Source organism: Streptomyces sp. NPDC005648 (assembly GCF_040605395.1).
Lineage (GTDB): Bacteria > Actinomycetota > Actinomycetes > Streptomycetales > Streptomycetaceae > Streptomyces.
In genome coordinates this window covers 1-57,146 of sequence record NZ_JBEXCS010000042.1, presented here as the reverse complement: position 1 = coordinate 57,146, position 57,146 = coordinate 1, and the positions used below count along the sequence as shown (strand labels likewise).

At 71.2% G+C, this 57,146-nt stretch carries 50 protein-coding genes (1 of these 50 running past the window's edge); 32 read left to right on the top strand and 18 right to left on the bottom strand.

Annotated elements, in window-relative coordinates:
- Positions 1-574, bottom strand: partial view of a LysE family translocator gene (locus tag ABZT17_RS23840; RefSeq protein ID WP_356351593.1) — the 5' portion only. Its footprint begins 83 nt before the window's first position; only the first 574 of its 657 coding nucleotides appear in the window; its start codon is at positions 572-574; the stop codon falls past the left edge of the window.
- Positions 575-637: 63 nt separating this feature from the next.
- Entirely contained in the window at positions 638-2,248 is a 1,611-nt protein-coding gene (locus tag ABZT17_RS23835; RefSeq protein WP_356351592.1) for a helix-turn-helix domain-containing protein, read from the bottom strand.
- 160 nt (positions 2,249-2,408) lie between these two features.
- Between ABZT17_RS23835 and ABZT17_RS23830 the strand changes: the two genes are divergently transcribed.
- The 3 genes from ABZT17_RS23830 (at position 2,409) to ABZT17_RS23820 (ending at position 6,223) form a co-directional block, all read left to right on the top strand.
- Entirely contained in the window at positions 2,409-3,335 is a 927-nt protein-coding gene (locus ABZT17_RS23830; protein WP_356351591.1) for a proline dehydrogenase family protein, read from the top strand.
- Positions 3,336-3,696: 361 nt separating this feature from the next.
- Positions 3,697-5,328, top strand: coding sequence for an L-glutamate gamma-semialdehyde dehydrogenase (gene pruA / locus ABZT17_RS23825; protein ID WP_356351590.1), 1,632 nt, complete (start codon positions 3,697-3,699; stop codon positions 5,326-5,328).
- Positions 5,329-5,353: 25 nt separating this feature from the next.
- Entirely contained in the window at positions 5,354-6,223 is an 870-nt protein-coding gene (locus ABZT17_RS23820; protein WP_356351589.1) for an alpha/beta fold hydrolase, read from the top strand.
- On the opposite strand, the gene ABZT17_RS23815 is transcribed toward ABZT17_RS23820, so the two are convergent.
- Positions 6,220-6,426, bottom strand: coding sequence for a DUF5988 family protein (locus ABZT17_RS23815; protein WP_356351588.1), 207 nt, complete (start codon positions 6,424-6,426; stop codon positions 6,220-6,222). The two genes, ABZT17_RS23820 and ABZT17_RS23815, sit on opposite strands and share 4 nt — an antisense overlap.
- Positions 6,427-6,746: 320 nt before the next feature.
- Here ABZT17_RS23815 and ABZT17_RS23810 point away from each other — a divergent pair, with 320 nt between their 5' ends.
- A complete protein-coding gene (locus ABZT17_RS23810; RefSeq protein WP_107056436.1) occupies positions 6,747-6,878 on the top strand; it encodes a hypothetical protein in 132 nt (43 codons plus the stop codon).
- A 53-nt stretch (positions 6,879-6,931) separates the two neighbouring features.
- On the opposite strand, the gene ABZT17_RS23805 is transcribed toward ABZT17_RS23810, so the two are convergent.
- Positions 6,932-8,503, bottom strand: a complete 1,572-nt coding sequence (locus tag ABZT17_RS23805; protein ID WP_356351587.1) for a metallophosphoesterase family protein — start codon at positions 8,501-8,503, stop codon at positions 6,932-6,934.
- Between the two features lie 142 nt (positions 8,504-8,645).
- Between ABZT17_RS23805 and ABZT17_RS23800 the strand changes: the two genes are divergently transcribed.
- The 12 genes from ABZT17_RS23800 (at position 8,646) to ABZT17_RS23745 (ending at position 23,431) form a co-directional block, all read left to right on the top strand.
- Positions 8,646-9,689, top strand: a complete 1,044-nt coding sequence (locus ABZT17_RS23800) for a 3-isopropylmalate dehydrogenase (protein ID WP_356351586.1) — start codon at positions 8,646-8,648, stop codon at positions 9,687-9,689.
- A gap of 254 nt (positions 9,690-9,943) precedes the next feature.
- Positions 9,944-11,035, top strand: coding sequence for a branched-chain amino acid aminotransferase (locus ABZT17_RS23795; RefSeq protein ID WP_356351585.1), 1,092 nt, complete (start codon positions 9,944-9,946; stop codon positions 11,033-11,035).
- 95 nt (positions 11,036-11,130) lie between these two features.
- Positions 11,131-12,198 (top strand): hypothetical protein, encoded by a 1,068-nt coding sequence (locus ABZT17_RS23790; RefSeq protein ID WP_356351584.1) that lies wholly within the window; start codon positions 11,131-11,133, stop codon positions 12,196-12,198.
- 15 nt (positions 12,199-12,213) lie between these two features.
- Positions 12,214-13,533 carry a lysine 2,3-aminomutase gene (locus tag ABZT17_RS23785; protein WP_356351583.1) on the top strand — a complete coding sequence of 440 codons (1,320 nt, stop codon included), beginning with the start codon at positions 12,214-12,216 and terminating at the stop codon, positions 13,531-13,533.
- Between the two features lie 96 nt (positions 13,534-13,629).
- Positions 13,630-14,328, top strand: coding sequence for an urease subunit gamma (ureA, locus tag ABZT17_RS23780; RefSeq protein ID WP_356351582.1), 699 nt, complete (start codon positions 13,630-13,632; stop codon positions 14,326-14,328).
- Positions 14,325-16,034 (top strand): urease subunit alpha, encoded by a 1,710-nt coding sequence (locus ABZT17_RS23775; RefSeq protein ID WP_356351581.1) that lies wholly within the window; start codon positions 14,325-14,327, stop codon positions 16,032-16,034. Before ureA ends, ABZT17_RS23775 begins: the two co-directional genes overlap by 4 nt.
- 24 nt (positions 16,035-16,058) lie before the next feature.
- Positions 16,059-17,081 carry an agmatine deiminase family protein gene (locus ABZT17_RS23770; RefSeq protein ID WP_356351580.1) on the top strand — a complete coding sequence of 341 codons (1,023 nt, stop codon included), beginning with the start codon at positions 16,059-16,061 and terminating at the stop codon, positions 17,079-17,081.
- Between the two features lie 3 nt (positions 17,082-17,084).
- Positions 17,085-17,699 (top strand): TetR/AcrR family transcriptional regulator, encoded by a 615-nt coding sequence (locus ABZT17_RS23765; RefSeq protein ID WP_356351579.1) that lies wholly within the window; start codon positions 17,085-17,087, stop codon positions 17,697-17,699.
- A gap of 136 nt (positions 17,700-17,835) precedes the next feature.
- Positions 17,836-19,158, top strand: coding sequence for a hypothetical protein (locus ABZT17_RS23760; RefSeq protein ID WP_356351578.1), 1,323 nt, complete (start codon positions 17,836-17,838; stop codon positions 19,156-19,158).
- A gap of 68 nt (positions 19,159-19,226) precedes the next feature.
- Positions 19,227-20,516: a hypothetical protein gene (locus tag ABZT17_RS23755; RefSeq protein WP_356351577.1), complete on the top strand. Its 1,290-nt coding sequence runs from the start codon at positions 19,227-19,229 to the stop codon at positions 20,514-20,516.
- Between the two features lie 307 nt (positions 20,517-20,823).
- Positions 20,824-22,428: a citramalate synthase gene (cimA, locus tag ABZT17_RS23750; protein ID WP_356351576.1), complete on the top strand. Its 1,605-nt coding sequence runs from the start codon at positions 20,824-20,826 to the stop codon at positions 22,426-22,428.
- Between the two features lie 19 nt (positions 22,429-22,447).
- Positions 22,448-23,431 (top strand): PQQ-binding-like beta-propeller repeat protein, encoded by a 984-nt coding sequence (locus ABZT17_RS23745; RefSeq protein WP_356351575.1) that lies wholly within the window; start codon positions 22,448-22,450, stop codon positions 23,429-23,431.
- 50 nt (positions 23,432-23,481) lie between these two features.
- On the opposite strand, the gene ABZT17_RS23740 is transcribed toward ABZT17_RS23745, so the two are convergent.
- Positions 23,482-23,970: a hypothetical protein gene (locus ABZT17_RS23740; RefSeq protein WP_356351574.1), complete on the bottom strand. Its 489-nt coding sequence runs from the start codon at positions 23,968-23,970 to the stop codon at positions 23,482-23,484.
- A gap of 130 nt (positions 23,971-24,100) precedes the next feature.
- On the opposite strand from ABZT17_RS23740, the gene ABZT17_RS23735 reads away from it, so the two are divergent.
- The 3 genes from ABZT17_RS23735 (at position 24,101) to ABZT17_RS23725 (ending at position 29,033) form a co-directional block, all read left to right on the top strand.
- Positions 24,101-24,478, top strand: coding sequence for a VOC family protein (locus ABZT17_RS23735; RefSeq protein ID WP_356351573.1), 378 nt, complete (start codon positions 24,101-24,103; stop codon positions 24,476-24,478).
- 117 nt (positions 24,479-24,595) lie between these two features.
- A complete protein-coding gene (locus tag ABZT17_RS23730) occupies positions 24,596-27,604 on the top strand; it encodes a glycoside hydrolase family 3 N-terminal domain-containing protein (RefSeq protein ID WP_356351572.1) in 3,009 nt (1,002 codons plus the stop codon).
- A 46-nt stretch (positions 27,605-27,650) separates the two neighbouring features.
- Complete coding sequence (locus ABZT17_RS23725) at positions 27,651-29,033, top strand: hypothetical protein (RefSeq protein WP_356351571.1); 1,383 nt, start codon at positions 27,651-27,653, stop codon at positions 29,031-29,033.
- Between the two features lie 10 nt (positions 29,034-29,043).
- Here ABZT17_RS23725 and ABZT17_RS23720 read toward each other — a convergent pair whose 3' ends face one another.
- Positions 29,044-29,487 (bottom strand): MarR family transcriptional regulator, encoded by a 444-nt coding sequence (locus tag ABZT17_RS23720; RefSeq protein ID WP_356351570.1) that lies wholly within the window; start codon positions 29,485-29,487, stop codon positions 29,044-29,046.
- A 114-nt stretch (positions 29,488-29,601) separates the two neighbouring features.
- On the opposite strand from ABZT17_RS23720, the gene ABZT17_RS23715 reads away from it, so the two are divergent.
- Positions 29,602-30,642, top strand: a complete 1,041-nt coding sequence (locus ABZT17_RS23715; RefSeq protein WP_356351569.1) for an FUSC family protein — start codon at positions 29,602-29,604, stop codon at positions 30,640-30,642.
- 40 nt (positions 30,643-30,682) lie between these two features.
- Positions 30,683-30,838, top strand: a complete 156-nt coding sequence (locus ABZT17_RS23710; RefSeq protein ID WP_356351568.1) for a hypothetical protein — start codon at positions 30,683-30,685, stop codon at positions 30,836-30,838.
- 111 nt (positions 30,839-30,949) lie between these two features.
- On the opposite strand, the gene ABZT17_RS23705 is transcribed toward ABZT17_RS23710, so the two are convergent.
- Together ABZT17_RS23705 and ABZT17_RS23700 are read right to left on the bottom strand one after the other, a co-directional pair.
- Positions 30,950-31,642, bottom strand: coding sequence for a response regulator transcription factor (locus tag ABZT17_RS23705; protein WP_356351605.1), 693 nt, complete (start codon positions 31,640-31,642; stop codon positions 30,950-30,952).
- Between the two features lie 8 nt (positions 31,643-31,650).
- Positions 31,651-32,760, bottom strand: coding sequence for a sensor histidine kinase (locus ABZT17_RS23700; RefSeq protein WP_356351567.1), 1,110 nt, complete (start codon positions 32,758-32,760; stop codon positions 31,651-31,653).
- 193 nt (positions 32,761-32,953) lie between these two features.
- Between ABZT17_RS23700 and ABZT17_RS23695 the strand changes: the two genes are divergently transcribed.
- The 4 genes from ABZT17_RS23695 (at position 32,954) to ABZT17_RS23680 (ending at position 36,859) form a co-directional block, all read left to right on the top strand.
- Complete coding sequence (locus tag ABZT17_RS23695; RefSeq protein WP_356351566.1) at positions 32,954-33,892, top strand: ATP-binding cassette domain-containing protein; 939 nt, start codon at positions 32,954-32,956, stop codon at positions 33,890-33,892.
- Positions 33,889-35,418: a hypothetical protein gene (locus ABZT17_RS23690; protein ID WP_356351565.1), complete on the top strand. Its 1,530-nt coding sequence runs from the start codon at positions 33,889-33,891 to the stop codon at positions 35,416-35,418. Before ABZT17_RS23695 ends, ABZT17_RS23690 begins: the two co-directional genes overlap by 4 nt.
- Complete coding sequence (locus ABZT17_RS23685; protein ID WP_356351564.1) at positions 35,415-36,158, top strand: ABC transporter permease subunit; 744 nt, start codon at positions 35,415-35,417, stop codon at positions 36,156-36,158. Before ABZT17_RS23690 ends, ABZT17_RS23685 begins: the two co-directional genes overlap by 4 nt.
- A 104-nt stretch (positions 36,159-36,262) precedes the next feature.
- On the top strand, positions 36,263-36,859 hold the full coding sequence (locus ABZT17_RS23680) for a YdeI/OmpD-associated family protein (protein WP_356351563.1): 597 nt from the start codon (positions 36,263-36,265) through the stop codon (positions 36,857-36,859).
- On the opposite strand, the gene ABZT17_RS23675 is transcribed toward ABZT17_RS23680, so the two are convergent.
- Together ABZT17_RS23675 and ABZT17_RS23670 are read right to left on the bottom strand one after the other, a co-directional pair.
- A complete protein-coding gene (locus ABZT17_RS23675) occupies positions 36,816-37,454 on the bottom strand; it encodes a hypothetical protein (protein ID WP_356351562.1) in 639 nt (212 codons plus the stop codon). The genes ABZT17_RS23680 and ABZT17_RS23675 overlap by 44 nt on opposite strands.
- Before the next feature lie 86 nt (positions 37,455-37,540).
- Positions 37,541-38,095, bottom strand: coding sequence for a YceI family protein (locus ABZT17_RS23670; protein ID WP_356351561.1), 555 nt, complete (start codon positions 38,093-38,095; stop codon positions 37,541-37,543).
- A 164-nt stretch (positions 38,096-38,259) separates the two neighbouring features.
- On the opposite strand from ABZT17_RS23670, the gene ABZT17_RS23665 reads away from it, so the two are divergent.
- The 4 genes from ABZT17_RS23665 (at position 38,260) to ABZT17_RS23650 (ending at position 43,164) form a co-directional block, all read left to right on the top strand.
- A complete protein-coding gene (locus ABZT17_RS23665; protein WP_356351560.1) occupies positions 38,260-40,563 on the top strand; it encodes a polysaccharide lyase 8 family protein in 2,304 nt (767 codons plus the stop codon).
- Between the two features lie 154 nt (positions 40,564-40,717).
- A complete protein-coding gene (locus tag ABZT17_RS23660) occupies positions 40,718-42,313 on the top strand; it encodes an acyl-CoA carboxylase subunit beta (protein ID WP_356351559.1) in 1,596 nt (531 codons plus the stop codon).
- A 57-nt stretch (positions 42,314-42,370) separates the two neighbouring features.
- A complete protein-coding gene (locus tag ABZT17_RS23655) occupies positions 42,371-42,562 on the top strand; it encodes an acyl-CoA carboxylase subunit epsilon (RefSeq protein WP_356351558.1) in 192 nt (63 codons plus the stop codon).
- A 92-nt stretch (positions 42,563-42,654) separates the two neighbouring features.
- Positions 42,655-43,164 (top strand): hypothetical protein, encoded by a 510-nt coding sequence (locus tag ABZT17_RS23650; protein ID WP_356351557.1) that lies wholly within the window; start codon positions 42,655-42,657, stop codon positions 43,162-43,164.
- A gap of 54 nt (positions 43,165-43,218) precedes the next feature.
- On the opposite strand, the gene ABZT17_RS23645 is transcribed toward ABZT17_RS23650, so the two are convergent.
- The 8 genes from ABZT17_RS23645 to ABZT17_RS23610 form a co-directional block, all read right to left on the bottom strand.
- Positions 43,219-43,800 carry an ATP/GTP-binding protein gene (locus ABZT17_RS23645; protein WP_026248371.1) on the bottom strand — a complete coding sequence of 194 codons (582 nt, stop codon included), beginning with the start codon at positions 43,798-43,800 and terminating at the stop codon, positions 43,219-43,221.
- A complete protein-coding gene (locus tag ABZT17_RS23640) occupies positions 43,781-44,365 on the bottom strand; it encodes a DUF742 domain-containing protein (protein WP_356351556.1) in 585 nt (194 codons plus the stop codon). The genes ABZT17_RS23645 and ABZT17_RS23640 overlap by 20 nt, the downstream gene beginning before the upstream one ends.
- Positions 44,366-44,462: 97 nt before the next feature.
- Positions 44,463-44,876, bottom strand: a complete 414-nt coding sequence (locus ABZT17_RS23635) for a roadblock/LC7 domain-containing protein (protein WP_007384910.1) — start codon at positions 44,874-44,876, stop codon at positions 44,463-44,465.
- A 10-nt stretch (positions 44,877-44,886) separates the two neighbouring features.
- Positions 44,887-48,183: a nitrate- and nitrite sensing domain-containing protein gene (locus ABZT17_RS23630; protein ID WP_356351555.1), complete on the bottom strand. Its 3,297-nt coding sequence runs from the start codon at positions 48,181-48,183 to the stop codon at positions 44,887-44,889.
- A 387-nt stretch (positions 48,184-48,570) separates the two neighbouring features.
- Positions 48,571-49,146, bottom strand: a complete 576-nt coding sequence (locus ABZT17_RS23625) for an ATP/GTP-binding protein (protein WP_356351554.1) — start codon at positions 49,144-49,146, stop codon at positions 48,571-48,573.
- Positions 49,127-49,522 carry a DUF742 domain-containing protein gene (locus ABZT17_RS23620; RefSeq protein ID WP_016432454.1) on the bottom strand — a complete coding sequence of 132 codons (396 nt, stop codon included), beginning with the start codon at positions 49,520-49,522 and terminating at the stop codon, positions 49,127-49,129. Before ABZT17_RS23620 ends, ABZT17_RS23625 begins: the two co-directional genes overlap by 20 nt.
- Before the next feature lie 111 nt (positions 49,523-49,633).
- Entirely contained in the window at positions 49,634-50,047 is a 414-nt protein-coding gene (locus tag ABZT17_RS23615) for a roadblock/LC7 domain-containing protein (protein ID WP_003973453.1), read from the bottom strand.
- A 9-nt stretch (positions 50,048-50,056) separates the two neighbouring features.
- A complete protein-coding gene (locus ABZT17_RS23610; RefSeq protein ID WP_356351553.1) occupies positions 50,057-53,926 on the bottom strand; it encodes a nitrate- and nitrite sensing domain-containing protein in 3,870 nt (1,289 codons plus the stop codon).
- Between the two features lie 575 nt (positions 53,927-54,501).
- Here ABZT17_RS23610 and ABZT17_RS23605 point away from each other — a divergent pair.
- From ABZT17_RS23605 to gltX, 3 genes are all read left to right on the top strand, one after another.
- Positions 54,502-54,690 carry a hypothetical protein gene (locus ABZT17_RS23605; protein ID WP_356351552.1) on the top strand — a complete coding sequence of 63 codons (189 nt, stop codon included), beginning with the start codon at positions 54,502-54,504 and terminating at the stop codon, positions 54,688-54,690.
- A gap of 171 nt (positions 54,691-54,861) precedes the next feature.
- Positions 54,862-55,647, top strand: coding sequence for a fumarylacetoacetate hydrolase family protein (locus tag ABZT17_RS23600; RefSeq protein ID WP_356351551.1), 786 nt, complete (start codon positions 54,862-54,864; stop codon positions 55,645-55,647).
- The gene (gene gltX / locus ABZT17_RS23595) at positions 55,631-57,115 is read left to right on the top strand and encodes a glutamate--tRNA ligase (protein WP_356351550.1); all 1,485 of its coding nucleotides are present in this window, start codon (positions 55,631-55,633) and stop codon (positions 57,113-57,115) included. Before ABZT17_RS23600 ends, gltX begins: the two co-directional genes overlap by 17 nt.
- The last annotated feature ends 31 nt before the right edge of the window (positions 57,116-57,146 follow it).

Sequence of the window (57,146 nt, the reverse complement as noted above, 5' to 3'; positions counted from 1 at the left end):
GGCGGAGGGTGTCGCGAAGGGTGTGGGCGAAGACGACCAGGACGGTCGCCCAGGCCACCGCGAGCAGGATGTGCACGCCGGCCAGCAGGGTTCCCGCGGCCAGATGCTCGATCATGCCGCCGGACGGTACGAACTGCGGCAGCACCGCCATGTAGAAGGCCCCCATCTTGGGGTTGAGCAGATTGGTCACCGCGCCCCTGCGCAGGCCACCGCGGAAACCGCCGGCGGCGTCCGAACCGGCCACCGGGTCGGTCGCGGCCTCGTCCGTTCCGGCGGCCCTCCGTCGCAGCGTCGACAGGACCATCCGGCCGCCCATCCACACCAGGTACGCGGCGCCCGCCCAGCGCAGAGCCGTGTAGGCGAGATGGGAGGCGGTCAGCACCGCGGTGACGCCGAGCGCGCCGAGCACGCCCCAGACGAGGGTGCCGGCCTGGATGCCGAGGACTATGCCCCAGGTGCGGGCGCGGTGGCCCAGCAGCGCGGTGCGGAGTATGAGGGCGGTGTCCAGGCCGGGGGTGAGGGTGAGGAGGCCGACGATCAGTGCGAAGGAGCCCAGTGCGGAGGGGGTGATCATGCGGGCACTGTAGACGGCGAGTCGGTCAATTTGCTGCGTTCCTGCCCGAATTCGGGCACCACCCTACGGTCCCAGTCGCGCCTCCTTCAACGCCATGTGCAGCAGCAGCCGGTCCTCGCCGTCGTCCAGGTCGAGGCCGGTGAGTTGCTCGACCCGGGAGAGGCGGTAGTACAGGGTCTGCCGGTGGATGCCCAGCTCCGCCGCCGTGCGCCCCGCCTGGCCCGCCAGGTCGAGATAGACCTCGGCTGTGTGCGCCAGTTCGCGGTGGGCGGGGGAGAGCAGCGTGCGTACGGTGGGGTCGTGAGCGGCGTCCCGGGGGAGCGAGGTCAGCAGCCGGTACGGACCGATCCGCGCCCACTCGGCGACCGGCCCGAACCGCGGCTCCGCGAGCGCCGCCCGCGCCGCCGCCGTCGCCTCCCGCCAGGCCTGCCCCAACTCACCGAGCCCCCGCCGAGCCGAGGCAATCCCAGCCGCGACCCCCACCCCACCAGCTCCGCCCCCACCTGCCCCGACTCTGCCCGCACCAGCACCCGAGCCCACAGCCGCCCCACCCGCCCTCGCGGCGCCCGTACCACCCGCAACCATTCCGCCCGCGCCGGCCCCCGCCGGGCCCGCACCCCCGGCTCCGGCCCGGGCCGCACCCGCCCCACCCGGGCCCGTCCCACCCGCACCCGCCCCACCCGGGCCCGTCCCGCCTGCACCGGCCCGAGCCCCGGCCGATCCGGCACGCTCCTCTGCCGGGCTCGCCCCACCGGTAGCTGCCCCGCCCGCACCAGCTCCCGCCGGGCCTGTACCGCCCGCGCCGGCCCTGGCCGCGCCGGCCCCCGTCGGGCCCGCCCCACCCGCCCCGCCCCGGGCTGTTCCCGGCCCCGAAGACCCCGGGCCTCCCGCCCCCGGCGGAGTCCCGCCCCCGGCGGCGGCACCCGCTCGCTCCAGCAAGCGGGCAGCCGCCGAAGTCGCCGGTGTCAGTACGTCCGTCGAGCGCAGGCGGACCAGGAGGGCCAGGCACTGGCCCGTCGCCCCCCATGGCACCGTGCACAGCGCCGTCGCGCCCGGGATGGTGCGGACCGAGGGGGCGTCGTCCGGGTCGGGGGAGGGCCAGGGGGCCACGCAGACCACCGTGTGGATGCCGTCCGCGCGGGAGCCGAGGGCGGTGCGGAGTTCCGCCAGGGCCATGTCCGCCTGCCAGTCCCGCTCGGCGACCAGTACGGCCCGCAACTCCCGGCTCAGGTCCGCCCCGTGCTGGGCCTCGTCCGCCAGCAGCGCGCCGACGCGGACCGTGACCTCCATCGCGGCGGCCAGCTGCCGTTCGGTGGGACCGGGGTCGGAGTCCAGCAGCCAGACATAGCCGAGGACGACATTCCGGTGCCGTACGGGGAGACAGATCCGCCCCCGGTACACCCCCGCCTCCGGGGTGGGCGGAATACGGACCGGGCCCGTCGCCCGGGTGATGCCGAAGCCCTCGAACCAGGTCCGGACGGCCGCCGTGGAACGCCGGGTCAGGATCGAGCGGGTGCGCACCGGATCCAGCGCCGACGCGTCGAGGTCGCCCTCACTGTCGTAGGCCCCGAAGGCGATCAGCTCGAACTCGCGGTTCTCCAGGGTCGCGGGGGCGCCGAGGAGCTCCGAGATCTCGTCGACGAGCTCCTGGTAGTCACCTCTGTTGTCGGACATCACCGGGGCATCACACGGGCATTCTCCCGCACAATGACCGCCCCTTCATACATCTGTCTGAGATCTGCGGCACGAATGCGTGACAGCTGTCGATGGCTGACGATCGGAGGGATCCTTAGGTTTCACGGTGGTTCTATCTGCTGGTTTGTGGAGGTGCCCCGTGCTGGGTCCCGTGATTCTTGCCGCGTCGCGCAGCGACCGGATGCGACGTCTCATCTCGGCGGCCCCGGTGACCAAGCAGGTCGTCGAACGCTTCATCCCGGGCGAGACCGTCGACGACATCGTGCCGATCGTCCGGGGGCTCACCGCACAGGGCCTGGAACTGACCATGGACGTGGTCGGCGAGGACATCACCCGGCCGGCCCAGGCCGCCGCCGCCCGCGACGCCTACCTGGAGCTCATCGACCGGCTGAAGGAGCTGGAGCTGGGGACCAGGGCGGAGATGTCCGTCAAGCTGTCGATGTTCGGCCAGGCGCTGGACGGCGGCCATGAGCTGGCCCTCGCCAACATCCGGCCGGTCGTCGAGGCCGCCGCCGCCGTCGGGACGACCGTCACCCTCGACGCCGAGGACCACACCACCCTCGACTCGATGTTCGCCATCCACGAGGAGCTGCGGAAGGACTTCCCGCAGACCGGCTGCGTGATCCAGGCCTACCTCTTCCGCACCGAGGCCGACGCCCGCCGGCTCGCCGCGGCAGGCAGCCGGGTGCGGCTGGTGAAGGGCGCGTACAACGAGCCCGCCGAGGTCGCGTACCAGCAGAAGCACGAGATCGACAAGGCGTACGTCCGCGTCCTGAAGATCCTCATGGAGGGCGAGGGGTATCCGATGGTCGGCTCCCACGACCCCCGGCTCATCTCCATCGCCCAGGAACTCGCCCACCGGGCCGGCCGCAAGCCCGACGAGTACGAGTTCCAGATGCTCTACGGCATCCGCGGCGACGAACACCTGCGGCTGGCCGCCGAGGGCCACCGGATGCGGGTCTACACCGCGTACGGCACCGACTGGTACGGCTACTTCATGCGCCGCCTGGCGGAGAAGCCGGCGAACCTGCGCTTTTTCCTCAGGAGCATGATCAGCCGTGGCTAGTGCAACTTGGCTGTGCCGGGGCTTCGGCCGGGGGTCCGGGGGTTGCCCCCCGGGAAAGCACAGCATGCGCCGCCTGGCGGACAAGCCGGCGAACCTGCGCTTTTTCCTCAGGAGCATGATCAGCCGTGGCTAGTGCAACTTGGCTGTGCCGGGGCTTCGGCCGGGGGTCCGGGGGTTGCCCCCCCGGGAAAGCACAGCATGCGCCGCCTGGCGGAGAAGCCGGCGAACCTGCGCTTCTTCGCGCGCTCGATCATCAGCAAGGGCTGAGCCCCACCCCGGCTCGCGACCACCCCCCGCTCGCAACCACCGACTCGCACCCCCAGTTCGCAACACCCGCTCAACATCAAGGAGTTACGGATCCATGGACGCTGTGACCCAGGTCCCCACCCCCGTCAACGAGCCGGTGCGCGGCTACGCCCCCGGCTCGCCCGAGCGCGCCCGGCTGGAGGCCAAGCTGAAGGAGCTGGCCGAGAACCCGGTCGAGCTGCCGATGACCATCGGCGGTGAGAAGCGGCTGGGCGGTGGCGAGCCCTTCCAGGTGGTCCAGCCGCACAACCACAAGGCCGTCATCGGCACCGGCCGGCACGCCACGCGGCAGGACGCGCGGGACGCCGTCGACGCGGCCCTCGCCGCCGCGCCCGCCTGGCGCGCCATGGCCTTCGACGACCGCGCCGCGATCATCCTGCGCGCGGCCGAACTGCTCGCCGGCCCCTGGCGCGAGACCATCGCCGCCTCCACCATGCTCGGCCAGTCCAAGACCGCCCAGCAGGCCGAGATCGACGCCCCCTGCGAGCTCATCGACTTCTGGCGCTTCAACGTCCACTACGCCCGCCAGATCCTCGCCGAGCAGCCCCCGGCCAACTCCCCGGGCGTCTGGAACCGTCTCGACCACCGTCCGCTGGAGGGCTTCGTCTACGCGATCACGCCCTTCAACTTCACCGCGATCGCGGGCAATCTGCCCACGGCTCCCGCCCTCATGGGCAATGTGGTGGTCTGGAAGCCGTCCCCCACGCAGACCCACGCGGCCGTGCTGCTCATGCGGCTGCTGGAGGAGGCGGGCCTTCCCAAGGGTGTCATCAACCTGGTGACCGGCGACGGCATCGAGGTCTCCGAGGTCGCCCTCGAACACCGCGATCTGGCCGGTATCCACTTCACCGGTTCCACCAAGACCTTCCAGTACCTGTGGAAGACGGTCGGCAACAACATCGAGAAGTACCGCTCCTACCCGCGCCTGGTCGGCGAGACCGGCGGCAAGGACTTCCTGGTCGCCCACCCGAGCGCCGACCGCGCGGTCCTCAAGACCGCCCTGACCCGAGGCGCCTTCGAGTACCAGGGCCAGAAGTGCAGCGCCACCTCCCGCGCCTACATCCCGGCGTCCATCTGGAACGACGGCTTCCGCGAGGAGTTCGCCGCCGAGGTCGACCATCTGACCATGGGCGACGTCAGCGACCTCGCCAACTTCATCGGCGCCGTCATCGACGAGCGCTCCTTCGCCAAGAACAAGGCGGCCATCGACCGCGCCAAGCAGGACCCCACCTGCACGATCGTCGCGGGCGGCTCCTACGACGACTCGGTGGGCTACTTCGTCCGCCCGACCGTCGTCGAGTGCGGCGACCCGGAGAACGAGGTGTTCCGCACCGAGTACTTCGGCCCGTTCCTCGCCGTGCACGTCTACGAGGACGACGCGTACGAGGAGATGCTGACCCAGATGGAGTCGGTGTCCGACTACGCGCTGACCGGCTCGGTCGTCGCGGGCGACCGCGCCGCGGCGGCGTACACGATGGAGAAGCTGCGCTACGCGGCCGGCAACTTCTACATCAACGACAAGTCGACCGGCGCCGTCGTCGGCCAGCAGCCCTTCGGCGGCGGTCGCGCCTCCGGCACCAACGACAAGGCCGGCGCCCCGCAGAACCTGCTGCGCTGGACCCTGACCCGCGCCATCAAGGAGACGCTGGTCCCGCCGACCGACTACACGTACCCCCACATGGGCTGATCCGCCCGCGGGGCAGACTGTCCCCATGACAGTCACGAGCGGGACCCCGACCGTGCCGACCGACGACGGCGTACGTCTGTGGGCCGTGCGGTCGGGGGAAGGCGACCCCTTGGTGCTGTGCCACGGCGGGCCCGGCCTCTGGGACTACTTCGAGGACATGGCCGACCTGCTCGCCGACCTGACCCCGGTGGTCCGCTGGGACCAGCGGGGCTGCGGTCGCTCGCAGCGCGCGGTCGACGGCCCGTGGACGCTCGCCCGCTTCGTCGCCGATCTCGACGCCGTACGACGGCACTTCGGCCTTGAGCGGATACGGCTGCTGGGCCACTCGTGGGGCGCGCAGCTCGCCCTGGGCTACGCGCTGGCCCACCCGGAGCGGGTGAGCGGGCTCGTGTACGTGGCCGGCACGGGCATCGGACCGGACTCCGACTGGCACTCCGGCTACCGGGCCAACCTCCTCGCCCGCCTCGGCGAGCGGCCCGAACACCTCGCCCGCCGACGGGAGTTGGACGACCGACCGGTGCTGTCGCGGGACGAGGAACGGGAGTCGGCGGTCCTCCAGTGGTCCGCCGAGTTCCAGGACGGGGAAGGGGCGCTGCGCCGCGCCGAACGGATGGCCACCCCCTGGTTCGGCATCAACCACGCGTGTGCCGAGGCCCTCAACCAGGAACGCCGGCACAACTGGGGCACCCCCGAGCTCCACGACGCCTGCCGCGCCCTCGACGTGCCCGTACTGATCATCGACGGCGCCCATGACATCCGCCCGCGCTCCTGTGTGGACTCCCTGGAACGCGCCCTGCCCCGAGTCCGCCGGGTGATCCTGCCGGACGCGGGGCACATGGTGTGGACGGACGACCCGAAGGGCTTCCACGAGGCCCTCGAGCCGGCCTGTCCCTAGCCGGGCATCTCCGTCCGCTCCCACCACTCGTACACCGGCAGGCTGCCCTCCGGGGTGTTCGCGTGACGCGAGGTCGCCCTGAAGTGCTCGTAACCGTTGCGCAGCTCGATCTTCAGGTCGGGTCCCGAGGTGTCGACCGGGACGATCCGTGCGGGCAGATCCCGCGGGCCGCCCTCGAGAAGTGCCTTGACCGTGTCATGCATGACCTCACCCTTCCCTCGGTGGGATTACGGCACAAAAACGACAGTACTCCGAACCGGATCCCTGGTGCGGGAGTTGCGAAAGGCCAGCTCAGACCGGTGTGACCCCATTCGCCGTCTCAGATAGTAGGAAGTCCGAGTAATTGTGGAGACAGACCGGGGGCGCTCCCTTACTTTTGTAGGAGCCGAACGTCTCGCTCGACCAAGCGAATGGCGGTCGTGAGCGCGCCCCGCGCAGGCAACCCCTGCGGCGCCGCTCCCCGCCCCTTCCGGCGTCTCGTAACCCCTTTTGGCACTCCCGGATTCGAAGGAGTCGATTTCCCATGGCCGAGACGACCGCACGCCGCCGAGTCCGTCACATCTCCCGTACGAGTGAGTCCGACCGCAAGAACGCCGCGGCCGCCCTCCAGCGCGCTCTGGATCGCAGGGACAACGGCGGTTCGACCGGCCACTGAGCCGGGCATCACCTAGGAGCCGGGAGCCGCACCCGCAGGGGTGCGGCGCGGACTCACGCCCCGCGCCGCACCTCGAAATGGTCGATGCGTTCACCGCTCTGCGCCAGCGCCGACACCCTGAGGGCCGGCCGCGCACCGCTCACCGCCTCCACCGACAGGAGCGAGAAACCGCGGTAGCGCACCCGCGACCACTCCACGGTCTCCTTCGCGGCGGACTGCCCCTTCTCCCACGAGAAGCCGGGCACCGCGTCATGCCGCGTCACATGACCCTCGTAGCTCTCCTTGACGCCCGTCGGGAAGCCGTACAGATCGCGGCCCCCGCCGCCGGCCGTGACGTAGACGATCCCGTCCCTGGTCGGGTCCGTCGACGCCCCGATGGGGACGGCGCGGCCGACCGTCCCCTGCTTGATGGCGTCCGTGCGCTCGTAGACATGGTTGTGGCCGTTGATGACCAGGTCGACCTGGTGCTTGGCGAACAGCGGCAGCCACTGTTCCCGCACCCCGCCGTCGGAGGCGTGCGCGGACGTCGAGTAGGCGCAGTGGTGGAAGAAGACGACGACGAAGTCCACCGACCGGTCCGCCCTCAGCTCGGCCAGCCTGCCGTCCAGCCACTTCGTCTGACGGCCGTCCGTGTGGCCGAGGTTGGCGGGGATCTCGTACGACACGTCGTTGGCGTCCAGCGCGACGAAGCCGACGTTGCCGTAGGTGAAGGAGTACACCCCGGGGGCCGTGCGGGCGTCGAAGCCGCTCCGCGGGAGGGACCAGCGGGCCAGCTGGCCGCCGTAGCCGTCGGGCGAGTACCAGGCCTCCATGTCGTGGTTGCCGGTGGTCACCATCCAGGGGACCGTCCTCGCCACCGGTTCGTTCTGCTTGAGGAACAGGTCCCAGTACGAGGGGTCGTAGCCGTCGGACTTCCTGCCCTGGCCGTTGGTGTCGGCGTAGCAGATGTCGCCGGCGTGGAGGTGGAAGGCGGGATTCCGGCGCAGCAGGACGTGGTCGTTGGCGGCTGCCGCCTGGCTGACGCCCTGGTCGCCGAAGGCGGTGAAGACGAACTTCTCCGGGCCGGCGGGCGCGGTGCGGAACGTGGCGATCGTCGCGCGACGGGCGGCGGACGCGGGGTCGAAGCCCTCGTGGCCGACGCCGTAGTAGTACGTGGTGCCGGGGCGCAGGCCGTCCAGGGCCGCGTGCAGGTAGTACTGCTCCAGGGCGGAGCGCACGCCGGTGACCCCGGGCGTGTGCAGATCGCGGACCTCGGCCTCGATCCTGCGGCCCAGCTCGTCGGGACGGGTGCCGACACGGACGTACGGCTTCTTCACCGCGAGCGGGACCTGCCAGGACACCCGCATCTGGGTCTTGGGGTCGGCACCGAAGGCGAGATGGCGGCCGAAGGGGGAGATGAACGACCCGTGCACCTCGGAGGCGGAGGGCGAGGGAGCCGTCGTACCCCTCGAAGCACCCGCCGATCCGGAACCGCCGCAGCCGGTCAGCAGGCCGCCCGCGGCCACCGCGCCCGCCGTCACCAGGGTGCGGCGCCGCATGAGCTTGGTGCGCAGGTACTCGTGCTGCTCGGCCATGCTCATCCGGCGCGCGAGCCGCGGCGGAATGCCGAAGTCGGGAAGGTCCATGGAAGGGAACTTCCCAGCGATTGCCAACGCCCGCCATACACAGGGGTGAACGCGTGGCGACTTGTTGACGCCCCGGGGCACCGGCGCGTCCGTATCGCGGACACGGCATGTCATCCCATGGGACGAGGAGTAGGGTGCCGACATGTCTCGCAGCATCAATCTCGCAGTGATCCCCGGTGACGGCATCGGCCAGGAGGTCGTGGCCGAAGGTCTCAAGGTCCTCTCCGCCGTCCTTCCGCAGGATGTGAAGCTGGAGACCCAGGACTTCGACTTCGGCGCCAAGCGTTACCACGCGACCGGTGAGACCCTCACCGACGCCGACCTCGACGCGCTCAAGAAGCACGACGCGATTCTGCTCGGCGCCATCGGCGACCCGTCGGTCCCCTCCGGTGTCCTGGAGCGCGGCTTCCTGCTCAAGCTCCGCTTCGCCTTCGACCACCACGTCAACCTGCGTCCCTCCAAGCTCCTCCCCGGCGTCGCCACCCCGCTCGCCGGCGAGCCGGAGATCGACTTCGTCGTGGTCCGCGAGGGCACCGAGGGCCCCTACACGGGCAACGGCGGCACCATCCGCAAGGGCACCGAGCACGAGGTCGCCACCGAGGTCTCGGTCAACACGGCCTTCGGGGTCGAGCGCGTGGTCCGTGACGCCTTCGCCCGCGCCCAGGCCCGCCCGCGCAAGAAGCTCACCCTCGTCCACAAGAACAACGTGCTGACCTTCGCCGGTCACCTGTGGACGAACATCTTCAACAAGGTGGCCCAGGACTTCCCCGAGGTCACCACCGACTACATCCACGTCGACGCGGCCACCATCTACCTGGTCACCGACCCCGGCCGCTTCGACGTGATCGTCACCGACAACCTGTTCGGCGACATCATCACCGACCTCGCCGCGGCCGTCTCCGGCGGTATCGGCGTCGCCGCGAGCGGGAACATCAACCCCTCCGGCGAGTTCCCCTCGATGTTCGAGCCGGTCCACGGTTCCGCGCCCGACATCGCCGGCCAGGGCAAGGCCGACCCCACCGCCACGGTCCTGTCCGTCGCCCTGCTCCTGCGTCACCTCGGTTACGAGGCCGAGGCCACCCGGATCGAGGAGGCCGTCTCGGCCGACCTCGGCGAGCGCACCGGCAAGCCCGCCCGCAGCACCAGCGAGATCGGCGACGCGCTCGCCGTACGAGTAGCCGGCTGACCCCGCGCTCCTCGAGATCACTCGAAGCCGCCGGGTCGCATCCGCACCCGGCGGCTTTCGCTATGTCCCCGCCGGGTGCCACCATCATCCCCTGGGTCGCATTCACGCCGTTTTCGTCCACGACACCCCCGCGCGATAATCGAACGGGAGCCGCGGAATGAGGGAATGCTCGGACGTCCTAGCACTGGTCACTGACAGTAAAAGGGCGTGAGCGCGGCCCGTGTCACTACACAACCGGTGAAGGACAACCACTCATGACGACGCCCACGATCGAGCTCAAGCCCTCGGCCTCGCCACTTTCCGCCGCGGAACGCGACGCGATCCTGGCGAACCCCGGGTTCGGCCGCCACTTCACGGATCACATGGTGATCATCAAGTGGACCGAGGGCCGCGGCTGGCACGACGGCCAGCTCGTTCCGTACGCGCCGATCTCCCTCGACCCGGCGACGATGGTCCTGCACTACGCGCAGGAGATCTTCGAGGGCCTGAAGGCCTACCGTCAGCCCGACGGCTCCGTCGCCACGTTCCGCCCCGAGAAGAACGCCCTGCGCTTCCAGTCCTCCGCCCGCCGCCTCGGCATGCCCGAGCTGCCGGTCGAGACGTTCATCGAGGCGTGCGACGCGCTGGTGAAGCAGGACGCGGACTGGGTCCCGGCGCACGGCGGCGAGGAGTCCCTCTACCTCCGCCCGTTCATGATCGCGACCGAGGTCGGGCTGGGCGTGAAGCCCGCCAACGAGTACCTCTTCCTGGTCATCGCCTCCCCGGCCGGCGCCTACTTCCCGGGCGGCGTCAGGCCGGTCACCATCTGGCTCTCCGAGAACCGCGTCCGCGCCGTCCCCGGCGGCACCGGCGACGCCAAGACCGGCGGCAACTACGCGGCCTCCCTGCTGGCCCAGGCCGAGGCGGCGGCCAAGGGCTGCGACCAGGTCTGCTACCTCGACGCGGTCGAGCACAAGTGGGTCGAGGAACTCGGCGGCATGAACCTCTACTTCGTCTACGGCGACCGTATCGTCACCCCGACGCTGACCGGGTCCATCCTGGAGGGCGTCACCCGTGACTCCCTGCTGTCCGTCGCCCGAGACCTCGGCTACGCGTCCGAAGAGGGCCGCGTCTCCATCGACCAGTGGCAGCGCGACGCGGAGAACGGCACGCTCACCGAGGTCTTCGCCTGCGGCACGGCGGCCGTCATCACCCCCGTCGGCACCGTCAAGCGGGAGAGTGCGGAGTGGCAGCAGTCGGGCGGCGAGCCCGGCGAGGTCACCCTGAAGCTGCGCGAGGCCCTGCTGAACATCCAGCGCGGTACGGCCGAGGACAAGCACGGCTGGATGCACCGGCTCGGCGAGTGACCGGACACGCGTAGCGCCTCCCCCGCGCGGGTATCCACTTCTTCCGCATCTTGCGCGGAACACGGGTTCCGCGGCTCACGGGGGAGGGGGCGCTGGTGAGTGGTGGGCCGATACCGAGACTGAGGTGGCTGCTGCGGGCGTTACGCAGTCCGAGGCGTCCGCAGAGCCTCAGCCTGCTCGTGCTGCTGGCCGCCGTCGCGGGGTTCCTGCTGTGGCGGGCCCGCGCCATGGACAGCTACAGCGCGAACCTGGCCCTCAATCTCGGCACCGACCTCGTCGGCGTGGTCATCACGGTCTTCGTGATCGGCCCGCTGATCTCGCGCGCCCAGGAGGGCCGGGTGCGCGAGCACACCCGGCTCGACTACGAGTGGTTCTCCGCCCAGGTCCACGGCGCCACCTCCAACGTCAAGGTGCTCGACACCTTCTCCAACCTCTTCGGCCCGCAGTTCTCCGAGCGGCTCTTCCGGGGCGTCAGGGCGGCCACCGCCCGCGGCGCCCGCGTCCAGATCCTGCTGCTGGACCCCGACTCCCTCGCGGTCATCCTGCGCGGGCGTGAACTAGGCGAGCGCAGCGACGACATCCGTCGGGACATCCTGCGCAATCTGCGCACCCTGGACCGGTTCGCCCAGCGGCTCGACGAGTCCTCCCGCCAGCTCCTCGAGGTCCGGCTCTGTTCCACCTCACCCGGTGTCACGCTCTACCGCTGGGACGAGCGCTGTCTGGTCTCCTTCCTCACCGTGGGACGGCTCTCCGGCGAGGGCGTCCAGCTGGAGGTCGCGGTCCGCTCGCCGCTCGGCACCTTCGTGGAGCAGCGCTTCGACGAGCTGTGGCAGCAGGGCAAGCCGATGGAGCGGTTCACCCATCTGCCCCTCACCCTGGTCGACGCGGCCGACGGGCGGCGGCAGTTCAGCTGCCGGTTCGTCTTCGTGGACGACTGTCTCTACGTCTCCGGCCCCGACCTCGTCACCTATCTCGCCCGCCACCGTCTGGACCAACTCTCCGCGTTCAGCGAGGGCCTGGGCATCCGGGGCGCGCACGAGGTCCTCGTCGTCGACGACGAGTCCGAGCTGCACGGACGGCTCATCGACCACTTCGCAGAGAAGTACGATGCGTCGGCGACCGCGTTCGTCGAGTTGCGGCCGCCGGTCCTGGTCACGGAATAGAGGGCCTTCGCACAGATGAGTTCAGCGCTCCACCCCGCTCCCGACGGGAGCCCCCGCTTCCGCGCCTTCACCCCCCGCGACCTGGACGGACTGCTCGCGCGCGCGTCCCTGCCGGCCGCCGAACGGCTCGCCCTGCGCGCGGTGGCGGCCGTACTCCCCTTCCGGACGAACGCGTACGTCATCGACGAGCTGATCGACTGGACGGCGGTCCCCGACGGCGACCCGGTCTTCCGTCTGACCTTCCCGCAGTCCGGCATGCTCCCCGCCCCGGACGTCCGCCGGATGGCCGATCTGCTCGCCCGCGACGCGCCCCGCAGGGAGATCCAGGCGGCCGCGCACGAGATCCGTATGCGGCTCAATCCGCACCCCTCGGGCCAGCTCGACGCCAACGTCCCGGTACACGAGGGCCGCCCCCTCACCGGTCTCCAGCACAAGTACCCGGAGACGGTGCTGATCTTCCCCCGCCAGGGCCAGACCTGCCACGCCTACTGCACGTACTGCTTCCGCTGGCCCCAGTTCGTCGGCGAGGCCGATCTCCGTATCGCCACCGACGACATCGCCACCACCTCCGCCTACCTCCGGGCCCACCCCGAGGTCACCAGCACCCTGATCACCGGCGGCGACCCCCTCGTCATGAGCACGGAGGTGCTGCGGCGGTACGTCGACCCCCTGCTGGAGATCGACACGGTCCGGTCCATCCGCGTCGGCACCAAGTCCCTGGCCTTCTGGCCGTACCGCTTCACCACCGACCGCGACGCCGACGACCTGCTGCGCCTCTTCGAGAGGGTCGTGGCGAGCGGCCGCCACCTCGCCCTGATGGCGCACTTCACCCATCCGCGGGAACTGCGCCCGCCCGTCGTGCGGGAGGCGATGCGCCGGGTGCGCGACACCGGCGCGGTGATCCGCTGCCAGGGCCCGCTGGTGGCCGGCATCAACGACAGCGCCGAGGCCTGGGCGGAACTCTGGGACACCACGACCACGCTGGGGGCGGTGCCGTACTACCAGTTCGTCGAGCGGGACACCGGCCCCCAGGGCTACTTCGGCGTCCCCCTCGTGCGCGCCCACCGGATCTTCCGCGACGCCTACGCCCGTGTCTCCGGTCTCGCCCGCACCGTGCGCGGACCGGTGATGTCCGCGATGCCCGGCAAGGTCTGCGTGGACGGCATCGCCGAGATCGCCGGCGAGAAGGTCTTCGTACTGCATCTGATCCAGGCCCGCGACCCGGACCTCGTCGACCGCCCCTTCTTCGCCGCCTACGACGAGGGCGCGACCTGGTTCAGCGATCTGAAGCCGGCGTTCGGGGCGAGCGAGTTCCTGCCGGGGCTGACCGGATAGAGCGGCACTCCATGTGAGCTTTGCCATGGCGAGAGCCATTTCTTTCGTCCTTGTGCCCCCTTTGGTTAGAGTGCTGCTCTAAGCGAAGGGAGCGATATGCGGCTCACCCCCACCGAACGCGACCGGCTGCTGCTCTTCGGGGCCGCCGAACTGGCCCGGGCCCGCCGGGCCCGCGGGCTGCGGCTCAATGTGCCGGAGGCCACCGCGCTGATCGCGGACACCGTGTGCGAGGCCGCGCGGGACGGAAAGCGGCTGGCCGAGGCGATCGAGGCGGCTCGGTCCGTCCTCGGGCCGCGGGACGTGCTGCCCGGTGTCGCCGACGTCGTCACCGAGGTGCATGTCGAGGCCGTCTTCGACGACGGGTCGCGGCTCGCCGTGGTGAGCGATCCGATCGGCGGGGGCGGGCTGGGGGAGCGGGCGCCCGGTGCGCTGCTGCCGGGGCCCGGGCACACCGAGCCCGAGGCCGCCGTACGGCTCACGGTCACCAACACCGCGACCGTGCCCGTCTCCGTCACCTCCCACTTCCACTTCTTCGAGGCCAACCCGCGCCTGGACTTCGTCCGCGATCAGGCCTACGGGATGCGGCTCGCCGTGCCCGCCGGGTCGTCCGTGCGCTTCGGTCCCGGTGAGTCGCTGGAGGTCGGGCTCGTGCCGATCGGCGGGGAGCGGGTCGCGATCGGGTTCGCCGGGCTCGTCGACGGGCCGCTGGACGCGCCCGGCGCCCGCGAGGAGGCGCTGCGCCGCGCCGCCGCCTGCGGATACCTGGGCACGACGCATGAGGAGGCCGGCCGATGAGCCGCCCCGGAGGCCATCCGGCCGAGGCCCGCCGTCTGACGCCGTACGAGTACGCGGCCGCGCACGGCCCCCGCGCCGGCGACCGTGTCCGCCTCGGCGACTCCGGGCTGACCGTCGAGGTCGAGTCCGACTCACAGGCGTACGGCGACGAGTTCCTCGCCGGCTTCGGCAAGACCGCCCGTGACGGGCTGCACCTCAAGGCCGCCGCCGTACGGGACACCTGTGACGTCGTGATCAGCAACGTCGTCGTCATCGACGCCGTGCTGGGCGTCCGGAAGGTGTCGATCGGCATCCGGGAGGGGCGGATCTCCGCCATCGGGCGGGCCGGGAATCCCGACACCCTCGACGGGATCGACGTGGTGGTGGGGACGGGCACCTCCATCGTGTCCGGGGAGGGGCTCATCGCCACCGCCGGGGCCGTCGACACCCATGTCCATCTGCTCTCGCCCCGGATCATGGAGGCCTCGCTCGCCTCCGGGGTGACCACGGTCATCGGGCAGGAGTTCGGACCCGTGTGGGGCGTCGGCGTCAACTCGCCGTGGGCGCTCGGGCACGCGTTCAACGCCTTCGACGCCTGGCCGGTCAACATCGGCTTCCTGGGGCGGGGTTCGTCCTCGCACGAGGCGCCGCTGGTCGAGGCGCTGGCCGAGGGCGGGGCGAGCGGCTTCAAGGTGCACGAGGACATGGGCGCCCATACCCGCGCGCTGGACACGGCGTTGCGCGTGGCCGAGGAACACGACGTCCAGGTCGCCCTGCACAGCGACGGGCTGAACGAGTGTCTCTCCGTCGAGGACACCCTGCGGGTGCTGGAGGGGCGCACCATCCACGCCTTCCACATCGAGGGCTGCGGGGGCGGCCATGTGCCGAACGTGCTGAAGATGGCGGGAGTGCACAACGTCATCGGCTCCTCCACCAACCCCACCCTCCCCTTCGGCCGGGACGCCGTCGCCGAGCACTACGGCATGATCGTCTCCGTCCACGACCTCAAGACCGACCTGCCCGGCGACGCCGCCATGGCCCGTGACCGCATCCGCGCCGGGACCATGGGCGCCGAGGACGTGCTGCACGACCTGGGCGCCATCGGGATCACCTCGTCCGACGCGCAGGGCATGGGCCGGGCCGGCGAGACGGTCCGCCGTACCTTCGCCATGGCCGGGAAGATGAAGGCCCAGTTCGGCGCCCCGGACGCGCACGACAACGAGCGCGTCCTGCGCTACCTGGCCAAGCTGACCATCAACCCGGCCATCGCGCACGGCCTCGCCCACGAGGTGGGCTCGATCGAGACCGGCAAGCTCGCCGACATCGTGCTGTGGCGCCCCGAGTACTTCGGCGCCAAGCCGCAGCTGGTGCTGAAGGCCGGCTTCCCCGCCTACGGCGTCGTCGGCGACCCGAACGCGGCGACGGACACCTGTGAACCCCTGGTCCTCGGACCGCAGTTCGGGGCGTACGGCGCCACCCCCGCCGACATCTCGGTGGCCTTCGTCGCGCGCGCCGCCCTGGACCAGGGCAACGACACCATGCCGACGCGCCGGAGAAGGGTCGCCGTACGGAACACCCGCGGCATCGGGCCCGCCGACCTGCGGCTCAACTCCCGCACCGGAGCGGTGGAGGTGGACCGGCGGACCGGGCTGGTCACGCTCGACGGCGAACCGTTGCGCTCCGACCCCGCCGACTCCGTCTCCCTCAACCGCCTGTACTTCCTCTAGGACTTCTGCCGAGTAGGACTTGTGATGAGCTTCCGCATGCCCCCCGAGTGGGCCCCGCACGAGCGCACCTGGATGGCCTGGCCCGGACCCAACCCGACCTTCTCCACCGACGAGGAGCTGGCCCGGGCCCGCGCCGCCTGGGCGTCCGTGGCCCGCGCCGTGCGCCGGTTCGAACCCGTGACGATGGTGCACGGACCGGGTCAGGGCGCCACGGCGCGTGAACTGCTCGGCCCGGACGTCGACCTGGCCGAGCGGGAGCTGGACGACGCCTGGATGCGCGACATCGGCCCCACCTTCGTCACCGACGGCCGTGAACTGGCCGCCGTGGACTGGGTGTTCAACGGCTGGGGCGCCCAGGACTGGGCCCGCTGGGAGCATGACGCCAAGATCGCCCGCCAGGTCGCGGACCTGGCCGGGGCACCCGTCCTGAGCAGCACCCTGGTCAACGAGGGAGGCGCGATCCACGTCGACGGCGAGGGCACGGTCCTGCTCACCGAGACCGTCCAGCTCGGTGGCGGCCGCAACCCCGGCTGGACCCGGGAGCAGGTCGAGGCGGAGATCCACGCCAAGCTCGGCACCACCAAGGCCATCTGGCTCCCGCACGGCCTCACCGGCGACTACGGCGTCTACGGCACCCAGGGCCATGTCGACATCGTCGCCGCCTTCGCCGGGCCCGGCACCGTGCTGGTCCACAGCCAGCGCGACCCGGCCCACCCGGACCATGCCCGCTCCCAGGAGTACCTCGGCCTCCTGCGCGCCGAGACCGACGCGAAGGGCCGCCGCCTGGAGGTCGTCGAGGTCCCCGCGCCCACCACCCTGGAGGCCGACGGCCACTGGGTCGACCACTCCTACATCAACCACTACCTCTGCAACGGCGGTGTGGTGCTCTGCGCCTTCGACGACCCGCGCGACGAGACCGCCGCCGGGATCTTCCGCCGGCTCTTCCCGCAGCGGACGGTGACCCTGGTCGACGCCCGTACGATCTTCTCCGGTGGAGGTGGCATCCACTGCATCACCCAGCAGCAGCCCAGGATCCCGAGGAGTTGACCGATGGCCGGTGCGGCACGGGCGCGGAAGAACGCGCCGCCGCGCGAGGAGGTGCTCGCCGCCGCCATGGGCATGATCGCCGAACGTGGTCTGGAGCGGCTCACCATGGCGGCGCTCGGCCGGGAGGTCGGTATGAGCAGCGGACATCTGCTCTACTACTTCCGCACCAAGGACGAGCTGCTGCTGCAGACCCTGGAGTGGAGCGAGGGCCGGCTCGGCGCCGAGCGCGGGCGGCTGCTGGGCCGCCCGGGTACGGCGCGTGAACGGCTCGACGCGTATGTGGATCTCTACGTCCCCGACGGCCACCGCGACCCGCACTGGACCCTCTGGCTGGAGGTCTGGAACCGCTCGCAGAGCGCGGCCGAGGAATCGGAGGCCCGCGACCGCCAGTCCGCGATCGAGGGAGCCTGGCACCGCGATCTCGTCGCGCTGATCGCGGAGGGCGTGTCCCGGGGCGAGTTCCGCCGGGTCGACCCGGACCGCTTCGCGACCCGGCTGCGGTCCCTGATGGACGGTTTCGCCATCGACGTGGCCGTCGGGGTCAGGGGATCCGACCGAGCGTATGTTCTCGGCCATGTACGGGAGTTCCTGGACGAGGGGCTCCTCGCGGACGTCTGACCTCGCGCCCGGGTTGTACTCAATTCGGGGGATTGACCCTGTCTCCCGTGGTGCGCTTGTCTCGACCGGAGCCCTCGGCGCAGGGCCGGGGGAGCAGCGTCATACGGGGAACGCAGGGGGAAGCGTGTTCACAGCCATGTCTGAGGTGTCGGCCGCGGTGGGGCCGCGCGGGGTGTCGGCCGCGCGGGTGTCGCGCGGGGTGTCCGTCGCGGTGGTGACCGGGGCGCTGGTCGCGCTGTCGGCCCCGTCCGCGGTACCGGCCCCACAGCCGCGGACCGAGCGGGTCACGGTGTCGGCGACGGGGGAACAGGGCGACGACAACGCGTACGGGCCGCAGTTCAGCGCCGACGGCCGGTTCGCGCTCTTCACGGCGTACGCGTCCAATCTGGTGCCGGGCGACACCAACAAGAGTTCCGATGTCTTCGTGCGCGACCTGCGCAGGGGGACCGTCGAGCGGGTCGATGTGGCCTCGGACGGCGGCCAGGCCGTCGGCGGGGAGTCCTCCGCGCGGGCCATCAGCGCCGACGGGCGGTACGTCCTGTTCAGCTCCAACGCCAGGAACCTGGTCCACTGGGACCACCCGCCCGCCGACGAGGCGGCCCAGGACGTCTATCTGCGCGACCGCCGCACCGGCCGCACCCAGCGGCTCAGCGTGGCCCTCGACGGCGGTTCCGCCTTCACGGCGAACGCCACCATGTCGGCGAACGCCCGCTACATCGCCTTCAACGCCAAGGCCGACCGGATGGAGCACAACCCCGGCGACCTCTTCGGCGCGGTCTACGTCCTGGACCGCCGCACGGGCACCGTCGAACGGGTCAGCAGGCGCGACCGCCCGACCGATCCCTCGCTCCTGAGCGCCATCAGCGCCGACGGCCGCTATGTGTCGTACACCCAGATGGTGCCGCGCAGCGGGAACGGCGCCACCTGGGTGCACGACCGCCGCACCGGCACCGAGGAGCGGGTCAACGTCAAACCGGACGGCACCCCGGCCGAGCACTACGCGAACTCCGTCACGCTCTCCGCGGACGGCCGGACCGTCGCCTTCCAGTACTGGGGCGACGACCTGGTCCCGGGCGAGACCCAGGACGACGGCACCCATGTCTACGTCCGTGACCTGCGCACCGACGTCACCCGGCGGATCGACGCGGCTCCCGCCGGCGGGAGCGGGCCCCGCTACCCCCTGCTGGACCCGGACGGCCGCCACGTGGTGTACCAGGCGGACCCGCGGCTCGCCGACGGTCGGCTCGGACCGGCCAACGTCTATCTCCGCGACCTGCGCACCGGCGCCACCCGTCTGGTGAGCACCGCCGTCTCCGGCGGACCCGTCACGGACGACTCCGTGGAGGCCTACTCGGTCGGCGCGGGCGGGCACCGCATCGGCCTCGGCAGCGACTCGTCCCAACTCGTCCGGGGCGACACCAACGGCCATTACGACGGCTTCGTCCGCCGCGTCCGCTGAACGAGGGAAAGCCGAACCGCAAGGAATCCAGGGGGACTTCCATGCACCGCACACGCCGAACACACCGCATGCGTCACATACGCCGCACGCACCGCCTCTGCGCCGCTACCGCCCTCGTGGCCGCGCTCGCCGGCACCGCTCTCCCGGCCGCGCACGCCGACTCCGCCGCGCCCCGCACCTCCAGGGTGAGCACGGGGCCGGGCGGCCGGGAGGCCGACGGCGCCTCGTCCGCGCCCGCGATCAGTGCCGACGGCCGGTACGTCGTCTTCGTCTCGGCCGCCGACAACCTGGTCAGGGGCGACCACGACGGCGTCGCCGACGTCTTCGTGCGCGATCTGCGCACCGGCCGCACGCAGCGGGTCGCCGAGGGCCCGGCCGAGGCTCCCGCGCTCAGCGCGGACGGCCGCTACGTGGTCCTCGCCACCAGGGCCGCGCTCGCGAAGGGCGACGACAACGGCCTCGACGACATCTACCTCGTCGACCGCGAAACCCACCGCACCGAGCGCATCAGCACCGGCCACGCGGCCGAACCGCCGTCCTACCGGCTCAACTACGACCCGGCGATCAGCGCGAACGGCCGCTATGTCGCCTACAGCACCGCCGCCGCGGACGCCGCGCCCGGCGACACCAACGGCCGTGACGACGTGATCGTCCACGACCGCGTCACCGGGCGGAACGAACTGGTCCAGTACCGCACCGACGGCACCCTCGGCGACAGCGCCTCCTTCCTCACCTCGTTCGGCGCGAACGGCCGCTACGTCGCCTTCACCACCGCCGCCCAGCTGGACCCGGCGCACGAGTGGACCCACGGCACCAACGTGTACGTGCGCGACCGCGCCCGGGGCACCACCGAGCAGGTCAGCATCCCCACCCGCTTCGTCTACAAGAGCGGCTCCTGGGGGCCGTCGACGAGCGCCGACGCCCGCTATGTCGCCTTCTCCTCCAACGTGGACAGCCTGGTGGCCGGCGACACGAACAAGACGACCGACGTCTTCGTCTTCGACCGGAAACTGAAGACCACCCGTCGGCTGAGCACCGCGGCCGACGGCGGTCAGGCGGACGGCGCGAGCCAGGGCGTGAGCCTCAGCGCCGACGGCCGCCGCGCCGCCTTCGTCTCCAGCGCCGACAACCTGGTCCCCGGGGACACCGACGGCGTCGCGGACGTCTTCGTCAAGGACCTGCGCACGGGCGCCGTCCGGCGGATCGGCCTCGCGGCCGACGGCTCGCAGCCCGACGGGGCGTCAGACGCGGTCTCGCTGAGCGCCGCCGGTCGCGCGGCCTTCTCCTCGACGGCCACGAACCTCGTCCCGTACGACACCAACGGCGTCGCCGACATCTTCGTGGGGCACCTGCGGTGACCAGCGCGGTGCTCGCATCCTGAGACGGGCGGTGAGTGCGGGGGCGGGTTGTGCCAGACTGCCCCCGTGCTCTCGTTCGCCATGATTATTGGCAGCAGGCGCGCCGGTCCGCAGTGACCGCCACGTACGACCAGGTACGGGCGGACACCGTCGTTCTCGACCCGCGCGCAGACCTCTCGCACCCGCGAGGGGTTTTTCGCTTTTCTGGCCCCACCCACAGCCGGGAAGGCAGCGCGAGGGATCATTGGAGGACGGTGGAGCCGGTCATTCCGGTACGACCGAGATCCAACACAGGAGCCTTGACACCATGACCGAAACCAGCGAGCTCGACGATTCGTTCCACGTCTTCGACACCACCCTGCGCGACGGCGCGCAGCGTGAGGGCATCAACCTCACCGTCGCCGACAAGCTCGCGATCGCACGGCACCTGGACGACTTCGGCGTGGGCTTCATCGAGGGCGGCTGGCCCGGCGCCAACCCGCGGGACACCGAGTTCTTCGCCCGCGCCCGCCAGGAGATCGACTTCAGGCACGCCCAGCTCGTCGCGTTCGGCGCCACCCGCCGCGCCGGCGCCAAGGCGAGCGAGGACCCGCAGGTCAAGGCGCTCCTGGACTCGGGCGCCGAGGTGATCACCCTGGTCGCCAAGTCCCACGACCGGCATGTGGAGCTGGCGCTGCGCACCACGCTGGACGAGAACCTGGAGATGGTCCGCGACACGGTCTCGTACCTGAGCGGGCAGGGCCGCCGGGTCTTCGTCGACTGCGAGCACTTCTTCGACGGCTACCGCGCCAACCCCGAGTACGCCAAGGCCGTCGTACGGGCCGCCGACGAGGCCGGGGCGTCCGTGGTGATCCTCTGCGACACCAACGGCGGCATGCTCCCCGCCCAGGTGCAGGCGGTGGTCTCCACGGTCCTCGCCGACACCGGCGCCCGGCTCGGCATCCACGCCCAGGACGACACCGGTTGCGCGGTCGCCAACACCCTCGCCGCCGTCGACGCGGGCGCGACGCATGTGCAGTGCACCGCGAACGGCTACGGCGAGCGCGTCGGCAACGCCAACCTCTTCCCGGTCGTCGCCGCCCTGGAGCTGAAGTACGGCAAGAAGGTCCTCCCCGACGGCAAGCTCCGCGAGATGACCCGCATCTCCCACGCCATCGCCGAGGTCGTCAACCTCACCCCCTCCACCCACCAGCCCTACGTCGGGGTCTCCGCCTTCGCGCACAAGGCCGGTCTGCACGCCTCCGCGATCAAGGTCGACCCGGACCTGTACCAGCACATCGACCCCGAGACGGTCGGCAACACCATGCGGATGCTGGTCTCCGACATGGCAGGCCGCGCCTCGGTCGAGCTGAAGGGCAAGGAACTCGGCGTCGACCTCGGCGGCGACCGCGAGGTGGTCGGCAGGGTCGTCGAGCGGGTGAAGGAGCGGGAGCTCAGGGGCTACACCTACGAGGCGGCCGACGCGAGCTTCGAGCTGCTGCTGCGCGGCGAGGTCGAGGGCAAGCCGCTGAGGTACTTCGAGGTCGAGTCCTGGCGGGCCATCGTCGAGGACCGCCCCGACGGTTCCCACGCCAACGAGGCCACGGTCAAGCTCTACGCCAAGGGCGAGCGCATCGTCGCCACCGCCGAGGGCAACGGCCCGGTCAACGCCCTCGACCGCGCCCTGCGTGTGGCCCTGGAGAAGATCTACCCCCAACTGGCCAAGCTCGACCTCGTCGACTACAAGGTCCGCATCCTGGAGGGCGTGCACGGCACCGAGTCCACCACCCGCGTCCTGATCTCCACGTCCGACGGCAGCGGCGAGTGGTCCACGGTCGGTGTCGCGGAGAACGTCATCGCCGCGTCCTGGCAGGCCCTGGAGGACGCGTACACCTACGGACTGCTGCGGGCCGGGGTGGAGCCCGCGGAGTAACTCCCGTTGGGGGGCTCGCGTGAGAATCCGGACCAGAACCGTGCGCTGGTGGACGTTCGTCGGCCCGAACCCCTCGGTGCCCTGTGTCCACGACGGAACCGTCTACGTCGTGGGCCTCAGAGTGTGGGCCGTCGAGGCGGCCGACGGACTCGTCCGGTGGAGCACCAGCGAGATCGGCCACCTCGCCGCTCCCGCCGCGTCCGGTGACACCGTCTATGTCGCGGGCCAGGGCAGATACGGGGGGAACAAGTTCTACGCCCTCGACACCGCCGACGGCCGAGTCCGCTGGCGCCGGCGGATACCCGCCGTCTCGCTGACGTCGCCCGTCGTCGCGGACGGCCTGGTCCACCACGTCGACGGCAGCCGCCACCTGCGCACCTTCGACGCGGCGACCGGGCGCCGCCGTCGGCGGGTGAGGTACCGGCGCGGTGGGGCGAACCTGGCGGGGCCCGTGCTGGCCGACGGCACGTTGTACGTCGTCGAGGACGGGGGAACGGTCCGGGCCCTCGACCCGGCCACGGGCGCCGTCCGCTGGCAGCGGCCCACCGGCGTCGATGGTGCCGTCACCCCCCTGGTCCACGACGGCACCCTGTATCTGGGCGGAAGGCATCACCGCGAGGTGCACGCACTGGACGCCGCCACCGGTGAGCAGCGCTGGTCGGCGTGGCCGTACCTCGTCCGCGGTGGCTTCGACACCACCCCGGCGATCCACGGCGACACCCTCTACATCGCCGGCAGCGACTCTCGCCTTTACGCCCTGAACGCGACCACCGGCAAAGCGCGTTGGCGTGTCACCGCCGACAGCTCCATCCGTTCCGCCCCCGTGGTGGCCGACGGCAAGGTGTACTTCGGCACCAGGCTGGGGCAGGTGTGGGCGATCAGGGCGGACAACGGCCAGGTCCGCTGGCAGGCGAAGGCAGGTGGAGACGTCAGGTCATTGGCGGTGGCCGACGGCCGGGTCCACGTCTGCAGCGACACCCACCTCTACACGCTGGACGCGTAGCCGCGGGCGAGCCCGGTCTCCTGGCAGCCCGGCGAGGGCGTGCGCGCGTTTCAGCAGGAGTCCGCGGCGAGCTTCTCGAACGCGGCCCGGCTCATGACCCGCCCGTCGGCCCAGACCTGACCGGGCTTCAGTTTCTCGATGTCCTCGGTGGAGAAGTCGGCGATCCCGTTGTACGAGTCGCCGACGATGTAGTGGCCGAACGTCAGCGAGTAGTGGTGCTCGGGCAGCAGGCGCTGAGCGCCCCGGTGGCGGGCCTTCCAGTCGGCCGGCGGCGAGAACAGCGGGAAGTCGGCGTCGCCGTGCAGGTTCTCCCTCTTGACGCCCCACCCCGTGGTGCTCGGCCCGTCCTCCGCGGCCCCGGCCCATCCGTCCAGCCACGGCTTCATGTACTCGTCGTCCCCGCACGGCCTGATCAGCGCGTACGGCACCCCGTCCGCCCCGGCCCGCACCCCGGCCAGCGGCAGATCGACCGCCCCGCACCCGCTCAGCATCAACACCCCGCCCACGACTCCGGCCACCGCCGCCCCCGCACGTCTCATGCCTCGAACATGCCATCGTCCGGGCGCCGTTCGGCCACGATCGCGCACCGCTTCGAAATCGGTTCACCCGCGTCCACCCCGTCGGGTACGGTCGCGAGGTCGTTCTCCCAGGCTGAAGGCAGGTTGCTCCATGGCATGTCGTATCGGTGAACTCGTCCTCGGTTGCCGGGACCCCGAACTGCTGGCGCGTTTCTGGTGCGAGGTCCTGGACTATGTCGTGGTCGAGCGCGGGGAGGGCTGGGCGGAGATCGGGACGCCGGAGGGGTTCGGCGGTCCGCAGCCCACGATCTTCTTCAGCCGCAGGGACGAGCCGGAGCCGGGCAAGTCCCGGCTGCACATCGACGTCAACCCCACCGACCGCGACCAGGACGCCGAACTCGAACGCCTCCTGGAGCTCGGTGCGCGTCCGGCCGACATCGGTCAGACCGGGGAGGAGCCCTGGCATGTCCTGATGGACCCCGAGGGCAATGAGTTCTGCCTGCTCAAGGCTCGCATCAAGCCTCTGTGACACTCGTCCGGTGTGAGCTCGGGGCTGCGGGGTGTCTTGACGGTTCTGTGTGCTCCCAGTTCACTCACGGCGTGAAGTAAGCCATGAGTGGACCACGAGAGCCAAGGGGGAAGCTCCATGCGAAGAACCGCCCTGCTCGCCTCCGCCACACTCCTCGCCGCCCTGATCCCACTGGCGTCCGCACGGGCGGCCGACGACCCGCCGCCCGTGCCCGTCGACCTCTTCGAAGGTGAGGTCCCCTTCGCCTCCCAGCCCGCCGAGGGCATCTTCACCTGGGGCGGCGACAGCGACGATCCGCCCCGACTCGCCCTGACCGCACGGCCGGACGCCCCCCAGGGCGAGAAAGTCCTCACCGGCACCTACGACATCAGCGGCTACGGCGGCTTCACCCACGACTACGCCGCCGACCTGCCCGCCCACGACTGGTCCGCCCACCAGGGCATCCGCTTCTGGTGGGACGGCGAGAACAACGGCAAGAAGGTCGCCTTCGAGCTCAAGGACGGCGGTGCGAACGGCGAGGCCTCCGAACTCTGGACGACCTCCTTCACCGACGACTTCACCGGCTGGAAGGAGATCGAGCTCCCCTTCACCGACTTCCAGTACCGCACCGACTACCAGCCCGTCGGCGGCATCGACCACGTCCTCGGCCTCACGCAGATGTGGGGGTACGCCGTCACGCTCCCCGTCGGCGTCCACGGCACGTTCGCCATGGACGACGTCGAGTTGTACGGCAGGGCCGACCAGTCCCTGCGGGCGGGCGTCACGACCGACTCGGCCGTCCACCCGGTGCGGGAAGGCGGCACGGCCACCGTCGAGGTCACCGTCGCCACCACCGGCTCCGCGCCCCTCGACGACCCGGTGACCGTCGCGTACGAGACCGGCGGCGGTACCGCCGACCCCGGCAGGGACTACACGCCCGTCACCGGCACCCTCACCTTCCCGGCCGGCACGGCCTCCGGCGCCACCCGGACCATCAAGGTCCCCACACTCAGGGACAAGGCCGCCGAGCCCGCCGAGACCATCCCCCTGAAGCTGACCGTGACCGGCGCCAAGCCGCCCGCCGAGAACCCGCAGATCGTCATCGACGCGCACGGACTGCCGTATCTGGACCCGAAGTTGCCCGTGCGCAAGCGCGTCGCCGATCTCCTGTCCCGGATGTCCCTGGAGGAGAAGGCCGGCCAGATGACCCAGGCCGAGCGCGGGGCCGTGGGGGAGGGCGCCGACATCGCCACGTACGGCCTCGGCTCGCTGCTCTCCGGCGGCGGCTCCACCCCGACCCCCAACACCCCGGCCGCATGGGCCAGGATGATCGACGGCTTCCAGCTCCGCGCCCGGGCGACCCGCTTCCAGATCCCGCTGATCTACGGCGTCGACGCCGTCCACGGCCACAACAACCTGGTGGGCGCCACGATCATGCCGCACAACATCGGCATCGGCGCGACCAGGGACCCTCAACTCGCCGAGAGGACCGGCGCGGTGACGGCGTCGGAAGTCCGCTCCACCGGCATCCCCTGGGACTTCGCCCCCTGTCTCTGTGTCTCCCGCGACGAACGCTGGGGCCGCGCCTATGAGTCCTTCGGCGAGGATCCGGCGCTCGTCGAGTCGATGGAGACGATCATCCAGGGTCTCCAAGGCCCCGCCGACGGGCGGGAGTTGAAGGACGACGACAGAGTCCTCGCCACCGCCAAGCACTTCGTCGGCGACGGCGGCACCGAGTACGGCTCCTCCACCACCGGCACCTACACCATCGACCAGGGCGTCACCAAGGTCACCCGGCAGCAGCTGGAGGCCGTCCACCTGGCGCCGTACGAGAGCGCCGTGGACCGGGGCGTCGGCACCGTCATGCCGTCCTACTCCTCGCTCGACATCCTCGGTGACGGCCGGGGCCCGGTGAAGATGCACGCCCGCGGCGACATGATCAACGGCGTCCTCAAGGGCCGTATGGGCTTCGACGGCTTCGTCATCAGCGACTGGGACGCCGTCAACCAGCTCCCGGGCGACTACGCCACCCAGGTCACCACCGCCGTCGACGCCGGCGTCGACATGATGATGGTGCCGTACTCCTACAAGGACTTCAGCGCCACGCTCGTCGACCAGGTCAAGGCGGGGAAGGTCGACCGGAAGCGGATCGACGACGCCGTGGCGCGCATCCTGACGCAGAAGTTCCGGCTCGGCCTCTTCGAGCACCCGTACGCCGACACCACCAACGCCCCGCAGATCGGCTCCACTTCGCACCGGGCCGTCGCTCGACAGGCCGCCGCCGAGTCGCAGGTGCTGCTGAAGAACAGTGGGGGAGTGCTCCCGCTGAAGAAGAACCAGAAGGTGTACGTCGCCGGGTCCGACGCCGATGACCTCGGCAACCAGACCGGCGGCTGGACCGTCACCTGGCAGGGCGCGTCCGGCACCCACACCCGGGGCACGACCATCCTCGACGCGATGCGCAAGGACGGGGACGTCACCTACTCCGAGGACGCCTCCGCGCCCACGGCCGGCTACGACGTCGGTGTGGTCGTCGTCGGAGAGACCCCGTACGCCGAGGGCGTCGGCGACGTCGGCAACGGCCATGACCTCCAGCTGTCCGCCGCCGACAAGGCAGCCGTCGACAAGGTGTGCGCGGCCATGAAGTGCGCGGTGCTGATCGTCTCCGGGCGCCCGCTGCTGATCGGTGACCGGCTCGGCGAGATCGACGCCCTGGTGGCGTCCTGGCTGCCGGGCACGGAGGGTGACGGCGTGGCCGACGTGCTCTACGGCAAGCGGCCGTTCACCGGCCGACTCCCCGTCACCTGGCCCAAGTCCGAGGCCCAGCTGCCGATCAACGTCGGCGACGCCTCGTACGATCCGCAGTTCCCCTACGGCTGGGGCCTGACCACCCTGACCAAGATCCCGGACGGCGGCGCGGCGACCCTCGGGGCGCTCGCTGTGGCCGCCGCGGCGGCGGAGAAGGCCGGGGCGGACAGGACCGGCCGCGAGCTGGTGCTGAAGGCCAGGCTGATCGTCCAGCGGAAGGCGGACGCCGGTATCACCGCGGCCGTCGCGAAACCCTTCGCCGAGGCCGACCATCTGACGCTGACCGGCCGGTACGGGGCGGCCGTGGAGCGGCTGATCGCAGCCTGGAAGGCCGACTGATCTGGAGCCATGAACTATTTTGGGAGGCTTCGGGTAGCTTCGAACCATGAAGCGCGGCGTACGGACCCGAAGCCTCCCGGGGCTGCTGCTGGCCCTGGTGCTGGCCGCCCTGACCGTCCTGGCGACAGGCGCCCCACCGGCCTCCGCCGCCACGAGCGTCTCGACGATCGCGCGGGCCCTGCGGGAGAACCCCGTCTACGTCGACCCGGCCGCCGAGGCCCAGCTCTCCGCGGCGGACGCCGACGCCCTCGCGAAGAAGATCAAGGATGCCGGCAAGCCCGTCTTCGTCGCGGTCCTCCCCGCCGACTACCCCACCGCCGGCCTCTTCACCGACCTCCGTACCGCCACCGGGATCACCGGCCTGTACGCGATCCGCCTCGGCGACCGCTTCGACGCGCGCGCCGACTCCTCCGTCATGCGGCGCACTGCCGTACGGAACCTCGTCACCAGCGTCCAGGGCGACAGGGACGCGGGGAGCCAGCTGACCGACTTCACCGACCGCGCCCTCACCAACATCGGCGGCTCGGCGCCGTCGAGCTGGGGTTCCTCGTCCGGCTCGGGCGGGGTGTCGTCCACGGCGCTGATCGCCGTGGGCGCGCTGGTGGTGGCCGGCGGCGGGGGCGCGTACGCACTCGTCCGGCGCAACCGCCGCCGCCGGGCCGAGGAGCAGCGGGCCTCCCTGGAGCGGCTGCGCGTCGTGGTCGACGAGGACATCACCGCCTTCGGCGAGGAACTGGACCGCCTCGACTTCCACCCGGCGGAGGCGGGCGCCGACGACGCCATGCGCGCGGACTACGAGCGCGCGCTGGACGCCTACGAGCAGGCGAAGTCCGCCATGGCCGCCGCGGCGAGGCCCGAGGACGTCCGGTCCGTCACCCAGGCCCTGGAGGACGGCCGCTTCAGCCTCGCCCAGCTCGCCGCCCGCCGCGCGGGGCGTCCCCTGCCCGAGCGCCGCCCGCCCTGCTTCTTCGACCCGCGCCACGGCCCGTCCGTCGCGGACGCCACCTGGACGCCCCCGGGCGGCGCCCCGCGCGAGGTCCCGGTCTGCGCCGCCGACGCGACCCGTCTCGCCGACGGCCGCGACCCCGTCATCCGCGAGGTCGACACCGATCAAGGCCGCCGCCCCTACTGGGACGCGGGCCCGGCCTACGGCCCCTGGGCGGGCGGCTACTTCGGCGGCGGCCTCCTCCCCGGCCTCCTCGTGGGCACCCTCCTCGGCAGCATGATGGCGACCCCGTCGTACGCGGCCGACTACGGCTCGGGCTACGGCGACTTCGGCGCCGGCGGCGGCTACGCCGGCGGCGACACCTCCGGCGCGGACTTCGACCCCGGCGACTTCGGCGGCGGCTTCGGAGACGGCGGGGGAGGGGACTTCGGGGGCGGTGGCGATTTCGGGGGCGGCGGCGGGGACTTCGGCGGCGGCTTCTGAGCGAGGGCGACTACGGGTCCTGGCGCCGTACCTCCGCGTCGGCCAGCCGCTCCATCAGCGCGGCCGCCAGCTCCAGCACCCCCCGCTCGGTCGGGGTCAGCGAGGTCAGGGCCTCGGACAGCCAGGCGTCCCGCTCCGCCATGTCCCGCTCCACCGCCCGGTGCCCCGCCTCCGTCAGGGAGAGCACGGACTGACGGCGGTCGACCGGGCCCGGCTCGCGGACGATCAGCCCCTCCGCCTCCAGTTCCGCGAAGACCCGGGTCAGTGACTGCGGCCGCTGCCGCTCGCCCGCCGCGACCTCGCCCGGGGTGGAGGGGCCGTGCCGGAGCAGATGGCCGAGCACGGAGAGGGGGTTGGGACTGAGGCTCCCGGCGCCGCGCTCCTGCCGCAGCCGACGGTTGAGACGGATGATGCCGCGACGGAGGCGGGCGGCTTCGGGGAGCAGAGGATCCATGACGATCAATCGTACTCGTACGCGAATACTTACTATCCATCTCCCTTCTGGCCCCGTATCGTCAGGCAAGTGGCAGAAAAACTATTACGCAATGCGTACGAAGCGGGCCTGACGATGGCCGCGGTCCTCCTGTGCTGGGCCGCCGCCCTCGTCCTGGAGAGCACCGTCCGCCTCCACACCGACGTGCTCGTCCTCGCGGTGGCCCTGACGCTCACCCTCTCCTCCACCCAGCGCACGGCGGACACCCGCCGCAGGCTGGCCGGTCTTGTGCTGCTCCCCGCCACCGCCGGAGCCTCGATCTTCCTGGGCCGGCTGCTCGCCTCCCACTACGCGATCGGCGCCGCCGTCTACACGGCCGGCATGGCCCTCGCCATCTGGATCCGCCGCTACGGCCCCACCGCCACGAAGGCCGGCACGCTGATGGCGCTCCCGCTGGTGGCCCTGCTCGTCGTGCCCGGCCCCGCGTTGCCGCCCGAGGCGCAGAGCGGGCTGGTCACCTGGGGCTGGTCGGCGCTGGTCGGGGCGCTGGCGTGCGGGTGTGTGTGGCTGGTGCAGGGCCTGGGGGACCGCTTCGGCCCCTATCGCGCGGAGCCGGCCGACGTACCCGAACCGCCCCGGCGGCCGTCCCGGCTCCACCCCCGTCCCAGCACCCGTATGGCCCTGCAGATGGCGGCCGGTATCGCCGCCGCGTTCGTCCTCGGCCACCTCCTCTTCGACGACCACTGGCCCTGGGTGGTCCTCACCGCCTACGTCGCGGCGAGCGGCAACCGCGGCCGGACGGACGTGGTGCGCAAGGGAGTCGAACGCCTCGCCGGGGCCACGGTCGGCACCCTCCTCGCGACGGGCGTGGCGGCGGCGGGCGCCACGGGCCACGCCGCCGTGGCCCTGATGTTCACCGTCCTCACGGTCGCCCTGTGGCTGCGCCCCCTGAGCTACGCCTACTGGGCGGCCGGCATGACCTGCGCCCTCTCCCTCCTCCTCGGCTACTTCGGCCAGAACGCCCAGCATCTGCTGCCGACCCGGCTGGAGGGCATCGCCGTGGGCGCGGCACTCTCGGTGGCGTCGGCGTGGTGGCTGCTGCCGGTACCGCGGCGAAGGACGGTGGCCGCGCGAGCCGTCGTACGGCCGAACAAGGCCTCGAATCAGGCCATTTGACCGATACCGATCGGATCGCGAGCGCTCCTACCCTCCCCCCATGGGGGACGAGCGCGGCGCCCCGGGCTCACCCGCCGCGGTCAGGATCGGCACCACCCTGCCGGCACGGGACCACCCGTACGTCGAGATCACCCTGCGGGCCACGGTCGTGGCACCCGCCGTCGTGACGGGGCCCGCGAGGGCTACCAGGACCTGATCCTCAACGTCGACTCCGTACCCGGCGCCCTCCTCGTGCCCGAGCACCGGCGTGCCCTCTGCGTCCACGCGGCCGTCTGCAACTGCTGCGCACCGCGCACGGCGACCGGCCTCAGCGCGTCCGGGGCACGACCAGTCCGGACTCGTACGCCATGACCACCGCCTGGGTGCGATCGCGCAGGCCCAGCTTGGACAGGATCCGGCTGACATGTGTCTTCACGGTCTCCTCGCCCACCCCCAGCCGATCGGCGAGCTCCGGATTGGACAGCCCCTGCGCGAGCAGCCGCAGTACGTCCGTCTCGCGCGGGGTGAGCTCGCCGAGCCGGCCCCGCGCCGGTGCCCTGGGGCGGATCCGCGCGAACTCGGCGATCAGCCGGCGCGTGATCGCGGGCGCCAGCAGCGCCTCGCCGGCGGCGACCACCCGTACCGCCTCGAACAGCCGCTCCGCCGTGACGTCCTTGAGCAGGAACCCACTGGCCCCGGCGGCCAGCGCGTCGTACACGTGCTCGTCGAGGTCGAAGGTGGTCAGGACCAGAACCCGCGGCGGCCGCACGGTGTCCTGGAGCCGCGCGGTCGCCCTGATGCCGTCCATGACCGGCATCCGTACGTCCATCAGGACCACGTCGGGCTCCTGCTCCCGGCACACCCGCACCGCCTCGGCGCCGTCCCGCGCGGTGCCGACGACCCTGAAGTCGGCCTGGGTGGCGAGAAGTCCGGCGTAACCGGCGCGGACCACCTCGTGGTCGTCGGCGACCACGATCCGGACGGCCGTGCCGGGGCTGCCTGTGCCGGACCCCCGGTCCATCCCCGTGGTCACGTCAGTGCCTCCGCGTGGGCCGGGAGACGGGCCTCCACCAGGAAGCCGCCGCCGGGGGCGGGGCCGGTGCGCAGGGTGCCGCCGACGGCCGCCGCCCGCTCGCGCATGCCGAGGAGGCCGTGACCGAGGGAACCGGAAGACGCCGGCCCCGGACCGTTGTCCCGGATGCGCAGTGCCAACTCGGCTTCCCCGTACCGCAGTTCCACATCCACGGCCGCACCCGGCGCATGCCGGCGCGCATTGGTGAGCGCCTCCTGGACGATCCGGTACGCGGTGACCTCGATGCCGGGGTCCAGCGGGGCGACGGGCCCGCTGACGATCAGCCGTGTCTTCGACCCGGCCGCCTCCCGCGCCCCGTCGAGCAGTTCCAGCAGCTGCCCGAGCCCCGGCTGCGGCGCCCGCTGCACGCCGGGGTCGGCGTCCTCGCGCAGCACGCCCAGCAGCCGCCGCATCTCCGTCAGCGCGCCACGCGCCGTGTCCCCGATCGCCAGGAAGCGGGCGGCGCCCTCGGGCGGCAGACCGGCGGTGGTCAGCCGCGCGTTCTCCGCCTGCACGGCGATCATCGAGATGTGGTGGGCGACGACATCGTGCAACTCCCGTGCGATACGGGCCCGTTCACCGCGAGCGGCGTGTTCGAGCCGCGAGTCCGCGAACGCCCGCTCGGTGGCGGTGTGGGCCAGTGTGGTGTGGCGGATGTGATGCGTGACGCCGGTCGCCGCGGCGGCGGAGGCGGAGGTGGCGAGCAGCACGGCGACGACCCGGGGCGCGTCCCCGTGACCGAACAGCGCGACGACGACGTACGGCACCGCGAGCAGGCCGCCGAGCAGCGGGTGTCCGGTCCGCGCGAGGACGTACACGCAGACCAACTGGGCGACGGCGGCGCCGAAGGTCAGCGCCTGGAACGGCACGAGGGCGAGGACACAGGCGGCACTGACGGCGAGTGCCGCCACGGCACGACTGCCGACGCGCCCGGCCCCGAGGACGAAGGCGAGGGGCACGGTGGTGGCGAGCGCCAGCAACAGCACGACGGCGAGACTGCTCCGGGGATCACCGCTGCGGACCAGCCCCTCACCCACAGCGAGCACCGCCAAGCCGGCGGGCGCCACCCACTGCGCGTTCCTCAGGGCCGCGCCGCCGAGCCCCGCGCCCCCGCTCCCAGCCCATTCCCCCCGCACACCCGCTCCCCTGCGCTCGCCCACGGGTCATTGTGCCCACCCCCCTCGCCCCCGGCGTCCCCCATGTGAGGGACCTCCCCGGCGTGACGACACCGCCCGGTCGTCGCCCCTAGCCTCCCTCCCCATGAGCGACGCAACGATCGAAGTCCGCGGTCTGCGCAAGCGGTTCGGCAAGACCCTCGCGGTCGACGGCCTCTCCTTCACGGTCGAGCCCGGCACGGTCACCGGCTTCGTCGGCCCGAACGGCGCCGGCAAGTCCACCACCCTGCGGACCCTCCTCGGCCTCGACGCCCCCGACGAGGGCCGGGCCCTCATCGGCGGCCGCCCCTACCACGCCCTGCGCACCCCCCTGCTGGAAGTCGGCGCCCTGCTGGACGCGGCCGCCCTGCACCCGGCCCGCCGGGGCCGGGACCATCTGCGCTGGATGGCCCACTCCCACGGTCTGCCCCTGCGCAGGGTGGACGAGGTCCTGGAACAGGCCGGCATGGAGTCCGCCGCGCGCCGCCGGGCCGGCGGCTACTCCCTCGGTATGCGCCAACGCCTCGGCATCGCGCTCGCGTTGCTGGGCGACCCCCCGGTGCTGCTCCTCGACGAGCCCGTCAACGGCCTCGACCCCGAGGGCATCCAGTGGATCCGCGGCCTGCTGCGCCATCTCGCCAGCGAAGGCCGGGCGATCCTCGTCTCCAGCCACCTCATGAGCGAACTCGAGGACACCGCCGACCACTTGGTGGTCATCGGCCGCGGCCGCCTGATCGCCGACACGGCGGTCGCCGACCTCCTCGACGCGGCCTCCGGCGACCGGGTCCGGCTGCGCACCGACGCCCGTGCCGAGGCGATGGAACTCCTCGCCCGCTCGGGCGCCACCGTCGCCGTCACCGACCGCGACACCCTCACCGTCGACGGTCTGCCCGCCCGCCGCATCGTCGAACTCCTCGGCGCGGCCGGTGTCCCCTTCTCCGAAGTGGGCGCCCACCGGGCGACCTTGGAAGAGGCCTACATGGAACTGACCAGGGACGCGGCCGAGTTCACGGCGACCGCCGGCACGGACGAGGTGACCCCGTGACCACCACGATCACCCCGTACCGCTCCCGGCTCCAGCCCGCGCACGCGGGCTTCGGCGGCCTCCTGCTCGCCGAGTGGACCAAGTTCCGTACCGTGCGCGCCTGGACGATCGTGCTGGGCGTGGCCGCCGTCGCCACCGCCGCCGTCTGCCTGCTCGGCGCCGCCGGCTCCAGCACCGGCGGCGGCGCCCAGGACACCTACGGCCCCGACGGCACGGCGGTCGTCGACGTCTTCCGCTACACCCACCGTCCGCTGACCGGGGACGGCACCCTCACGGTCCGGGTCACCGGCCTGAGCAGCGCCGACGGCAGGACCGTCGAACCCTGGGCGAAGGCAGGGCTGCTGGTGAAGCGGAACCTCACCCCGGGTTCCGCGTACGCGGCGGTCCTGGCCACCCCCACGCACGGCGTCCGCATGCAGTGGGACTTCACCCACGACACGGCCGGTTCGCGCACCGACGTCACCACCACGCCCCGCTGGCTCCGCCTGACCAGGACCGGCGACCACCTCACCGGCTACGAATCCCCGGACGGCCGTACCTGGACGAAGATCAGGGACGTACGGCTGCCCGGCCTTCCGCACACCGTCCAGGTCGGCCTGTTCACCGGCACCCCGCCGCACGAGGACGTCCGCCGCGCCTTCGGCGGCACGAGCGAGACGTACGACGGCGGCCAGGCCACCGGCACCTTCGACCACCTCTCCCTCCGGGGCACCTCCGCCGCCTCCTGGGCCGGCACGGACATGGGCCCGGCCCTCCCGGACGGCCCCGCGCCCCACAACGCCCCGCCCGCCGGCACCACCACCGTCTCCGCGTCCGGCACCTACACCCTCACCGGCCACGGGGACATCGCGCCCGCCCAGGACGGCCCCGACACGGTCCAGATGAGCTTCCAGGGAGTCTTCTTCGCCGTTCTGTTCATGGTCGCCCTCGGCACCCTCTTCGTGACCGCCGAGTACAAACGGGGCCTGATCCGGACCACGTTCACCGCGACCCCGGCCCGGCTGAAGGTCCTGGCGGCGAAGACCGTGGTGATCATCGCGGTGACCTTCACCACCGGCCTCGCGGCCGTCGCCGTCGGCTTCACCCTCGCCCAGCACGCCCTGCGCTCCAACGGTTTCACGCCCCCGCGCTTCCCCGAACTCTCCGTCCTCGACCACCCGGCCCCGCGGGCGGTCGTCGGCAGTGCGGCCCTGCTCTCGCTGGTGGCGGTCCTGGCGCTGGCGGTGGGCGTGATCCTCCGCAACAGCGCGGGCACGATCGCGACCGTCGTCGTCCTCGTACTGCTCCCGCAGATCCTCTCCTTCGCCCTCCCGCTGCCCGCCGCGCAGTGGCTGCTGCGGGTGACACCGGCGGCGGCCTTCGCGGTCCAGCAGGGAGTCACCCGCTACCCCCAGGTCACGTACAACTGCCTGCCGGAAAGCGGCTGTTACCCCCTCTCCCCGTGGCACGGCCTCGCCGTCCTCGCCGCCTACACCGCCGCCGCCCTCCTCCTGGCGGCCTGGAGCCTGCGCCGGAGGGACGCATGATCCGCAATCTGCACGCGGAGTGGACGAAACTCCGTACGCTGCCGAGCACTTGGTGGCTCGTGGCCGCGACGGTCGTCCTCACGGTGGCCGTGGGCGCGGCGGCGACCTCGTCCCTCACCACGCACATCTGCCCGACCCCCGAGGCCTGCCACGAGGACACGGTGAAGCTGAGCCTCAGCGGTGTCTGGCTGAGCCAGGCGACCTGCCTGGTCCTCGGGGTGCTCTCGATGGGCTCGGAATACGGCACGGGCACCATCCGCACGACCCTCACGGCGATGCCGACGCGGCGGCGCGTCCTGGCCGCCAAGGCGGCGGCCCTCGCCCTGCTCACGGCGGCGACGGGGGCGGTGGCGGTCCTCACCGCCCTGTGGACGGCGAAACTGATCCTCCCCGTGCACGGCCCCACCGTCCGCGCGACGACCGGCTCGGTCCTCGTCCTCGCCCTGGTCGCCGTCCTCGGCCTGGCCCTCGCCACCCTCCTCAGAGACACGGCGGCGGCCCTCACCCTGGGCCTCGGCCTCCTCTACGTCGTCCCCCTGACCATCGACCTCATCCACTCCCACACCTGGCAACACCGCCTCCAGCACTGGACCCCCATGCCGGCGGCCCTCTCCATCCAGGCGACCCGCGACCTGGACCACCTGGCGATCGCCCCCTGGCCCGGCCTGGGCGTACTGGCGGCCTACGCGGCGGGCCTGCTGACGGCGGGGGGAGCACTGTTCGGGGCGCGGGACGCGTAGGACGGCGACGACCGGACCGCGCCCGTCGCCTCCTCGGCCCCGCCCCTCGGGCGCCGCCCCCTTCTAGGACAGCCCCCGGCCTACTACCTCCCTACGGTCCGGTCATGACCGCACGCACCCCGGAAGGACCCCGGGCCTTCGCCTGCACCGACGACCTCGACGCCTGGCTCGCCGAGCGTCCAGCGCCGCATCCCGGTCTCTGGGTGAAGGTCGCGAAGAAGGGGTCGGGGATCGTCTCCGTGGACTGGGTGGAGGTGAACGACGTCGCCCTCTGCCACGGCTGGATCACCGGCCGGCGCAAGGCGCTCGATGCCTCCCACTTCCTGCAGAAGATCACTCCGCGCCGGCCGGGCAGCCTCTGGTCGATGGTCAATGTGCGCCGGGTGGCCGAGCTGACCGCCGACGGCCGTATGCGTCCCGCCGGCCTCGCCGAGGTGGCCGCCGCCCAGGCGGACGGGCGCTGGGCGGCCGCGTACGCCTCGCAGAGGGAGGCCGACGTGCCCGAGGACCTGGCGTCCGCGCTGGAGCGCCACCCCGAGGCCGGAGCGGCCTTCGAGGCCCTGGGCCGCACGGCCCGCTACCAGGTGATCTTCACCCTGCTCACGGCACGCACCCGGAAAGGCCGCACGGCCCGGCTGGAGGCGGCGATCGCGCGGCTCAGCCTTCCACCGCCTCCTTCGCGAACCTCATCAGCCGGCTGAAGTCGATCGCTCCGGGATCTCCATGATCGTTTTCCGGGACGTGGGTGTGTCCGCACACCCCCTTGAAGCCGTTCCACTCCCGCCCGTTCATCCGCTGGCCGCCGGCGTTCCCGAACGACTGCGGATACGGCGGCCACGACGCCGGCCCGCGCAGCGGCACGTCGTGCTCCTCGTGCATCCACGCCAGGAACCGCCCGACCGCCACCAGAGCCCACTCGGGCGCCTCGGGCCAGAAGACGTGTCCCTTGCCCGCCGTCGTCCAGCGGGTGTGCGTGGCGGGGTCGCAGGTGCCGACCAGTTCGGTCTGGCAGACGTTGAGCGTGTTGGTCTCGACGCCGCCCGGCAGGTTCCGCAGGGCGCGCGAGGAGACGTCGATGTCGAAGTGCTGGTACCAGACGAGCTTTCGTGCGGCGAGGTCCGGCACCGCCGTGAGATTCGGCGCGATGAGGCCGCCCTGGTAGTCGGGCAGGGTGCGCCCCTCCGTGGTGTGCAGAACGACGACGTTGACCTCCATCGCGTCGCCCGGGTACCGGTTCTGGTACCAGTGGGTGCGGTCGGCCGCCGGGTAGTGCTGTGGTCCTGATTTCCTGGTCATGTGTCCCCCTGGGGCAGTGCTCCCACGGACATGACCGAGCGCCCGCCCTTCTGATACAGGGGCGGGCGCTCTCGGGACCGGCGATGTCAGGCGTTCTTGATCGCCGAGATGTCGAAGTTCAGCTTGATCTTGTCGGAGACCAGGACCCCGCCCGTCTCCAGCGCGGCGTTCCAGGTCAGGCCCCACTCGGAGCGCAGGATCTCCGCCTTGCCCTCGAAGCCGACGCGCTCGTTGCCGAACGGGTCCTTCGCGGCGCCGTTGAACTCCAGGTCGATGGTGACCGGCCGGGTGGTGCCGAGGATCTCCAGGTCGCCGGTGATCCGGTAGTCCTCGCCGCCGAGGGACTCCGCCTTGGTGGAGCGGAACGTCATGGTCGGGAACTCCTCGATCTTGAAGAAGTCCGCGCTCTTGAGGTGACCGTCACGGTCGGGCGACCCGGTGTCGATGCTGTCCATCTTGACGTCGATGGAGGCGGTCGACGCGGACGGGTCGGCGCCGTCCAGGTGCAGCGAGCCGCTGAAGTCGAGGAACTTGCCCTTGACGTTGGTCACCATGGCGTGGCGCACGGTGAAGCCGATCGTGGAGTGGGCGGTGTCGATCGTGTAGTCACCGGTCAGGGCGGTCAGGTCGGGGTTCGCCATGACATGCTCCTTCAGATTCGGGAGAGGATGTTGAACGTTGAACTACTCAACACGAACGACCGTAGACCTATTCCCTACAAGTTTCAACATCATCCGCAAGGTGTTGGCGTGATAACTCTGAGGTGGTAGATGCCCAGGGCATGAACCCACACCGTCGGGGCCCCATGAGACTCACCCGTAGAGCGGTCTTACTCTCCGCCGCGCTCCTGGCCGCGCCCGCCCCGGCCGCCGGCGCCGCGCCCACGGACCCGTACGACACCCTCCGCCGCCGCTGGCTCGACCTCACCCTCGGCACCGGCTACGACCCCACCGCGGAGCCGTACGCCTCCCGTCTCGCCCGGACCGGCGCACTGGCCCGCGCCTTCCAGGCGGCCATGGCCCCCACCCCCACCTCCCTCTGGCCCGGCCACCCCTACGACCCGCCCGCCGGCATCACCCAGAGCTACAGCCGCCTGTGGACGATGACCCAGGCCTACGTCCAGCGGGGCACCGGCGCCACCGCCGACCCGGCCCTCCTCGCGGACGTCCTGCGCGGCTTCGACCACCTCTCCGCCACGGTCTACAACCCCGCCACCACCCGCTACGGCAACTGGTGGGAATGGCAGATCGGCAGCCCCCGCCTCCTCATGGACATCGCGGCCGCCCTCCACGACGACCTCACCGACGCCCGGCGCGAGGCCGCCTGCGCGGCCGTGGACCACTTCATCCCCGACACCCTGCTCACCGACTACTCCGGCACCTCCACCGGCGCCAACCGCGTCGACCTGTGCCGCTCGGTCGCCCTGCGCGGCGTCCTGGGCCGGCGGGGCGAGCGGATCGCCCTCGCCCGCGACGCCCTCTCGCCCGTCCTCCCGTACGTCACCCAGGGGGACGGTCTCTACGCCGACGGTTCCTTCGTCCAGCACGCCCGGGTCGCCTACTCGGGGACGTACGGACAGGTCATGCTGGACGGCCTCGGCCGCCTCTTCACGCTTCTCGCGGGCTCCGCCTGGGAGGTGACGGACCCCAACCGGCAGATCGTCCTCGACAGCGTCGAGCAGGCCTACGCGCCCCTGATCCACGACGGGTTGGTGATGGACTGCGTCAACGGCCGTGCGATCAGCCGGGGTTGGCTGCGGGCCGACGACCTGCACGTCATGCGCAGCGACCACTTCCACGGCCAGGCACTCATCGCCGCGATCGCGGTGCTGGCGGGCGGCGCGAGCGAGGCGGAGCGGGGCCGCTGGTACGCGTACCTCAAAGGATGGATCGAACGGGACACGGTGACACCGGTCCTGACGGCCCCTCAGTTCGGGACGGCCGATCTGGCACGCCTCCACGCGGTGGCCGAGGCGCCCGTCCCCGCGGCCCCCGAACCCGTCGCCCACCACCTGTTCCCGGCGATGGACCGCGCCGTCCACCGCCGTCCCGCCTTCACCGCGGCCATCTCGATGTGCAGCGACCGCATCACGTACTACGAGTGCGGCAACGGCGAGAACCCGCGCGGCTGGCACACCGGCGCCGGAATGCTCTCCTGGTGGCCCGCGGGACACGGCGACCAGTACACGGACTGGTTCTGGCCGACCGTCGACTGGTACCGCCTGCCCGGTACGACGGTCTCGACCCTCCGGCTCGCCGACCGTGCCGGCGGCGAATGGGGCGCCCCCAAGCCGGACGTCCGCTGGGTCGGCGGCACGACCGACGGCGAGTACGCGGCCGTCGGACAGGACCTCAGCGGCCTCGGCTCGACCCTGCGGGCCCGCAAGTCCTGGTTCTGCGCGGCGGACGCCGTCATCTGCCTGGGCGCCGGAATCACCTGTACGGACGGCGTCCCGGTGGAGACGGTGGTGGACAACCGGAACCTGGGGGAGGACGGCACGCAGGAGTTCGTACGGGGCAGGGGCTGGGCCCATCTGGAGGAGCACGGCGGCTGGGTCGTCCCGGGCGGCGAACCGCGCGCCCTGCGCGAGGACCGCACCGGCGCCTGGTCCGACATCAACACCACCAGTACGGACGAACGGCGCACCCGCCGCTGGCAGACCCTCTGGCTCGACCACGGCACGGACCCCGTGGACGCCGGATACGTCTACCTCCTCATGCCCGGCGCCACCCGCCGCGCGGTCGCCGCTCGCGCCGCCGACCGCCACTGGCTGTCGCTCCTCGTCAACGACACCTCCTGCCAGGCCGTCCACGTCCCCTCCCTCGGACTGACGGCCGCCAACTTCTGGCGGCCCGGCACCGCGGGCCCGCTGACCGTCTCCGCGCCCGCCAGCGTCCTCGTACGCCGCCACGGACGCACCGCTACCCTCTGTGCGAGCGAGCCGCCCCGTACGGGGGAGCCCTTCGAGATCGTCTGGGACCGCCCGGTGCGCGCGGTGGTCCGCGCCGGCGAATCGGTGGAGGTGCGGTCGACGGGACGCCGCCTGGCCCTCCGGATTACCCCAGGCGTGTCATGTGCGACGCACCGATGTGAGCTGGCTCTCGGCTGACGGCTTTGTACGGCCCCTACAAGCCCGACGCCCCCTGAGCAGTCAGAAGGCCTGCATGCCGGTCAGGTTCTGTTCAGTGGTACCAGGAAAACGGGCCGGAGACTGTGAGGAGTCGACGGCTCGCTTTCCCGGGTGTCCTTCGTAAGGTCGCTACATGACCGTTTTGGATGAGGCGCCGGGTGAGTCGACGGGCGAGCCGACGGACGCGCGCGGGCGAGTGGCCGAGCTGCACGAGATCCGTGCGCAGGCGCTGGCCGGCCCGAGCGAGAAGGCGACCGAGGCGCAGCACGCCAAGGGCAAGCTGACCGCCCGGGAGCGCATCGAGCTGCTGCTGGACGCGGGTTCCTTCCAGGAGGTCGAGCAACTGCGCCGGCACCGCGCGACCGGCTTCGGCCTGGAGGCCAAGAAGCCGCACACCGACGGTGTCATCACCGGCTGGGGCACGGTGGAGGGCCGTACGGTCTTCGTGTACGCCCATGACTTCCGGATCTTCGGCGGCGCGCTGGGCGAGGCCCACGCCACGAAGATCCACAAAATCATGGACATGGCCATCGCGGCCGGTGCCCCGCTGGTCTCCCTGAACGACGGCGCGGGCGCCCGTATCCAGGAGGGCGTCTCGGCGCTCGCCGGCTACGGCGGCATCTTCCAGCGCAACACCAAGGCGTCCGGTGTCATCCCGCAGATCAGCGTGATGCTCGGCCCGTGCGCCGGCGGCGCGGCCTACAGCCCCGCCCTCACGGACTTCGTGTTCATGGTCCGCGAGACCTCGCAGATGTTCATCACCGGCCCGGACGTGGTCAAGGCGGTGACGGGCGAGGAGATCACCCAGAACGGCCTGGGCGGCGCGGACGTGCACGCCGAGACCAGCGGCGTCTGCCACTTCGCCTACGACGACGAAGAGACCTGCATCGCCGAAGTCCGGTACCTGCTGAGCCTGTTGCCCCAGAACAACCGCGAGAACCCGCCGCGCGTGGAGGCCACGGACGCGGCGGAGCGCCGTAGCGACGTCCTGCTCGACCTGGTCCCGGCGGACGGCAACCGTCCGTACGACATGGCGAAGGTCATCGAGGAGATCGTCGACGACGGCGAGTACCTGGAGGTCCACGAGCGCTGGGCGCGCAACATCATCTGCGCGCTGGCCCGTCTCGACGGCCAGGTGGTCGGCATCGTGGCGAACCAGCCGCAGACCCTCGCCGGGGTGCTGGACATCGAGGCATCGGAAAAAGCTGCGCGCTTTGTCCAGATGTGTGACGCTTTTAACATCCCGATCGTCACTTTCCTGGACGTCCCCGGGTTCCTTCCCGGTGTCGACCAGGAGCACGGCGGAATCATCCGCCACGGAGCGAAGCTGCTCTACGCCTACTGCAACGCGACCGTGCCGCGGATCTCCCTGATCCTGCGCAAGGCCTACGGAGGTGCGTACATCGTCATGGACAGCCAGTCCATCGGTGCCGATCTCACCTACGCCTGGCCGACGAACGAGATCGCCGTGATGGGTGCCGAGGGTGCCGCCAACGTCATCTTCCGCCGGCAGATCGCCGACGCCGAGGACCCCGAGGCCATGCGGGCCCGCATGGTCAAGGAGTACAAGTCCGAGCTGATGCACCCGTACTACGCGGCCGAGCGCGGTCTGGTCGACGACGTCATCGACCCGACCGAGACCCGCGAGATCCTCATCCGCTCCCTCGCGATGCTCCAGACCAAGCACGCCGACCTGCCCTCCCGCAAGCACGGCAACCCCCCGCAGTAACCCTGCGGACCCTCCGCGACACCCTCGCGGAAACCTCTCTCACGGAGACTGAGACCTATGAACACCCCTGACATCCGCGTCGAGAAGGGCCACGCCGAGCCCGAGGAAGTCGCCGCCATCACCGCGGTCCTCCTCGCCCGCGCCGCCGCCCAGCCCACCGTCGAGCAGCCCCACGGACGCCGCCCGAAGGCCGGCTGGCGCCGTCTGGAGCGCGAGGGCGGCTTCCGCGCCCCGCACAGCTGGCACTGAGCCCCACAGCGCCCGCACGGCCCCGCCCTCCCCTTCCGGGAGAGCGGGGCCGTCGGCATGATGGGGCACGGTCGGGACCGGAGGGGGAGGGCATGGCACGGTGGCCGGAACTCGAGGAGTGGATGGCCCTCGTCGACGCGAGCATCGAGCCCATCGCACACCGACCGGTCGATCTCACCGACCCGGACTGGGAGCGGCGGATGCGGGAGGGGCCCGACCCGCTGGACGAGGCGGGGGTCCGCCCCGAGGCCGAGTCCGTGACCCGGGAGCTCATCGGGCTCTACGAGCACGGGGACGAGCGCGAACGGGCCGCCGTACGCGCGCTGCTGGACCGCCACCCCTCGTTCCGCTGGGCCGCGGGTCCACCCCTCGAGCCCACCGCCGAGGGCTTTCGGCGCTGTCTGCTGTGGATGTCGGCGGTCGATCAGGGCAGCGACACCCGGGACGAGTTGCTGACGCTGTGGGACTACCGCGCCAAGGCTCGGGCGGCGGGTGTCGATCCGCGGCCCGTCCTGCTGGAGGTCGCCGAACTCTCCAGCGCCGAGGACAGGTTCGGGATGGGCTCCATGCGGGACATCCTGCGGGACGCCGCCGGAGAGTGACGCGAAAGGGCCCCCTCCCGCAGGAGGGGGCCCTTCCCGGCTTCGGTGACCTTGCTAGCGCAGGCGGGCCATCAGGGCGTGTTCGACCAGGGTGATCAGGGCCGACTTGGCGTCCGCGCGGTGGCGGGCGTCGGTCGTGATGATCGGGGTGTCGGGGCCGATCTGCAGCGCCTCGCGGACCTCGTCCGGGTTGTACGGCTGGTTGCCGTCGAAGCCGTTGAGGGCGATGACGAAGGGCAGACCGCTGTTCTCGAAGTAGTCGACCGCCGGGAAGCAGTCGGCGAGACGGCGGGTGTCCACCAGCACGATCGCGCCGATCGCACCGCGGACCAGGTCGTCCCACATGAACCAGAAGCGGTCCTGGCCCGGTGTACCGAAGAGGTACAGGATCAGGTCCTGGTCCAGGGTGATGCGGCCGAAGTCCATGGCGACCGTGGTGGTCGTCTTGTCTCCGGTGTGGGTGAGGTCGTCGATGCCCGCCGAAGCGGATGTCATCACGGCCTCTGTGCGCAGCGGGTTGATCTCCGAAACGGCCCCGACGAACGTGGTCTTGCCCACGCCGAAGCCACCCGCCACCACGATCTTCGCCGAGGTGGTGGAGCGGGAAGGACCGCCGCTAGAGCTTGCGAAGTCCACTGAGCACCCTTTCGAGCAGTGTCACGTCTGGCTGGCCGCCGGCGTTCTCGTCGCCGCCGGGCTGATGAATGGCGACCAGTCCTGCCTCCGCCAAGTCGGCGACGAGGATCCTGGCCACGCCGAGAGGGATCGTCAGAAGGGCCGAGATCTCGGCCACCGACTTGATCTCCCGGCAGAGGTTGCAGATCCGCTGATGCTCGGGCAGCTGGCCCTGCATCTGGTGCGGCTGCGCGGTGGTGTGCACCAGCGCCTCGATGGCGAGCTGGTAGCGCGGGCGCGTCCGTCCGCCGGTCATGGCGTACGGGCGCACCAGGGGGTTGTTCGACGCACCCGCGGGCGCCGGCTCGGGGGAGCGCCGCTGCGGCTGCACCGGCTGGATGCGCGGAGCCGGCGGCTGGTCGTACGGCGACGGGCCGGGGCCCTGGGGCGCGTACGGGTGCTGCTGCCGATGGCTCGGTGCGGAGGGGAAGTTGTAACGGTTCGGGTTCTGGGAACCGTCGCCCTGGCCCTGGGCAGGGCCGTACGACCAGTTGCCCGAATTCGAACCGCCTGGGGGTGTTGCCACTCTCTTCTCCTCCTCCGACCGTGCCGGGCACCCATCCCTGTGGAGCCGCGTCCCGAAACCTTACGGCCCCGGGACGCCAAAACGCACCGTCTGTCTGTCAGTTGAGCAGGCTGCCCTGGAGCTCCGCACGAAGATCGGGCGTCAGGACCGAGCCGGCCCGGTCCACCAGAAGGGCCATCTCGTACCCGATGAGGCCGATGTCCGCCTCGGGGTGCGCGAGCACCGCGAGGGAGGAACCGTCGGATACGGACATGATGAAGAGGAATCCCCGCTCCATCTCCACAACCGTCTGGTTCACCGCGCCACCCTCGAAGATCCGGGAGGCGCCCGCCGTCAGTGACGTCAGACCGGAGGCGACCGCCGCGAGCTGGTCGGCGCGGTCGCGCGGAAACCCTTCGGACATCGCCAGAAGGAGTCCGTCGGCGGAGACCACCACGGTGTGGGACACCCCCGGGGTGTTGTCCACGAAGTTGGTGATCAACCAGTTCAGGTTCTGTGCCGCCTGGCTCATCGGGCTCACACTAACGCTCCTGGTTGTAGGTGCTGTCAGAACCGAAGCCCTGACCGTTCGTTTCACTGCTGCCTGCGCTGCGTCCTCGTTGGACGCCCCGGCGCAGGTTGCTCAGCCTGCCCCGGACGTCCTCCGGAGCGCGGGAGACCGATGGGCCTCCCTGGGGGGTGCTTGCGGCGGCTCCCTCGACCAGGTTGGCCTTGGGTACCCGCCGCGGCAGGCCGGAGGAGGTGACCCCGCCCGCCTTGGGCTTCCGGAGCGCGGAGGCCTGCTGCCAGCGTTCGTCGTTCGCCGAACGCCAGTCGCCGCCGGGACCGTTTCCGTTGCCGTTGCTCTCCGGTACGGCGGCCGGAGCCGGTGCTTCCTGGCTCACATGCTGCCGTGTGCCGTTCGAACCGCTCGTACCGCCCCCGAACGATCCGCGGCGGGGGAGCCCGGCGTCGGTCAGCGTGTGCGCGGCGGAAGGGGCCGGTCCCGGACGGTCGAAGCCTACGCGGTCGCGCTCACTCACGTCAGCGGCCTGCGCAGGTTCCGCTTCCGGAGCGTACTGGTCCGGGTAGCCGTTCTGGTAGCTGTCCTGCTGCGGCCAGTCGTCCTGCTGACGGCGCTCCTGGAAGGCCGTGAAGGGCTCCGGGGCCGAGGCGCGCAGCGGCGCCTGCTCCTCCTGGACCGGCTCCGCATACGTGGGCTCGGGGTAGCCGCCGTTCGACGAGAAGGTGTCGTTCTGCGGCAGCGACCCGTTCGGCGCGAAGTACGGCTCGTCGTACGACGGCTGCGGGGCCGCCTCCTCGTACGAGGTGTGCTGCTGCTCCTCGTACGGGGACTGCTGCGGCTCCTCGTACGCCGGGCGGGGGTCGAAGGAGCCGGTGTGCTGCTCCGGGAAGCCGTTGTCGTACGACGGCTGCCCGTCGAAGGCGTCGGCGTACGGCGAGTTCTCGCCCTGCTCGTGCGGGTGGCCCTGGCCGTGCTGGGCCTCCAGGGCCGCCCGGCGCTCCTCGCGCATCAGGGAGCGGCCGACCGGGTCCAGCTCACGGATGTCGTCGGGGACGTCGGCGTAGCGGGTGTCGTCGAAGCCGAGCTCGGCGGCCGTGCGCATCGGCAGGCCGTTGTTGAAGTCCTCACCCTGGAACTGCTGCTCCGGGATGATCTGCGAGACGGTGAACTCGTCGCGGTTGAGCTGCTGCTCGCCGCCGCCACCGTGGGTGATCGCGTCCGGCAGCATGACCAGCGAGGTGGTGCCCGCCTGCTCGCCCGAGGGGCGCAGCTGGACGCGGATGCCGTGCCGGTCGGAGAGCCGGCCGACCACGAAGAGGCCCATGCGCTGCGAGATCGCGGCGTCGACGGTGGGCGGGTTCGCCAGCTTGTGGTTGATGTCCGCGAAGTCCTCGGCGGTCAGGCCGATGCCCTTGTCGTGGATCTCGATCATCACGCGGCCGTCGGGGAGACGGGTCGCGGTGACGCGGACCTTGGTCTGCGGCGAGGAGAACGTGGTGGCGTTCTCTAGGAGCTCGGCCAGCAGGTGCACGAGGTCGGTGACGGCGCGGCCGTGGATCTCGGCCTCCGGGACACCGGAGAGCTCGATGCGCTCGTACTGCTCCACCTCGGAGGAGGCGGCGCGCAGCACGTCGACCAGCGGGACCGGCTGGTCCCAGCGGCGGCCGGGCTCCTCGCCGGCGAGGACCAGGAGGTTCTCGCCGTTGCGGCGCATACGGGTCGCGAGGTGGTCCAGGCGGAAGAGGTTCTCCAGCTGGTCCGGGTCGGCCTCGTTGTTCTCCAGGTCGGTGATCAGGGTCAGCTGGCCCTCGATCAGCGACTGGTTGCGGCGCGAGAGGTTGGTGAAGATCGCGTTGATGTTGCCACGGAGCAGGGCCTGCTCGGAGGCGAGCCGGACCGCCTCACGGTGGACCTGGTCGAAGGCGCGGGCGACCTCGCCGATCTCGTCCTTGGTGGTGATCGGGATCGGGGCCACCCGGGTGTCGACCCGGCCCGGGTCGGTGCGGGAGAGCTGGTCGACCAGCATCGGCAGGCGCTGCTCGGCGATGCCGAAGGCGGCGTTGCGCAGCTGGCGCATCGCGCGGGACATCTGCCGGGCGACCGCGCCGGCCAGGATGAACGCGAGCAGCAGGGCCACGATGACGCTGGCACCGGTGATCAGCGCGTCGCGCTTGGCGTTGCTCGCGATGTCGGAGGCCTCGCTCACCGCGGTGTCGGCCTTGTCCTCCTCGAGCTTGCGGTACGCCTCGTACTTGAGGGTGGTACCGGCCCACCAGTTCTCCGCGGTGATGCCCTTCTGGGCGAGGACGGCGCGCGCGGACGGGTCGGTGCTCTGCAGCTGCGACATCGCCGTGATCATGTCGACCGGGTTGGACGGCGGCGGCACATAGGTCTTGTTCTCGGCCGCGGCCTTCGCGGCGGCCTGCTTGACCAGGGCGGCGGCGTCGCTCTGCACCTTCGCCGAGGCCGTGTTCAGCTTCGCGATGTCCTCGTCGGTACCGCCGGCCTGGTACTCCTGGATGGCGATGCCCTCCAGGTAGGCGTACGAGGTGATGGCGGTGCGCTGGGTGGCCAGACTGGTCTGGCTCGGGCCGGGCGCAACCAGGAGGTGCATGCCGATGGAGCGCTCAAGGGAGAGCGCGCCCTTGGCGAGGGCGATGGCGTAGACCGAGCGGCCGTAGCTGGTGATGTTGCCGGTGCCCAGGCCCAGCTCGTTGGAGAACTCCAGGAGCGGGTGCTCGAGGTTGACGTAGGCCTCTTCGGTCTGCACGCCCTTGTACGCGGACGTGTAGGCCTTGGCGCGGATCGACGCGAGCTGCGGCTCCACCTTGCGGAAGCGTTCCAGGCGGCGTTCCAGGCCCGACCGGTTCGGCATGTTCTGCGCGGCCTTGTCGAAGGTGTCCGCGGCGTCGTCCGTGGCCTTGCGGGCGGCGACGACCGACGGGTCCTTCTGGCCCTTGCCCAGCAGCAGCGGCGCGGCGCTCACGTCACGCTCGTTGGTGATCGCGTTGCTGTAGGTGAGCGCGGCCTGCACCAGGCGCGCGGTGTTCTCCGCGTCCTGGGCCTCCTGCCAGGTGTCGATGGAGTTCTTCACCTGGAAGCCGCCCATCACGAGGCCGACGGCCACGGGTATGAGCAGGATCGCGTTCAGCCGGGTCGGCACCCGCCAGTTGCGGGGCGAGAAACGGCCGCCGCCGGAGGCGGGCGCGGCCGTCGACTCGGATACGGGCACAGGGGCGGGCGCCGCTCCGCGCGGCGGCGGGGTGAAGTTGCCCCGCGCCGACGGCTCGGGACCGTTCTTGCTTCGCCTCACTCGACCAACAACCTCTCGGCGGCGGGCACCAACGTTGTGCCGCAGTGTCTCAGAGCCCAGTACGCCACTGAGTACGCAGTACTACTGAGTACGTCTTTGACTATTGGGCAGTTCAGGCATTCCAGCACGACGACCAGCGCTCTTCCAAACAGTGGAAAGCACGGATTCCATGTGATGTAAGCCCCAGATAAAACGGTCATAAAGAGCGAGCCCCGTCAAAAGACGGGGCCTTTGTGTGCGCAGCGACACCAGTTGGCAACGACCCGTGGCCGTACCACCCGATTCCTCTGCCGAAACGTTATGAACACCGGGGCCGACCGTGTCAAAGGCCACAGTCGGCTCCGATGCGTCTACGACAACTGCCGTATTGCATGGCTGACTTGAGTGCTATCTCAGTCGTGCCATGAGCGCGTGCTCGACCAGCGTGATCAGCGCACTCTTGGCGTCGCCCCGATGGCGGGCGTCAGTCGTGATGATGGGGGTGTCGGGGCCTATCTGCAGGGCCTCGCGCACCTCCTCGGGCTGGTACGGCTGGTGTCCGTCGAAGCCGTTGAGGGCGACCACGAAGGGCAGACCGCTGTTCTCGAAGTAGTCGACCGCCGGGAAGCAGTCGGCCAGACGCCGGGTGTCCACGAGCACCACCGCGCCGATCGCACCGCGGACCAGGTCGTCCCACATGAACCAGAAGCGGTCCTGACCCGGCGTACCGAAGAGGTACAGGATCAGGTCCTGGTCGAGCGTGATACGGCCGAAGTCCATGGCCACCGTGGTGGTGGTCTTGTCCCCGGTGTGGGTGAGGTCGTCGATGCCCGCCGAAGCGGAGGTCATCACGGCCTCGGTGCGCAGCGGGTTGATCTCGGAGACGGCACCCACGAACGTGGTCTTGCCGACACCGAAGCCACCCGCCACCACGATCTTCGCGGAGGTGGTCGCCCGCCCTCCGTCAGAGCTTGCGAAGTCCACTGAGCACCCTTTCGAGCAGTGTCACGTCCGGCGCACCGGTCGTCTCGTCGCCGCCCGGCTGGTGGATGGCGACGAGCCCGGCCTCGGCCAGGTCCGCGACGAGAATGCGGGCCACGCCCAGCGGCATGGCCAGAAGCGCCGACACCTCGGCCACCGACTTGACCTCACGGCAGAGGTGGCAGATGCGCTGGTGCTCGGGGAGCAGCCCCATGAGTGCTGCCGGGTCGGCCGTGGTGCTGATCAGTGCCTCTATGGCGAGCTGATAGCGCGGCCGGGTCCGGCCACCGGTCATCGCGTACGGACGAACCAGTGGCTGGTCGCCCTCATCCTCGTACGGCTCCGCGTACGGATCATGAGAGGCGGTGGGCGGGGTCATGAATCCTCCGGGCGGGACAGCAAGTCGGTCGGGCAAGCCGTCTGACGGGGCCGGTGGGGGGACTGTGGCGGCCTGACGGTGATTTGGTGAGGCGGGTGGTGCCGGTGAGGTTCAGTGGAGCAGACTGCCTTGCAGTTCGGCGCGCAGATCGGGCGTGAGCACAGCGCCCGCGCGGTCGACCAGCAGCGCCATCTCGTAGCCCACCAGGCCGATGTCGCACTCGGGGTGCGCGAGCACGGCCAGGGACGAGCCGTCCGATACGGACATCAGAAACAAGAAGCCCCGCTCCATCTCGACGACCGTCTGCGCCACGTTGCCGCCCTCGAAGATCCGGGAAGCCCCGGCCGTCAGTGAGGTGAGCCCGGACGCGACGGCCGCGAGCTGGTCGGCGCGGTCACGAGGAAAGCCTTCGGACATCGCGAGAAGGAGACCGTCGGCGGACACGACGACGGTGTGGGACACCCCGGGGGTGTTGTCCACGAAGTTGGTGATCAACCAGTTGAGGTTCTGTGCCGCCTGGCTCATCTGGCTCAACTATCGCTCCTGCTGGTGAGTGGGGCTGGGGAAACTGCCCGTCTGGCCGTTGCCGGCCTGACGACCCTGTGCGATGCCCCGACGGAGATTGGTCAGCCGGCCGCGTACGTCGTCAGGCGCACGCGAGACCTGCGGACCGGCTTGGTGCTGTTGCTGCTGAGCCGTGCCCGGGACGAGGTTCGCCCGGGGCACCCGGCGCGGCAGGCCGGAGGTGGTGACGCCGCCCGCGGCCGGCTGCCTGACGCGCTCCGCCTGCCGGACGAGGTCGTCGTTCGGAGAGGTGCGCCAGGACGAGGTCTGGGTCGCGGGACGCTGGGGAGCGGCAGCCGGAGGCTGCTGCGGGGCCGGAGCCGAGCCGTTGCTGCCGCCGTTGCTCTGCTGGCCGTTGGGTCCGCCGTGGAACCAGTTGGTCTCGAGCGTGTCGTACAGCGGGGTACGACCGTCACCCGGGCCGGTCGCCGGCGGCAGTGCCTCGGGCTCCGGACGGACGGCGGGCCGCTGCTGCGGACGCGGCGGGACCGGCGGACGCGGGGCGCCGAAGTCGGCGCCGTTCTGCGGGCGCTCGAACTGCCCGGTGCCGTTCTGGTTGGGACGGCCCGGCAGGGAGTGCTGCCCGGTGGAGCTGCCGTCGTAGCCCGGCGTGGCGAACTGCCCGGTCGAGCTCGGGCCGAAGGCCGACGGGCTCGCGAACTGGCCGGTGTTCGCCGGGTTGCCAGCGTTGTTGCGGCCGTTCGGTCCGGACTGGCCGTTCGGCGCGCCGAAGACGTCCGAGCGGACGAACTGGCCCGGGTTCTGCGACCCGTTGGCACTCGGCTGCGGGGCACCGAAGTCCGGGTAGGGGAACTCGCCGGTGTCCTGCGGAGAGCGGCCGAACTGACCGTTGTTCTGCGGGGAGTCGAGATTCGGACGCGGGAACTGCCCGGTGTTCTGCGGCGACTGCTCGCCCGGACGGCCGAACTGGCCCGTCTGCTGCGGGGCACCGAAGTCGGACCGCGGGAACTCGGACGTGGATCCGGGACCCTGACGGTCGTTGCCGCGCGGAATCGCGGGCATCTCGGAGGTCGCGTCGATCCGCGGCATCCGGGAGGTCTCGTCATGGCCGCGCGGAGTGTCGAGGGAGGCGCGCGGCACCGGCGGCTGCGCGTTCTCGTCGCTCCAGCTCGGCGTACGGGGCTGCTGGTTGCCGCCGGGCAGCTCGGCCCGCGGACCACCGCGGCCGGGCAGCTGCGCCCGACGACCGCGCCGGCCGCCCTGCTCGCCACCGGAGGCCTCGCCCGAGGACTGCGGCGGTACGGCGCCACGGGCGCCGCCGAAGCTGTCCTGACCCGGGCCGCCCATACCGGCGGCCTGCAGACCCTGCGGCGCACCCGGCGCCTGGCCGCCGAAGCCGGCACCGGCGCCCGCGGGAGCCGGCCGGCCCTGCTGACCCTGACCGCCCTGCGGTCCACGCGCGCCCGGACGGCCGTTGCCGTTCCCGGCACCCGGCAGCGCGGCTCGCGGCCCCTGACCGGTCCCGAGCAGTCCGCCACCGGAAGGCGCACCGGCCCCGAGCGCGCCGCCCGGAGCTCCACCGGGCGCACCCGCGCCGAGGGCGGGACCGCCCGGCGCACCTGCGCCCGCGGCCTGCCGACGAGCCGCGGCCACACCGGCTGCGGCCTGCGCGGCGGCCGGACCGCCGGCGGCACCGGCGCCCTGGCCGGGCTTGGCCTGCGGCTTCTTGCCACCCTGGGCGACGTCCACGGGCAGCATGACCAGCGCGGTCGTACCACCGGAGTCGGACGGGCGCAGCTGGATGCGGATGCCGTGGCGCTGCGACAGCCGGCCGACCACGAACAGACCCATGCGGCGGGAGACCGAGACGTCCACGGTGGGCGGCGAGGCGAGCCGCTCGTTGATCGCCGCGAGGTCCTCGGGGGAGAGGCCGATACCGGTGTCGTGGATCTCGATCAGCACGCGGCCGTCGGGCAGCGCGTGACCGGTGACCTTGACCTTGGTCTGCGGCGAGGAGAACGAGGTGGCGTTCTCGAGCAGCTCTGCGAGGAGGTGCACGAGGTCGTTGACCACACGGCCGGCGACCTCGGTGGTCGGCACGGCGGCCAGTTCGATGCGCTCGTACTGCTCCACCTCGGAGGCGGCGGCGCGGAGCACGTCGACCAGCGGGACCGGGCGGGTCCAGCGGCGGCCGGGCTCCTCACCGGCGAGGACGAGGAGGTTCTCACCGTTACGGCGCATACGCGTCGCGAGGTGGTCGAGCTTGAAGAGCGAGGACAGCTGGTCCGGGTCGGCCTCGCGGGACTCCAGTTCGGAGATGAGCGAGAGCTGACGCTGGATGAGGCCCTGGGAGCGGCGCGAGAGGTTGGTGAACATCGCGTTGACGTTGCCCCGCAGCAGGGCCTGCTCGGCGGCGAGGCGGACCGCCTCGCGGTGGACGTCGTCGAAGGCCGCGGCCACCTGGCCGATCTCGTCCCGGGAGTGCACACCGACCGACTCGACGGAGGTGTCGACGTCCTGCGGGTCCGACTCCGACAGCTGCGCGACCAGCTCGGGCAGACGGTCCTGGGCGACCTTGTTGGCGGTCTCCTGCAGCCGGCGCAGCGAGCGGATCATGGAACGGGCGATGACGAAGGCGCCGACGAGGGAGACGCCGAGCACGAGCAGGATCAGCGCACCGGAGATGATCGCCTCGCGCTCGGAGGCGGAGCGCAGCTCGCGGGCCTTCTGCTCCATGTCCTCGAGCAGGGTGTGCTCGATCTTCTTCATCTGCTCGATCTTGGTCGAGCTGTCGTCCACCCAGTCCTGGTACGAACGCTTCGGCAGGTCGGCGAGGCCGCCCTGGGAGGCGAGGGCACGGCTGGCGTACTTGTCGCTGGCCGTGATCGTCGCGTTGTTGTCCTCGATCGGCTTGAGCAGCTCGGTCGCCTGGGCGGTGCCGTAGATGCCCTTGAAGCTGCGGATCTCGGACTTCTGGCTCTCCAGCGCCGACTGGGCGTAGAGCCGGTCGTTCGACGAGAGGTCGCCGGACTGGGTGTTGTTCGCCGGGAGGGCCGCCGCGAGGACCGCGCGCTGCATGGAGGCGTACTCCTTGGCCGTGGAGAAGGCGGCCAGGGAGCGCGTGCGCTGGATCATCTCGGGGTTGCTGGTGGCCTCGGCCATGTCCTGCGAGAGGTCCAGCAGGTGGGTGATGAGGCGGTGGTAGGCCTCGACCGTCTGGGTCGAGTTGCCCTTGGCCTCGTACGCGGTGGAGCGGATCTGGGTCAGCAGTTCGAGGTCGCTGACCACACCGACCAGGCTCTCGCGCACGCCCTGGAGCGAGCCGTCCTTCTGGGAGGTGTCGATCTCCTCGGCGGCGTCGATGAAGTTGGTCTTGGCCCGGTCGGTCTTGTCCCGGTAGCCCTTGACCGTGTAGTCGCTCGCCTTGGAGCCGTGCGCCAGCGGACCGGCGGACTGGTCGCGCTCCTCCTGGAGCGCGGCGGCCAGCTCGGTGGCCTGCTTGGTCATCTCCGTCAGCAGCTTCATGTTGTCGAGCTGCTGGATGTCGTCCATGTTGTCGCTGATGCGCAGCGCGCCCAGCGAGGTGGCCGCCACGACGGGGAGCGCGAGGAGCGACACAAGGCGCGTGGAGATGCGCCAGTTGCGCAGCGCCACGCGAGAGCCGGGGCCGGTCGGGGCCTTCGACGGCTTGACCGGCGGAGTGGGGGTCGGCGATCCGGGGGACGCGGACGCGCCGGGGCGCTCACCGCCGTTCCCGCTCGGGGCCGGACCCGGGTTCTGGGCGTGCTGGGGCGCGGAACTGCCCTTCATGGGGCCTGTCCCGCCTTGCGGCTCCGGCTCCGCCGAAGCGCTGCCATCCCTCTTGAAACGTCCCTGCACTAGCGTCGCAACCTCTGGACCAGGCGCCCCTCCGCGTGAACGGAAAGACACGGTGTCGGCGTTGTTAGGGAGCGCCCTGAATGCGCACCCCGATGGTCGTGAGTGACCGGCGCTGGCTCCCCCTGTCTCGCCGCCACTCGGCGCTGCTTCGCGCCCCCTGTGCGCCGGCTCGATCCTGCGGCGGTCCGTGGCATTCCAGCACAGTGCAGGATCTCCAACAAGGCTCATGGGCCGAGCCGTGACCTACGTGACAGCATGTGAGTGCCGGGTCACCAGACGTAGAAGGGTGACTACCGATAACGGACGAAAGCCCGCGAGTCGCACGGGAACGGGCGGTGTCCCAGTCGCCATGATCAGGAGCGGAATGATGGCTTCAGGGGGCCAATGTCCGTTTCGGTAGGGTGAGTTGTGGGTCTGAATTGACCGCTTTGCCCATAGAGCCGTGAGCAAACTCACACGCTGATCAAGGGGTCTTCGCGGCCTGCGCAGGGAATTGCATGTTTAGCCTGACGCTTTACACGACGCAGGTGACTGTCAACTCCCGCCCCCGACTGAGGACAAGGTCGAGTACAACCGTGAAGACGACGATGATGTTCCGCAACATAGCCAACCCCCGCCGCACCACGCTGGCCCACCTCGAGGGCGCCGACGCGCTGCAGGTCCAGGAGCAGCCGGAGCACACCCTCGATCTTCCCACCCAGACCGCCAACCCCAAGCGCACCGTCCTCGTCGAGGCCCCCGTCACGGCCTCCGTCGCCGAGTAGTACGCGCGCCGGCGACTGATCATTCAAGCCTCCTCGCACATGATCCCCCAGGACTCCTGCGGATGATCCCCGGGGGTACCCACACGCGGTAATGCGCAAGTCGGCGGCCCTCTCGCGCGTTAGCCTGGAGCGTCAGACTCCAGCCGGCTCAAGTGAGGGGCGCAGGATCCCGTGCGCATCGCCAGGTTCTCCATCGACGGGAACGTCGCCTTCGGCGCGGTCGAGGGCGACAAGCCGGACGAACTCGTCCTCGACATCATCAAGGGCATCCCGTTCGCGGACTTCGAGCTCTCCGGTACGAAGGTCCCGGTGAGCAAGGTGAGGCTGCTGCCGCCGGTGCTCCCCAACAAGGTGGTGGCCTTCGGCCGCAACTACGCGGAGCACGCGCGCGAGCTGGGCAACGAGGTGCCGGACGCGCCGTTCGCCTTCTTCAAGCCGTCCACCTCGGTGATCGGCTCCGGCGACGAGATCCAGTACCCCTCCTTCTCCCAGGAACTGCACCACGAGGCCGAACTGGCCGTGGTCATCGGCCGGATGTGCCGCGAGGTCCCCCGTGAGCGCGTGGCCGACGTGATCTTCGGCTACACCTGCGCCAACGACGTCACCGCCCGCGATGTCCAGCGGCGCGAGAAGCAGTGGGCCCGGGCCAAGGGCTTCGACACCTCCTGCCCGCTCGGCCCCTGGGTGGAGACCGGCCTGGACCTGAAGACCGCCTCGGACCTCACCGTCCAGCTGACGGTCAACGGCGAACAGCGCCAGCTCGGCCGCACCAGCGAGATGATCCACTCCATCGAGGACCTGATCGTCAACATCTCCGAGGCCATGACGCTGCTCCCCGGCGACGTGATCCTCACGGGCACCCCGGCAGGCGTCGGACCGCTCACCGTCGGCGACGAGGTCGCCGTCACCATCGAAGGCATCGGCACTCTCACCAACAAGGTTGTCAAGCGTGGCTAGCGCACCCGTCCGCGTACGTTTCTGTCCCTCGCCCACCGGTAACCCCCATGTGGGCCTGGTCCGCACCGCCCTGTTCAACTGGGCCTTCGCCCGCCACCACCAGGGCACGCTCGTCTTCCGCATCGAGGACACCGACGCGGCCCGCGACTCCGAGGAGTCGTACGAGCAGCTGCTCGACGCGATGCGCTGGCTGGGCTTCGACTGGGACGAGGGCCCCGAGGTCGGCGGCCCGCACGCGCCCTACCGCCAGTCGCAGCGCATGGACATCTACGCCGATGTCGCGGCCCGGCTCCTCGCCGCCGGCCACGCCTACCACTGCTACTGCTCCCAGGCCGAGCTGGACACCCGCCGCGAGGCGGCCCGGGCGGCCGGCAGGCCCTCGGGCTACGACGGCCACTGCCGCGCCCTGACCGAGGCGCAGGTCGAGGAGTACAAGGCCCAGGGCCGTACCCCGATCGTCCGCTTCCGCATGCCCGACGAGACGATCACCTTCACGGACCTGGTCCGCGGCGAGCTGACGTTCACACCGGAGAACGTGCCGGACTACGGGATCGTACGAGCCAATGGCGCGCCCCTGTACACCCTGGTCAACCCGGTGGACGACGCGCTGATGGAGATCACCCACGTCCTGCGCGGCGAGGACCTGCTCTCCTCCACCCCCCGCCAGATCGCCCTCTACAAGGCGCTGACCGAGCTGGGCATCGCCCGGCGGACGCCCGAGTTCGGGCACCTTCCCTACGTCATGGGCGAGGGCAACAAGAAGCTCTCCAAGCGTGACCCGGAGTCCTCGCTCAACCTCTACCGCGAGCGCGGCTTCCTGCCGGAGGGCCTGCTCAACTACCTCTCCCTGCTCGGCTGGTCGCTCAGCGCCGACAAGGACATCTTCACCGTCGAGGAGATGGTGGCGGCCTTCGACGTCGCCGATGTGCAGCCCAACCCGGCCCGCTTCGACCTGAAGAAGTGCGAGGCGATCAACGGCGACCACATCCGGCTGCTGGACGTGAAGGACTTCGCGGAGCGCTGCGCTCCCTGGCTGCGGGCCCCCTTCGCCCCCTGGGCGCCGGAGTCCTTCGACGAGTCGAAGTGGCAGGCGATCGCCCCGCACGCCCAGACCCGTCTGAAGGTCCTCTCGGAGATCACGGACAACGTCGACTTCCTGTTCCTCGCCGAGCCGGTCTTCGACGAGCCGTCCTGGACGAAGGCGATGAAGGAGGGCTCGGACGACCTGCTCCGCACGGCCCGGGAGAAGCTGGAGTCGGCCGACTGGGCCTCGGCGGAGTCCTTGAAGGAGGCCGTCCTGGCCGCCGGCGAGGCCCATGGCCTCAAGCTCGGCAAGGCCCAGGCCCCGGTCCGCGTCGCCGTCACCGGCCGCACGGTCGGTCTGCCCCTCTTCGAGTCCCTCGAAGTCCTGGGCAAGGAGAAGACCCTGGCCAGGATCGACGCGGCTCTGGCGAGGCTGGCGGCGTAACGCGGACATGCGTGGAGGGGCGGCACCCGAT

Coding starts and splice junctions, on each gene's coding strand:
- ABZT17_RS23835 (WP_356351592.1), bottom strand. CDS start 2,248: ATGTCCGACAACAGAGGTGACTACCAGGAGCTCGTCGACGAGATCTCG.
- pruA (WP_356351590.1), top strand. CDS start 3,697: ATGGACGCTGTGACCCAGGTCCCCACCCCCGTCAACGAGCCGGTGCGC.
- ABZT17_RS23820 (WP_356351589.1), top strand. CDS start 5,354: ATGACAGTCACGAGCGGGACCCCGACCGTGCCGACCGACGACGGCGTA.
- ABZT17_RS23815 (WP_356351588.1), bottom strand. CDS start 6,426: ATGCATGACACGGTCAAGGCACTTCTCGAGGGCGGCCCGCGGGATCTG.
- ABZT17_RS23810 (WP_107056436.1), top strand. CDS start 6,747: ATGGCCGAGACGACCGCACGCCGCCGAGTCCGTCACATCTCCCGTACG.
- ABZT17_RS23805 (WP_356351587.1), bottom strand. CDS start 8,503: ATGGACCTTCCCGACTTCGGCATTCCGCCGCGGCTCGCGCGCCGGATG.
- ABZT17_RS23800 (WP_356351586.1), top strand. CDS start 8,646: ATGTCTCGCAGCATCAATCTCGCAGTGATCCCCGGTGACGGCATCGGC.
- ABZT17_RS23795 (WP_356351585.1), top strand. CDS start 9,944: ATGACGACGCCCACGATCGAGCTCAAGCCCTCGGCCTCGCCACTTTCC.
- ABZT17_RS23785 (WP_356351583.1), top strand. CDS start 12,214: ATGAGTTCAGCGCTCCACCCCGCTCCCGACGGGAGCCCCCGCTTCCGC.
- ureA (WP_356351582.1), top strand. CDS start 13,630: ATGCGGCTCACCCCCACCGAACGCGACCGGCTGCTGCTCTTCGGGGCC.
- ABZT17_RS23775 (WP_356351581.1), top strand. CDS start 14,325: ATGAGCCGCCCCGGAGGCCATCCGGCCGAGGCCCGCCGTCTGACGCCG.
- ABZT17_RS23770 (WP_356351580.1), top strand. CDS start 16,059: ATGAGCTTCCGCATGCCCCCCGAGTGGGCCCCGCACGAGCGCACCTGG.
- ABZT17_RS23765 (WP_356351579.1), top strand. CDS start 17,085: ATGGCCGGTGCGGCACGGGCGCGGAAGAACGCGCCGCCGCGCGAGGAG.
- ABZT17_RS23760 (WP_356351578.1), top strand. CDS start 17,836: ATGTCTGAGGTGTCGGCCGCGGTGGGGCCGCGCGGGGTGTCGGCCGCG.
- ABZT17_RS23755 (WP_356351577.1), top strand. CDS start 19,227: ATGCGTCACATACGCCGCACGCACCGCCTCTGCGCCGCTACCGCCCTC.
- cimA (WP_356351576.1), top strand. CDS start 20,824: ATGACCGAAACCAGCGAGCTCGACGATTCGTTCCACGTCTTCGACACC.
- ABZT17_RS23740 (WP_356351574.1), bottom strand. CDS start 23,970: ATGAGACGTGCGGGGGCGGCGGTGGCCGGAGTCGTGGGCGGGGTGTTG.
- ABZT17_RS23735 (WP_356351573.1), top strand. CDS start 24,101: ATGGCATGTCGTATCGGTGAACTCGTCCTCGGTTGCCGGGACCCCGAA.
- ABZT17_RS23730 (WP_356351572.1), top strand. CDS start 24,596: ATGCGAAGAACCGCCCTGCTCGCCTCCGCCACACTCCTCGCCGCCCTG.
- ABZT17_RS23725 (WP_356351571.1), top strand. CDS start 27,651: ATGAAGCGCGGCGTACGGACCCGAAGCCTCCCGGGGCTGCTGCTGGCC.
- ABZT17_RS23720 (WP_356351570.1), bottom strand. CDS start 29,487: ATGGATCCTCTGCTCCCCGAAGCCGCCCGCCTCCGTCGCGGCATCATC.
- ABZT17_RS23715 (WP_356351569.1), top strand. CDS start 29,602: ATGGCCGCGGTCCTCCTGTGCTGGGCCGCCGCCCTCGTCCTGGAGAGC.
- ABZT17_RS23710 (WP_356351568.1), top strand. CDS start 30,683: ATGGGGGACGAGCGCGGCGCCCCGGGCTCACCCGCCGCGGTCAGGATC.
- ABZT17_RS23705 (WP_356351605.1), bottom strand. CDS start 31,642: ATGGACCGGGGGTCCGGCACAGGCAGCCCCGGCACGGCCGTCCGGATC.
- ABZT17_RS23695 (WP_356351566.1), top strand. CDS start 32,954: ATGAGCGACGCAACGATCGAAGTCCGCGGTCTGCGCAAGCGGTTCGGC.
- ABZT17_RS23685 (WP_356351564.1), top strand. CDS start 35,415: ATGATCCGCAATCTGCACGCGGAGTGGACGAAACTCCGTACGCTGCCG.
- ABZT17_RS23680 (WP_356351563.1), top strand. CDS start 36,263: ATGACCGCACGCACCCCGGAAGGACCCCGGGCCTTCGCCTGCACCGAC.
- ABZT17_RS23675 (WP_356351562.1), bottom strand. CDS start 37,454: ATGACCAGGAAATCAGGACCACAGCACTACCCGGCGGCCGACCGCACC.
- ABZT17_RS23670 (WP_356351561.1), bottom strand. CDS start 38,095: ATGGCGAACCCCGACCTGACCGCCCTGACCGGTGACTACACGATCGAC.
- ABZT17_RS23665 (WP_356351560.1), top strand. CDS start 38,260: ATGAGACTCACCCGTAGAGCGGTCTTACTCTCCGCCGCGCTCCTGGCC.
- ABZT17_RS23660 (WP_356351559.1), top strand. CDS start 40,718: ATGACCGTTTTGGATGAGGCGCCGGGTGAGTCGACGGGCGAGCCGACG.
- ABZT17_RS23655 (WP_356351558.1), top strand. CDS start 42,371: ATGAACACCCCTGACATCCGCGTCGAGAAGGGCCACGCCGAGCCCGAG.
- ABZT17_RS23650 (WP_356351557.1), top strand. CDS start 42,655: ATGGCACGGTGGCCGGAACTCGAGGAGTGGATGGCCCTCGTCGACGCG.
- ABZT17_RS23635 (WP_007384910.1), bottom strand. CDS start 44,876: ATGAGCCAGGCGGCACAGAACCTGAACTGGTTGATCACCAACTTCGTG.
- ABZT17_RS23620 (WP_016432454.1), bottom strand. CDS start 49,522: ATGACCCCGCCCACCGCCTCTCATGATCCGTACGCGGAGCCGTACGAG.
- ABZT17_RS23615 (WP_003973453.1), bottom strand. CDS start 50,047: ATGAGCCAGGCGGCACAGAACCTCAACTGGTTGATCACCAACTTCGTG.